This window comes from Ruegeria sp. CDSA246 (assembly GCF_059611225.1).
This window is the reverse complement of sequence record NZ_JBXWPD010000001.1, coordinates 113641-171311: the sequence shown is the minus strand read 5'-3', so window position 1 is coordinate 171311 and position 57671 is coordinate 113641. Positions and strand designations below refer to the sequence as shown.

General features: G+C 57.8%; 50 protein-coding genes and 3 tRNA genes (1 of these 53 running past the window's edge). 31 read left to right on the top strand and 22 right to left on the bottom strand.

What is annotated here, in order from left to right; genetic code table 11:
- The first annotated feature begins 49 nt into the window (after nt 1–49).
- The 3 genes from AC2FI9_RS00830 (at nt 50) to trpE (ending at nt 4674) form a co-directional block, all read left to right on the top strand.
- The gene (locus AC2FI9_RS00830) at nt 50–1225 is read left to right on the top strand and encodes an aminotransferase (RefSeq protein ID WP_496764698.1); all 1176 of its coding nucleotides are present in this window, start codon (nt 50–52) and stop codon (nt 1223–1225) included.
- 83 nt (nt 1226–1308) lie between these two features.
- Complete coding sequence (locus AC2FI9_RS00825) at nt 1309–3150, top strand: peptidylprolyl isomerase (RefSeq protein WP_496764696.1); 1842 nt, start codon at nt 1309–1311, stop codon at nt 3148–3150.
- Nucleotides 3151–3162: 12 nt separating this feature from the next.
- The gene (gene trpE, locus AC2FI9_RS00820) at nt 3163–4674 is read left to right on the top strand and encodes an anthranilate synthase component I (protein WP_496764694.1); all 1512 of its coding nucleotides are present in this window, start codon (nt 3163–3165) and stop codon (nt 4672–4674) included.
- 45 nt (nt 4675–4719) lie between these two features.
- Here the strand turns inward: trpE and AC2FI9_RS00815 are convergent, their stop codons facing one another.
- On the bottom strand, nt 4720–6267 hold the full coding sequence (locus tag AC2FI9_RS00815) for a divergent polysaccharide deacetylase family protein (RefSeq protein WP_496764692.1): 1548 nt from the start codon (nt 6265–6267) through the stop codon (nt 4720–4722).
- A 195-nt stretch (nt 6268–6462) separates the two neighbouring features.
- Between AC2FI9_RS00815 and AC2FI9_RS00810 the strand changes: the two genes are divergently transcribed.
- The 6 genes from AC2FI9_RS00810 (at nt 6463) to lexA (ending at nt 11288) form a co-directional block, all read left to right on the top strand.
- Nucleotides 6463–7044, top strand: a complete 582-nt coding sequence (locus tag AC2FI9_RS00810) for an anthranilate synthase component II (protein ID WP_496764690.1) — start codon at nt 6463–6465, stop codon at nt 7042–7044.
- Nucleotides 7041–8060: an anthranilate phosphoribosyltransferase gene (trpD, locus tag AC2FI9_RS00805; protein WP_496764688.1), complete on the top strand. Its 1020-nt coding sequence runs from the start codon at nt 7041–7043 to the stop codon at nt 8058–8060. The genes AC2FI9_RS00810 and trpD overlap by 4 nt, the downstream gene beginning before the upstream one ends.
- Entirely contained in the window at nt 8057–8869 is an 813-nt protein-coding gene (gene trpC / locus AC2FI9_RS00800; protein WP_496764686.1) for an indole-3-glycerol phosphate synthase TrpC, read from the top strand. The genes trpD and trpC overlap by 4 nt, the downstream gene beginning before the upstream one ends.
- Nucleotides 8869–9342: a cyclic pyranopterin monophosphate synthase MoaC gene (moaC, locus tag AC2FI9_RS00795; RefSeq protein ID WP_282151297.1), complete on the top strand. Its 474-nt coding sequence runs from the start codon at nt 8869–8871 to the stop codon at nt 9340–9342. The genes trpC and moaC overlap by 1 nt, the downstream gene beginning before the upstream one ends.
- Nucleotides 9339–10511, top strand: coding sequence for a molybdopterin molybdotransferase MoeA (locus AC2FI9_RS00790; protein WP_496764683.1), 1173 nt, complete (start codon nt 9339–9341; stop codon nt 10509–10511). The genes moaC and AC2FI9_RS00790 overlap by 4 nt, the downstream gene beginning before the upstream one ends.
- 78 nt (nt 10512–10589) lie before the next feature.
- Entirely contained in the window at nt 10590–11288 is a 699-nt protein-coding gene (gene lexA, locus AC2FI9_RS00785; protein ID WP_496738505.1) for a transcriptional repressor LexA, read from the top strand.
- Here the strand turns inward: lexA and AC2FI9_RS00780 are convergent.
- Nucleotides 11285–13327, bottom strand: coding sequence for a ComEC/Rec2 family competence protein (locus tag AC2FI9_RS00780; RefSeq protein ID WP_496764681.1), 2043 nt, complete (start codon nt 13325–13327; stop codon nt 11285–11287). The two genes, lexA and AC2FI9_RS00780, sit on opposite strands and share 4 nt — an antisense overlap.
- 78 nt (nt 13328–13405) lie before the next feature.
- Here AC2FI9_RS00780 and gltX point away from each other — a divergent pair, with 78 nt between their 5' ends.
- Both gltX and gltA read left to right on the top strand, forming a co-directional pair.
- Nucleotides 13406–14806 (top strand): glutamate--tRNA ligase, encoded by a 1401-nt coding sequence (gene gltX / locus AC2FI9_RS00775; protein ID WP_496765343.1) that lies wholly within the window; start codon nt 13406–13408, stop codon nt 14804–14806.
- Between the two features lie 121 nt (nt 14807–14927).
- On the top strand, nt 14928–16223 hold the full coding sequence (gene gltA / locus AC2FI9_RS00770) for a citrate synthase (RefSeq protein WP_282118350.1): 1296 nt from the start codon (nt 14928–14930) through the stop codon (nt 16221–16223).
- Nucleotides 16224–16277: 54 nt separating this feature from the next.
- Here the strand turns inward: gltA and AC2FI9_RS00765 are convergent, their stop codons facing one another.
- Nucleotides 16278–17342, bottom strand: coding sequence for a PA0069 family radical SAM protein (locus AC2FI9_RS00765; RefSeq protein WP_496764678.1), 1065 nt, complete (start codon nt 17340–17342; stop codon nt 16278–16280).
- Nucleotides 17343–17642: 300 nt separating this feature from the next.
- On the opposite strand from AC2FI9_RS00765, the gene AC2FI9_RS00760 reads away from it, so the two are divergent.
- The 3 genes from AC2FI9_RS00760 to AC2FI9_RS00750 all read left to right on the top strand — a co-directional run bounded on the left by AC2FI9_RS00760 (nt 17643) and on the right by AC2FI9_RS00750 (nt 20277).
- A complete protein-coding gene (locus AC2FI9_RS00760) occupies nt 17643–18341 on the top strand; it encodes a corrinoid protein (RefSeq protein WP_496738501.1) in 699 nt (232 codons plus the stop codon).
- 157 nt (nt 18342–18498) lie between these two features.
- Nucleotides 18499–19533, top strand: coding sequence for a Hint domain-containing protein (locus AC2FI9_RS00755; protein ID WP_496764676.1), 1035 nt, complete (start codon nt 18499–18501; stop codon nt 19531–19533).
- 75 nt (nt 19534–19608) lie between these two features.
- Nucleotides 19609–20277: a DUF1638 domain-containing protein gene (locus AC2FI9_RS00750; protein WP_496764674.1), complete on the top strand. Its 669-nt coding sequence runs from the start codon at nt 19609–19611 to the stop codon at nt 20275–20277.
- A 3-nt stretch (nt 20278–20280) separates the two neighbouring features.
- Here the strand turns inward: AC2FI9_RS00750 and AC2FI9_RS00745 are convergent, their stop codons facing one another.
- Nucleotides 20281–20691, bottom strand: coding sequence for a SufE family protein (locus AC2FI9_RS00745; RefSeq protein WP_496764672.1), 411 nt, complete (start codon nt 20689–20691; stop codon nt 20281–20283).
- Between the two features lie 139 nt (nt 20692–20830).
- Between AC2FI9_RS00745 and AC2FI9_RS00740 the strand changes: the two genes are divergently transcribed.
- Nucleotides 20831–21355 (top strand): hypothetical protein, encoded by a 525-nt coding sequence (locus tag AC2FI9_RS00740; protein WP_496738497.1) that lies wholly within the window; start codon nt 20831–20833, stop codon nt 21353–21355.
- A gap of 6 nt (nt 21356–21361) precedes the next feature.
- Here AC2FI9_RS00740 and rnd read toward each other — a convergent pair whose 3' ends face one another.
- The 3 genes from rnd to purM all read right to left on the bottom strand — a co-directional run bounded on the left by rnd (nt 21362) and on the right by purM (nt 24275).
- Complete coding sequence (gene rnd / locus AC2FI9_RS00735) at nt 21362–22519, bottom strand: ribonuclease D (protein ID WP_496764670.1); 1158 nt, start codon at nt 22517–22519, stop codon at nt 21362–21364.
- A 116-nt stretch (nt 22520–22635) separates the two neighbouring features.
- Nucleotides 22636–23232 carry a phosphoribosylglycinamide formyltransferase gene (purN, locus tag AC2FI9_RS00730; protein WP_496727177.1) on the bottom strand — a complete coding sequence of 199 codons (597 nt, stop codon included), beginning with the start codon at nt 23230–23232 and terminating at the stop codon, nt 22636–22638.
- Nucleotides 23229–24275, bottom strand: a complete 1047-nt coding sequence (purM, locus tag AC2FI9_RS00725) for a phosphoribosylformylglycinamidine cyclo-ligase (protein WP_496764668.1) — start codon at nt 24273–24275, stop codon at nt 23229–23231. The genes purN and purM overlap by 4 nt, the downstream gene beginning before the upstream one ends.
- 107 nt (nt 24276–24382) lie before the next feature.
- Here purM and AC2FI9_RS00720 point away from each other — a divergent pair.
- A tRNA-Ile gene (locus AC2FI9_RS00720) sits at nt 24383–24459 on the top strand.
- Between the two features lie 910 nt (nt 24460–25369).
- Here AC2FI9_RS00720 and AC2FI9_RS00715 read toward each other — a convergent pair.
- Nucleotides 25370–25630, bottom strand: coding sequence for a hypothetical protein (locus tag AC2FI9_RS00715; RefSeq protein ID WP_058271760.1), 261 nt, complete (start codon nt 25628–25630; stop codon nt 25370–25372).
- Nucleotides 25631–25743: 113 nt separating this feature from the next.
- A complete protein-coding gene (locus AC2FI9_RS00710; RefSeq protein ID WP_496764666.1) occupies nt 25744–27063 on the bottom strand; it encodes an ATP-binding protein in 1320 nt (439 codons plus the stop codon).
- A 44-nt stretch (nt 27064–27107) separates the two neighbouring features.
- On the opposite strand from AC2FI9_RS00710, the gene AC2FI9_RS00705 reads away from it, so the two are divergent.
- From AC2FI9_RS00705 to AC2FI9_RS00695, 3 genes are all read left to right on the top strand, one after another.
- On the top strand, nt 27108–28022 hold the full coding sequence (locus AC2FI9_RS00705; RefSeq protein WP_496764664.1) for an MBL fold metallo-hydrolase: 915 nt from the start codon (nt 27108–27110) through the stop codon (nt 28020–28022).
- Nucleotides 28023–28098: 76 nt separating this feature from the next.
- A tRNA-Asn gene (locus AC2FI9_RS00700) sits at nt 28099–28173 on the top strand.
- Between the two features lie 130 nt (nt 28174–28303).
- Nucleotides 28304–28378 (top strand) — tRNA-Asn (locus tag AC2FI9_RS00695).
- Nucleotides 28379–28398: 20 nt separating this feature from the next.
- On the opposite strand, the gene AC2FI9_RS00690 is transcribed toward AC2FI9_RS00695, so the two are convergent.
- The 4 genes from AC2FI9_RS00690 to zwf form a co-directional block, all read right to left on the bottom strand.
- A complete protein-coding gene (locus tag AC2FI9_RS00690) occupies nt 28399–30018 on the bottom strand; it encodes a long-chain-fatty-acid--CoA ligase (RefSeq protein WP_496764662.1) in 1620 nt (539 codons plus the stop codon).
- Nucleotides 30019–30203: 185 nt separating this feature from the next.
- Nucleotides 30204–31817: a glucose-6-phosphate isomerase gene (pgi, locus tag AC2FI9_RS00685; protein ID WP_496764660.1), complete on the bottom strand. Its 1614-nt coding sequence runs from the start codon at nt 31815–31817 to the stop codon at nt 30204–30206.
- Between the two features lie 5 nt (nt 31818–31822).
- The gene (gene pgl, locus AC2FI9_RS00680) at nt 31823–32494 is read right to left on the bottom strand and encodes a 6-phosphogluconolactonase (RefSeq protein ID WP_496764657.1); all 672 of its coding nucleotides are present in this window, start codon (nt 32492–32494) and stop codon (nt 31823–31825) included.
- Entirely contained in the window at nt 32491–33945 is a 1455-nt protein-coding gene (zwf, locus tag AC2FI9_RS00675) for a glucose-6-phosphate dehydrogenase (RefSeq protein WP_496764655.1), read from the bottom strand. The genes pgl and zwf overlap by 4 nt, the downstream gene beginning before the upstream one ends.
- A gap of 161 nt (nt 33946–34106) precedes the next feature.
- Between zwf and AC2FI9_RS00670 the strand changes: the two genes are divergently transcribed.
- Entirely contained in the window at nt 34107–35060 is a 954-nt protein-coding gene (locus AC2FI9_RS00670) for a radical SAM protein (protein WP_496764652.1), read from the top strand.
- Here AC2FI9_RS00670 and AC2FI9_RS00665 read toward each other — a convergent pair whose 3' ends face one another.
- A complete protein-coding gene (locus tag AC2FI9_RS00665) occupies nt 35061–35756 on the bottom strand; it encodes a lipid-binding SYLF domain-containing protein (protein WP_496764649.1) in 696 nt (231 codons plus the stop codon).
- Between the two features lie 91 nt (nt 35757–35847).
- Nucleotides 35848–36117: an usg protein gene (locus tag AC2FI9_RS00660; protein ID WP_058271768.1), complete on the bottom strand. Its 270-nt coding sequence runs from the start codon at nt 36115–36117 to the stop codon at nt 35848–35850.
- A 193-nt stretch (nt 36118–36310) separates the two neighbouring features.
- Between AC2FI9_RS00660 and gyrA the strand changes: the two genes are divergently transcribed.
- Nucleotides 36311–39040 carry a DNA gyrase subunit A gene (gene gyrA, locus AC2FI9_RS00655; RefSeq protein WP_496705394.1) on the top strand — a complete coding sequence of 910 codons (2730 nt, stop codon included), beginning with the start codon at nt 36311–36313 and terminating at the stop codon, nt 39038–39040.
- A 28-nt stretch (nt 39041–39068) separates the two neighbouring features.
- Here gyrA and AC2FI9_RS00650 read toward each other — a convergent pair whose 3' ends face one another.
- The 4 genes from AC2FI9_RS00650 to AC2FI9_RS00635 all read right to left on the bottom strand — a co-directional run bounded on the left by AC2FI9_RS00650 (nt 39069) and on the right by AC2FI9_RS00635 (nt 43869).
- Nucleotides 39069–40283 carry a DsbA family protein gene (locus AC2FI9_RS00650; RefSeq protein WP_496764647.1) on the bottom strand — a complete coding sequence of 405 codons (1215 nt, stop codon included), beginning with the start codon at nt 40281–40283 and terminating at the stop codon, nt 39069–39071.
- A 159-nt stretch (nt 40284–40442) separates the two neighbouring features.
- Nucleotides 40443–41912, bottom strand: coding sequence for a carboxypeptidase M32 (locus AC2FI9_RS00645; RefSeq protein ID WP_496764643.1), 1470 nt, complete (start codon nt 41910–41912; stop codon nt 40443–40445).
- A gap of 5 nt (nt 41913–41917) precedes the next feature.
- Complete coding sequence (ctaA, locus tag AC2FI9_RS00640) at nt 41918–43063, bottom strand: heme A synthase (RefSeq protein ID WP_496764641.1); 1146 nt, start codon at nt 43061–43063, stop codon at nt 41918–41920.
- Nucleotides 43064–43125: 62 nt separating this feature from the next.
- The gene (locus AC2FI9_RS00635) at nt 43126–43869 is read right to left on the bottom strand and encodes an RNA methyltransferase (RefSeq protein ID WP_496764639.1); all 744 of its coding nucleotides are present in this window, start codon (nt 43867–43869) and stop codon (nt 43126–43128) included.
- A 153-nt stretch (nt 43870–44022) separates the two neighbouring features.
- Here AC2FI9_RS00635 and AC2FI9_RS00630 point away from each other — a divergent pair, with 153 nt between their 5' ends.
- The 4 genes from AC2FI9_RS00630 to AC2FI9_RS00615 all read left to right on the top strand — a co-directional run bounded on the left by AC2FI9_RS00630 (nt 44023) and on the right by AC2FI9_RS00615 (nt 47247).
- Nucleotides 44023–44643 (top strand): thiamine phosphate synthase, encoded by a 621-nt coding sequence (locus AC2FI9_RS00630; protein WP_496764637.1) that lies wholly within the window; start codon nt 44023–44025, stop codon nt 44641–44643.
- Between the two features lie 54 nt (nt 44644–44697).
- Entirely contained in the window at nt 44698–45591 is an 894-nt protein-coding gene (locus AC2FI9_RS00625; RefSeq protein ID WP_113790158.1) for a PfkB family carbohydrate kinase, read from the top strand.
- On the top strand, nt 45588–46493 hold the full coding sequence (locus AC2FI9_RS00620; protein WP_496764635.1) for a pseudouridine-5'-phosphate glycosidase: 906 nt from the start codon (nt 45588–45590) through the stop codon (nt 46491–46493). Before AC2FI9_RS00625 ends, AC2FI9_RS00620 begins: the two co-directional genes overlap by 4 nt.
- 76 nt (nt 46494–46569) lie before the next feature.
- On the top strand, nt 46570–47247 hold the full coding sequence (locus AC2FI9_RS00615) for a DUF502 domain-containing protein (RefSeq protein ID WP_058278068.1): 678 nt from the start codon (nt 46570–46572) through the stop codon (nt 47245–47247).
- On the opposite strand, the gene AC2FI9_RS00610 is transcribed toward AC2FI9_RS00615, so the two are convergent.
- On the bottom strand, nt 47248–48276 hold the full coding sequence (locus AC2FI9_RS00610; protein WP_496765341.1) for a patatin-like phospholipase family protein: 1029 nt from the start codon (nt 48274–48276) through the stop codon (nt 47248–47250). It lies immediately after the preceding gene.
- A 61-nt stretch (nt 48277–48337) separates the two neighbouring features.
- Nucleotides 48338–49111 (bottom strand): 3-hydroxybutyrate dehydrogenase, encoded by a 774-nt coding sequence (locus AC2FI9_RS00605; RefSeq protein ID WP_282118313.1) that lies wholly within the window; start codon nt 49109–49111, stop codon nt 48338–48340.
- A 293-nt stretch (nt 49112–49404) separates the two neighbouring features.
- On the opposite strand from AC2FI9_RS00605, the gene AC2FI9_RS00600 reads away from it, so the two are divergent.
- Entirely contained in the window at nt 49405–51219 is a 1815-nt protein-coding gene (locus AC2FI9_RS00600; protein ID WP_496764633.1) for an extracellular solute-binding protein, read from the top strand.
- A gap of 468 nt (nt 51220–51687) precedes the next feature.
- Complete coding sequence (locus tag AC2FI9_RS00595) at nt 51688–51924, top strand: hypothetical protein (protein ID WP_496723024.1); 237 nt, start codon at nt 51688–51690, stop codon at nt 51922–51924.
- Here AC2FI9_RS00595 and AC2FI9_RS00590 read toward each other — a convergent pair.
- Nucleotides 51913–52536 (bottom strand): helix-turn-helix domain-containing protein, encoded by a 624-nt coding sequence (locus tag AC2FI9_RS00590; protein WP_058271780.1) that lies wholly within the window; start codon nt 52534–52536, stop codon nt 51913–51915. The genes AC2FI9_RS00595 and AC2FI9_RS00590 overlap by 12 nt on opposite strands.
- Before the next feature lie 65 nt (nt 52537–52601).
- Here AC2FI9_RS00590 and AC2FI9_RS00585 point away from each other — a divergent pair, with 65 nt between their 5' ends.
- The 4 genes from AC2FI9_RS00585 to AC2FI9_RS00570 form a co-directional block, all read left to right on the top strand.
- Nucleotides 52602–54119 carry a class I adenylate-forming enzyme family protein gene (locus AC2FI9_RS00585; protein ID WP_496764631.1) on the top strand — a complete coding sequence of 506 codons (1518 nt, stop codon included), beginning with the start codon at nt 52602–52604 and terminating at the stop codon, nt 54117–54119.
- Complete coding sequence (locus AC2FI9_RS00580) at nt 54116–54775, top strand: DsbA family oxidoreductase (RefSeq protein WP_496764628.1); 660 nt, start codon at nt 54116–54118, stop codon at nt 54773–54775. The genes AC2FI9_RS00585 and AC2FI9_RS00580 overlap by 4 nt, the downstream gene beginning before the upstream one ends.
- A gap of 75 nt (nt 54776–54850) precedes the next feature.
- Complete coding sequence (locus AC2FI9_RS00575; protein WP_496764626.1) at nt 54851–56059, top strand: multidrug effflux MFS transporter; 1209 nt, start codon at nt 54851–54853, stop codon at nt 56057–56059.
- A gap of 57 nt (nt 56060–56116) precedes the next feature.
- Nucleotides 56117–57671, top strand: the 5' portion of a protein-coding gene (locus AC2FI9_RS00570; protein WP_496764624.1) for a tetratricopeptide repeat protein. The gene runs 110 nt beyond the window's last position; the window shows 1555 of its 1665 coding nt (coding positions 1–1555); its start codon is at nt 56117–56119; the stop codon falls past the right edge of the window.

The following is a 57671-nucleotide window of genomic DNA, read 5'->3' as shown; positions in this document are numbered from 1 at the left end:
TCTCAACCCACAAAGAGTGAGGCAAAGCCTTACAAAGGACAGGCCCGTCATGACCCAGTCCCGCACCACCGCGACATTTGCTCCTCCGGTCATGGAGGCGCGGCGCTGGTTGGACGGGGTGGAGTTTCCGGATGACCGTCCCCTGATCAACGTCAGCCAAGCGGCCCCAGTCGATCCACCGCCGCTGGCGCTGCGCGAAGCGATTGCCAGCTTTGCCGTGACCGAAGACAGCGCCCATCTTTACGGGCCGGTTCTGGGCAATCCAGCCCTGCGAACTGAACTCGCCTTTCAGATCGGGTCACACTATGACGCGCAGGTGTCCAGCGATCAGGTGGCAATCACCTCGGGCTGCAATCAGGCATTTGCGGCTGCGATCACAGCGATCACCGATCAGGATGCCGAGGTGATTGTTCCGACGCCCTGGTACTTTAATCACAAGATGTGGCTGGACATGGCCGGGGTTCGGACGGTGGATCTGCCAACCGATGACGCCCTGCTGCCCGATCCGGACGCAGCCTGTGCTCTGATCACCGACAAAACCCGCGCCATCGTTCTGGTGACCCCGAACAATCCCGGCGGAGTGGAATACCCTGCCCCTTTGGTGCGCGCATTCTTTGATCTTGCGCAGGAGGTCGGCATCCGGCTGATCGTGGACGAAACATATCGGGATTTCGACAGCCGCAGCGGCCCACCGCATGACCTGTTCGCACAGCCTGACTGGGATCAAACCCTGATCCACCTCTATTCCTTTTCCAAAGCATACAGGCTGACCGGCCACCGTGTCGGTGCTATTGCGACAGGCACCAACCTGCTATCCGAGATTGAAAAGTTTCTGGACACGGTCGCCATCTGCCCAAGCCAGATCGGCCAACACGCAGCCCTTTGGGGAATGCAGAACCTGTCGCAATGGCTGGCAGGAGAACGGGATGAGATCCTCGACCGCCGCGCCGCAATTGCCGAGCTGTTGCCAAGCCTGACGGACAAAGGTTGGCGGCTATTGGGTCTGGGCGCTTATTTCGCCTATTTCGAACACCCGTTCGATATCCCATCCGACGAACTGGCCCGGCGATTGGTTCCTGAGGCGGGCATCCTGCTGCTGCCGGGAACAATGTTCATGCCCTATGATGATGCAGCCGGAAAACGTCAGGTTCGTATCGCATTTGCCAATCTGGACCGCGTCGGATTGGGGCAATTGTTCGAACGGCTGGGCGCTCTGTCCTTCTGAGCTTGCTCCCCGACGGTGCGCGTCGTATTCAGGGCCGCAACCGACGGGGCAGTTACCTGCCGAAAAAGCACGAAGAGGGCACTATGGCCGCAGGCATGAAAAACCTATCAAAGACCTTTGTCTGGATTCTCATGGGCCTTTTGATGCTCGGACTTGCAGGGTTTGGCGCAACCAGCCTCTCTGGCACCGTGCGTTCGGTGGCCCAGGTCGGGAACGAGGATATCTCGGTTGATGACTATGTCCGCGAGCTGCAGCGCGAGATCCGCGCGGTTGAACAACAGACAGGCCAGCCTTTGCAAATGTCGCAGGCCATTGAGTTTGGTCTGGATCGTCTTGCCTTGTCGCGCCTGACGGCTTTAGCAGCGCTGGACAATGAGGTCGGTTTGCTGGGCATCTCGATCGGTGATGAGAACCTGCAGGAAGAAATTGTTGCGATTCCGGCTTTTCAGGGCGTCAACGGCACATTTGACCGCGACGCGTATCAATTCCAACTGGAACAGGTCGGCATGTCCGATACCGAGTTCGAATCGGACCTGCGCAAGGAAACATCCCGCACAATCGTGCAGAGTGCCGTGGTTAGCGGTGTGAAGATGCCCGAAACCCTCACGCAGGTGTTGACCGACTACGTTGGTGCCCGCCGAAGCTTCACCGTCGCAACTTTGGCGCCTGACGCCCTGCCCGCACCTGTTGCCGCCCCGACCGACGAGCAGGTCCAAACGTTTTATGACGAGAACACCGAGCTGTTCACCCTGCCTCGCACCAAAAAGCTGACTTATGCGATCCTGTCACCCGAAATGCTGCTCGACGATGTGGAAGTCGACGAGGATTCGGTAAAGCGTTTGTACGAACAGCGCGCAGCTGAATTCCAACAGCCCGAGCGTCGCCTGGTCGAACGCCTGACCTTCCCGGATCAGGACGCAGCCCAAAACGCCATGGCCCAGCTAGAGGTTGGCGGTAAGACCTTCGAGCAACTGGTTCGGGATCGCCAGCTTGAGCTCAGCGATATCGACCTTGGCGACGTCACCCGCGAGGATCTGGGCGAAGCCGCCGATGGTGTCTTTGCTGCCGATTTGGACGCTGTTGTCGGCCCGCTGCCTTCTACCTTCGGACCGGCACTGTTCCGCATCAACGGATCGCTTGCCGAAAACAACACGTCGTTTGAAGATGCCGCCCCTGCCCTGCGCGAAGAATTGGCAGCCGATCGCGCCCGCCGCCAGATTGAAGCCCAGGCCGAGGACATCAATGACCTGCTGGCCGGCGGCGCGACTTTGGAAGAACTGACCTCCGAGACCGAAATGGAGCTGGGTCAAATCGACTGGACCGCGCAAACCGGTGAAGGCGTCGCCGCCTATGACGGGTTCCGCAGCGCAGCCGAAGCCGTGCAGGATGGCGACTTTCCCGAGGTCGCGTTTCTTGAAGATGGCTCGATCTTTGCCCTGCGTCTGAACGAAGTTCTCGAACCCCGGCCGGAGCCGATTGAGACCGCACGTGACCGCGTTGTTGCCGCCTGGATCCAGGCCGAAACCAACAAGGCGTTGGAAGAACAGGCAAATGCTGTTCTGGAGCAGGTGCAGACAGACGGTGACTTTGCCGCAACCGAATTGCCGTTCCGGGTAGAAAACGCCCTGACGCGCACGGCCTTTCTGGAAGATGTGCCCGCAGATTTCATGACGCAGGTCTTTGAAATGGAACAAGGAGATCTGCGCGTCATTCCCGGTGCCGGAACCGCGTTAATCGTGCGTCTGGACGAGCTGCTGCCGCCTGCCGAAACAGATGAGCTGCGTCAGGTCCAAGCGGCCCTTACCGCGCAGCTGGATCAGGCTTTGGCCCAGAACATCTTTGATGCGTTTGTCCGCGATGCACAGGTCCGTGCCCGTCCCGTCGTAGATCAGCAGGCCCTGAATGCTGTTCAGGCGAGCTATTAAAAGAGACTGAATATGGCGCTGACCCCCGACTTCGACAGCTTCGCCCGCGCCTATGAGGCAGGCGAGAATCAGGTTGTCTACACACGCTTAGCCGCTGATCTGGACACGCCGGTTTCCTTGATGCTCAAGCTGACAGGCGCGCAGAAAGACGCGTTCATGTTGGAATCGGTTACCGGTGGTGAGGTTCGTGGCCGCTATTCGATCATCGGGATGAAGCCGGACCTGATCTGGCGGTGCCAAGGCGAGACCTCCGAGCTGAACCGCTCGGCGCGGTTCGACCCCGATGCGTTCTCACCCCAAACCGGCAACCCGATGGATAACCTGCGAGCGCTGCTGGCGGAAAGTAAGATCGACCTGCCGGACGACCTGCCCCAGGCCGCTGCCGGGCTGTTCGGCTATCTTGGCTATGACATGGTGCGGCTGGTGGAATACCTGCCCGACGTGAACCCCGATCCGCTTGGCCTGCCTGATGCCATCATGCTCAGACCCTCGGTCATTGCAGTGCTGGACGGCGTTAAGGGCGAGGTTACGGTTGTGTCACCTGCATGGGTCAGCGAGGGCCAGTCGGCCAAGGCTGCTTATGCACAGGCCGCAGAACGTGTCATGGACGCGGTGCGCGATCTGGAACGCGCCATGCCCGCCGAGACGCGCGATCTTGGCGATGCGTCCGAGGTCGCGGCACCGGTGTCGAATTTCACCAAATCCGGCTATTTAGAAGCGGTCGAAAAGGCCAAGGAATACATCCGCGCGGGCGACATCTTTCAGGTTGTTCCGGCACAGCGCTGGACTCAGGACTTTCCGCAACCTCCCTTCGCGCTCTATCGTTCGCTTCGGCGCACGAACCCGTCGCCCTTCATGTTCTATTTCAACTTTGGCGGCTTTCAGGTCGTGGGCGCCAGCCCCGAGATTCTGGTCCGCGTTTTCGGAGATGAGGTCACGATCCGCCCCATCGCCGGCACTCGGCCACGCGGCGCGACCCCCGAAGAGGACAAGGCCAACGAGGTTGATCTGCTGGCCGACAAGAAAGAGTTGGCAGAACATCTGATGCTGCTGGATCTGGGCCGTAACGACACCGGGCGCGTGGCAAAGATCGGCACTGTGCGCCCTACCGAAGAGTTCATCATCGAACGCTACAGCCATGTGATGCACATCGTATCCAACGTGGTTGGTGAGTTGGCCGAGGACAAAGACGCGCTGGATGCCTTCTTTGCGGGAATGCCTGCGGGCACCGTTTCAGGCGCGCCAAAGGTTCGCGCTATGGAGATCATTGACGAGCTCGAGCCCGAAAAGCGCGGCGTTTATGGCGGTGGTGTGGGGTATTTCAGTGCTGGCGGCGACATGGATATGTGTATCGCCCTGCGTACGGCCATCGTGAAAGACCAGAAGCTCTATATTCAGGCAGGCGGAGGCGTGGTCTATGACAGCGACCCCGAGGCCGAATTCATGGAAACCGTTCACAAATCGAACGCCATTCGGCGTGCGGCTGCAGACGCGGCCCGGTTTACTGGCTCTGGCAACTCTTAAAGAATAGCGGCTGACCTCATGGTCAGCCGTTTTTCATTATCAGCCTTACTGAGCTTCTTGCGTCATGACCGCTGAAATCGGGGCCATGGCCACGCGGCCACCGCGATCTTCCAGTCCCCATAGCAACAGGGCCGAGATCGTGTCCGGGCGCAGCCGTCCCAACATGACGACAGTTCCCTGCTGACCAGCCCGGAACGCCGCCTGATCCAAGAAACGTCGCATGATCGTTGGGTCCTGACGGGCACCGTCGATGTCGCGAAAGATGACCCCGGAAGGGATGCCATTGCGAGCGGCCAGTTTCTGGACGGTGTTCAGGCCATTGTCCTGGGTGATAAGCCCGCGCCCGGTATCACCGGCAATTGCAGCCACCTGATCGGCCAGTTTGCGATTACCCTGAATTCCAGTTCCCACGCCTTCCAGAATACCAACGGTTTCCGGCAGAGTGTCCAGCCACACAGCCATCGAAACCTCAGCATCTTGTGCGCTGGCCGCCTTGGGCAAATCGGCAAGGGCCAGAACCTCGAAACCCGCTGCGCGATGGCGGGCCATTTTTTCGGCCGCATCAGGGTCAGACGGGCTGACAGCAAAGCTGAGCGGATACGGGAAATCCTTCAACGCCTCGGCTCCAAAGGCCCCTTCATCATCAATCAGAATGATCGACATTAGCGGTTTGGCTTCGGGGTTTTCGAACTTGGCGGCATAGGCATCAATTGGCTTACCGGGCAGAAGTATCGCGGGTTGCTCATCTTCGGAGACCGGCGCGTCATCGCGTTCAGTCAGCGGGACGACTCGTTTGCCAACGGTCAAACCGTCGGTATCCGTTTCTTCACCGCCGATCTGCGGGACCGCCGCGATCCGGGGCAGCTTCTTAAGCTGCAGGTCTTCTTCCCCTTCTACGGCAATCGGGTTGTTCTCAAGTGGATCGACCTCAGGCGTCTGCGGTTCGATTGCCGTGGGTTCGGGCTTCGGCTCGGGTTCATTTTCTGTTTCGATGATTGCCGGCAATGCCTCTGCGACTTCAGGCTGGGTCTCAGCAACTTCGGGCTGCACCTGTTCTACTTCCGGCTCGGGCAGTATTTCCAGAACCTCCGGCGCAGGCTGCGGCTCAACCTCAACGATGGTTTCTTCTTCCTTGAGTGCAACCGGCGGCTCGGGCGCGGTTTCCGAGATGATCGGCTCACCTTCGGTACTGGGCAATGGCTGCAATTGCGCAGGCGACTGCGGCACAACCGGTGCCTCGTTTGATATGGTTACCTCAGCCGTGTCAGGTATTTCGACCCCTTCGACCTGCGTGACAGCCTCACTGATCGTCGGCTCAGAGTCTGGCACAGTCTCCACGTCCGCCAGTCCGGCAAGATTGTCCGTTTGATCCCTGGAAGCATCGGATGCCACCGGCGGCGCGGTCACCAGATCGGCATCTGCCACCGTCTCGGCCGCTTCGGTGCTGACCTCGGGGGCCGCCGCCGGTGCAGGCTCGGGCGCCTCGGCGTTCACAACCGGTTTTCGGGTCAACGGGGTATTCAGGGATAGTACCGCACCAAGCAGACCAACAACGACCGCCCCTGCGATCATCCCGCCTAGAAATCCGCCCATCTTAACTGCCTCTCGCCTTCATCCTGCTTCGATCGCCTCAACGCCGTTTACCGCGCCTTTGGCCTGCGATTGCGCCCTGAACAGGATGTCCTCTTGACGCTGCCCCGCAAGCCTGAGCATGTATGTCCCGACATTATACCGTGGCCAGGGGCTGTATCGCCAGTCCGAAATGCCCAAGCCGAGACAAGTGCCCAAATGCTGCTGCTGATCGACAACTACGACTCGTTTACCTACAACCTGGTACATTATTTAGGCGAACTTGGCGCCGAAATGGTCATTCGGCGGAATGACGCCTTGGATGTGCAAGAAGCCATGGCGATGAACCCGGCGGGGATCCTTCTCAGCCCCGGTCCATGTGACCCGGATCAGGCAGGGATTTGCCTGGCGTTGACTGAAGCGGCAGCTGAAACAAAGACGCCGCTGTTGGGCGTCTGTCTTGGCCATCAGACGATTGGACAGGTGTTTGGCGGCAACGTTGTCCGCTGCCACGAAATCGTTCATGGCAAGATGGGAATGATGCATCACACTGGGAAAGGTGTTTTCGCGGGCCTGCCCACCCCGTTTGAGGCGACCCGTTATCACTCGCTGATTGTGAATCGTGACACCCTGCCCGACACGCTTGAGATCACAGCAGAACTGGAAGACGGCACCATCATGGGCCTGCAACACAAAGAATTGCCCATTCACGGCGTCCAGTTCCACCCGGAATCAATCGCCTCCGAGCATGGCCACGCTCTGCTCAAGAATTTCCTGTCCGAGATGAAAGTTCCTGCATGAGCGACGCTCTGAAACCACTGATCGGAGCCGCAGCCGATCGGCCCCTGACGCGTGCCGAGGCTGAACAGGCCTTTGGTATTCTGTTTGACGGCGAAGCCACGCCCAGCCAGATTGGCGGCCTGCTGATGGCGATGCGCACACGTGGTGAAACGGTAGACGAATATGCAGCCGCTGCCGCCGTGATGCGCGCGAAATGCAATGCGGTCAAGGCCCCGGCGGGCGCGATGGATATCGTCGGCACCGGTGGCGACGGCAAAGGCACACTGAACATTTCGACCGCCACGGCGTTTGTCGTTGCCGGCGCGGGCGTAACTGTCGCCAAACACGGCAACCGAAACCTGAGCTCCAAATCAGGCGCTGCAGATGCGCTGGGACAATTGGGAATCAACGTTATGGTTGGCCCGCAAACCGTTGAAAAGGCTCTGCAAGAAGTCGGCATTGGCTTTATGATGGCCCCCATGCACCATCCTGCGATTGCGCATGTCATGCCCAGCCGGCAAGAGCTTGGGACGCGTACGATTTTCAACATTCTTGGCCCGTTGACCAACCCCGCTGGTGTTCGGCGTCAACTGACCGGTGCGTTCAGTCGCGACTTGATCCGCCCAATGGCGGAAACGTTGGGACTGCTCGGCGCTGAACACGCCTGGTTGGTGCACGGATCGGATGGCACAGATGAGTTGACGATCACCGGTGTAAGCTGGGTCGCTGCGCTGGAAGACAGCGTTGTGAAAGAGGTTGAACTGCATCCCGAAGACGCAGGTCTGCCAGTTCATCCCTTTGAAGACATCATTGGCGGAACGCCCGAAGAAAACGCCGTTGCGTTCCGCGCCTTGCTGGACGGCGCGCCCTCGGCCTACCGGGACGCGGTGCTATTAAACTCTGCCGCAGCCCTTGTGGTTGCGGGCGCTGCCGATGACCTGAAAGACGGCGCCGCAAAGGCGCGGGAAAGCATCGACAGCGGAAAAGCCAAAGACAAAATCGCGGCGCTGGCCCGAATTACGCAGGAGGCCGCATGACCGAGACGGTTCTGGATAAGATCAAAGCCTATAAACTTGAGGAAATTGCGGCAGACAAAGCGCAGAAGTCGCTGGAAACGCTGGAAAACGAGGCCCGCAATGCGCCCGAGGTCCGCGGCTTTGCCGATGCGCTTCGAACAGCGGCGCGTCGGGGGTATGGCCTGATAGCCGAAGTCAAGAAAGCCAGCCCATCCAAAGGTTTGATCCGCCCGGATTTCGACCCGCCCGCGCTGGCCAAAGCCTACGAAGAAGGTGGAGCCGCATGTCTCTCGGTGCTGACAGACACACCCAGTTTTCAGGGGGCAAAGGAATACCTGACCGAAGCCCGGGCTGCCACGGAGCTTCCGGCGCTGCGCAAGGATTTCATGTACGACCCCTATCAAGTGGTCGAGGCGCGTGCTTTGGGTGCGGATTGCATCTTGATCATCATGGCATCGGTCGACGACGCGCAAGCCGCTGAACTGGAACAGACTGCATTCGACTGGGGTATGGATGTCCTAATCGAAGTTCACGACCAGAACGAGTTGGAACGTGCAGCAGAGCTGAAAAGCTCACTGATTGGGATAAACAATCGTAATCTCAAGACCTTCGAGACATCTCTTGATACCACACGGCATCTGTCCAAGCTTGTGCCAGCGGGCCGGACGATCGTCTGCGAAAGCGGTCTGAGCACGCCTGAAGATTTGGCCGACATCGCACGTTACGGCGCGCGCAGCTTCCTGATCGGTGAAAGCCTGATGCGTCAGGACGACGTGGCAGCAGCCACCCGCCACCTTCTCGCAAGCCCTCTGATCCCCGGAGTCATGTGATGCCCTTGACCCATTTTGATGCTCAGGGACAGGCCCATATGGTCGATGTCTCGGACAAGGAAGTCACCGACCGCGTCGCCGTGGCGGCTGGTCACATCAAAATGGCGCAGGACACCTTTGATCTGATTTCCGAAGGCCGCGCCAAGAAAGGTGATGTTCTGGGCGTGGCACGTCTTGCGGGCATCATGGGCGCAAAGAAAACGCCTGATCTGATCCCTTTGTGTCACCCGCTGCCAGTCACCAAGGTCGCTGTCGAGCTGACGCTGGATCCGGACTTGCCCGGTGTGCAGGTCCAGGCCACAGTCAAAACCTCCGGCCAGACTGGGGTCGAGATGGAGGCGCTGACCGCCGTTTCTACCGCTGCCTTGACGGTCTATGACATGACCAAGGCCGTGGATAAGGCGATGGAAATTGGCGGTATCCGCGTATTGCTAAAAGATGGCGGTAAGTCAGGACGTTACGAAGCAAAATGATCACCGTCGAAGAGGCCCGCGCGCTGTTGTTTGATCTGGTCTCGCCACTGACAAGCGAGACCGTTGCTTTGTCGGACGCGGCGGGTCGTATTCTCGCACAAGATGTCGAGGCCACCCGTGACCAGCCACCATTTGAAGCGTCCTCGATGGACGGCTACGCACTGAAATCGACCGAGGTCGAGCTGCACGCCATGTTCAAGGTCATCGGCGAGTCGGCAGCTGGCAACCGCTACACCGGTCGCGTCGGGCCCGGACAGGCGGTGCGCATATTCACTGGTGCCCCGGTTCCCGAAGGTGCTGATTTCATTGTCATACAGGAAGATACCGAACGTCGCGGCGACCTGATCACAATCTCGGACCTGCCCGGCCCAAAATCGAATATCAGACCTGCAGGCGTCGATTTCAAAGCAGGCACAAAGATCTCGGCCCCACGTCAGTTGCGCGCCGAGGACATCGCGCTGATGGCGGCGATGAATATTGCGACCGTACCAGTGACTCGAAAGCCTGTTATTGCGCTGATCTCCACCGGTGATGAATTGGTGATGCCGGGCGAAACCCCGGGCCCCGATCAGATCATCGCATCCAATACGTTTGGCTTGAAAGCACTGCTGGAGGGCGCTGGCGCGCACGTCCGCATCCTTCCGGTCGCGCGCGATACGGTCTCATCGCTTGAGACTGCCTTCGGACTGGCCGAAGGAGCGGATCTGGTTGTGACCATCGGCGGCGCATCGGTTGGAGACTACGATCTGGTGTCAGATGTCTCAACCGGACTGGGAATGGAGCAATCTTTCTACAAGATCCGAATGCGCCCCGGCAAACCTCTGATGGCGGGTCGATTGGGACAAACGGCAATGGTCGGTTTGCCCGGAAATCCTGTCAGTGCAATGGTTTGCGGTTATCTCTTCCTGTTGCCGATGGTACGCCGGATGTTGGGTGTCGAACAGGTTCTGCCCCCATTGCGAACCGCAAGGCTTGCTGAACCATTGGGCGAAAACGGTCCGCGTGAGCATTACATGCGGGCTATGCTTGATGAAACCGGCATTCGCGCATGTTCCGATCAGGACAGTTCACTGCTCAGCGTTTTGGCGCAGGCAAACGCTCTGTTGGTGAGGATTCCGCATGACCCCGCCCGACCTGCCGGGGATGAGGTTCAATACCTGCCGATCTAAATCCCGCTCAAATCCGTTGACACAAAACGTGAACATGCGTAGAACAAAAGAAAACGCATGACCGATGAGGTGTGAGCAATGTTGACCAAGAAGCAGTTGGATTTGTTGGAATTCATTCACAAACGCGTTCAGGCGGACGGTGTTCCGCCCAGTTTCGATGAAATGAAGGCCGCGCTGGACCTTCGGTCCAAATCTGGCATCCACAGATTGATTACGGCGTTAGAAGAACGTGGGTTCATTCGGCGTCTGGCGCACCGCGCGCGGGCCATCGAAATCGTCAAACTGCCGGAAAGCCTGGGTGGAGAACCCACAGTGGCCTTCAAGCCGCGTGTGATCGAAGGCGACAAGCCGTCCGGCCCCCGCCCCGCGAATTTTGAGCCGGTGACCGTGGATGCGATGGAATTGCCAGTGATGGGCCGCATCGCTGCCGGCGTTCCGATCGAAGCGATCAGCCATGTCTCGCACCGCGTCGCCGTGCCCGGTTCAATGGTATCCGGCAAGGGTGAGCATTACGCACTGGAAGTGCGCGGCGACTCGATGATTGACGCAGGGATCAACGATGGAGATGTAGTGGTAATCCGGGAAACCTCGGTTGCCGATAACGGCGATATCGTTGTTGCTCTTGTCGAAGATCAGGAAGCCACCTTGAAGCGGTTCTTCCGCCGAGGTCAGGCGATTGCGCTTGAGGCCGCGAACTCTGCCTATGAAACCCGCGTTCTGCCAGAAGATAAGGTCAAGGTGCAGGGTCGTCTGGTTGGACTGATCCGCAGCTACTAAAACTGCTTGGTATCCCGGTTCCCGGATGTGTTCGGGGACCAGAGCCTGTCGCCCATCACCTCTTTAGACGTTGTGATCTTGCCGCCCGACAGGGACAGGCTTCCCGTTGCCAGCAGCCGTTTCGGATCAAAGACTTCACAGCCGCCGGACAGTTGCAGCGCCACGGCAGAAATCACGATCTGATCGGCATTGCAGGCACTGATCCCGCGCGCCGCGCGTTTGCCTGTAACGTGCAACACCTCTTTGCCCTGCCAGTCATACCGTTGAATGGTGCCGGAATTATGCGGCCAACGGCTGGCCGCCTGCAACTGATCTGCCCCGTCCCCATCATTTTCCAGCCAGACGGTTGCGACAAACCCGCTTCCCTTTTTCTTACTCAAGGCGCGTCCTTGTTCGGTCATCACGCCAACAAGACCGCCACTATCCGCAACCAGTATTTCAGGGCGATTTCCCTGCCCCCATAACATCAACGCCACGGCCATTGGTGCCACCCCAACCCATCGGGCCCGTCCTTGCCACAGCGCAAGCCACAGGCCGCCAAGCGCAGTTAGCGGCAGGACAGGGGTCGGCGGGCTGACAACATATCCTTGCGCGCCGTCAAATCCCGATACCCATTGAGAAACCGCAAGAATCCACTCTAAACCCAGCCCCATCACTGCTAGCGGCACCATCTCAAGGCCGAATGGCGACAGCAGTGCTGCCACCACGGCCGAGGGGACGACAACCATGCCCATGACCGGCACTGAAAGCATGTTTGCCAGAAGACCATAGTGAGACAATGTGTTGAAATGCGCCGCACCAATTGGCGCGGTTGCAAATCCCGCGATAGCTGAGGACATCAGTAGGCCCGCAACAGGTTTCAGCCACTTTGGCCCCGGCATCGGTCCAATGTCACGCAACGCTCCGAACACCGCCACAAGCGCTGTCGTTGCGGCAAAAGACATTTGAAACCCCGGGCTAAGCAAGGATTCGGGGCGCAGACTGAGTACGATAAGTGCGGCGACCGCAACGGCCCGTAGGGAAATCGCGCGTCTGTCAATCAGGATGGCCATCAGCATGACACTTGCCATGACAAAAGCGCGTTCCGTGGCGACATTTCCCCCAGACAGCAACAAGTAGATCGTGGCCGAGACCATCGCACAGACAGCCGCCAGTTTGCGCACAGGCAATCTGAGAGCCAGCGCAGGAATGGTTGAGAAAAAAAGCCTGCACATCAAGTAGACGAACCCGGTCAGCAAGCCCATGTGGAGGCCCGAAATCGCCAACAGATGCGCCAGGTTGGAAGCGCGCAGTGACTTTAGCGTTTCTTGCCCCATACCGCTGCGATCACCCGTTGTGACGGCGGCCGCAAACCCGCCAATCTCACCCGGCAGGATCGTGCGGACATGGTTGGAAATCGCCATTCGCCATGCTGTAATGCGGATGCCTTTGGGCTGCGGGGGCGCAGCGATCAGCACCGGGACACGGGTGTATCCCACGGCCCCCAGCCGTTGAAACCACGCGTGTCGCTGAAAGTCGAACCCACCCGGTTCCACCGGACCTTGAGGGGGCGACAAATGGGCAGTGGTCATGATCCTTTGGCCGGGCACTAGTGAGCGTGCGTCGCCGTGCAAGGAAAGCCGAACGCGCTGCGGCCGCCGGTCACCGGGCACATCCCCTATACGCACCCGATCCAGCGTAATCCGCAGCGCATCCGACGCAGAGCGATCCATGGCAACGACCCGCCCCTCGACCGGGCCATAGTAACGCCATGACAGGACCGGCTCTGCCACCGTATGGGCGCGCACGCCCGCCAGGATGAACCCGGCAGCGATTAGCGCCCCCCCTGTTGTCAACGCCGCCCAGCCTGACGGCAGCCTGCGCGCCATCCCCAGGCAAATGGCAATCGCGGCAACAAGGCCAACATAAGCCTTCCAGTCCGGTTCGAACCGAAGACTGAAATACAGACCTATACCGACTGCCACACACACCGGAGACCACTGAAACAAATACCCTGTCTGGTTCAGCAATGCGGCCTCGACCCGTGCCAGAACACGCATGGTTGCCCCCGTCCTTCCGGCTCGTTAGACAGGCGCCAATCTATGCCCGACACGGTTACCAAAAGGTTAATCCACACAATGTCCGATCAGGTCGTCACTCGTTTCGCTCCGTCCCCAACCGGCTTTTTGCATATCGGCGGGGCACGCACCGCACTGTTCAATTGGCTCTATGCCCGCGGCCGTGGCGGCAAGTTCCTGTTGCGGATCGAAGACACCGACCGCGAGCGTTCTACCCCAGAAGCAACGGCTGCGATCCTGCAAGGCATGGAATGGCTGGGGCTGGATCACGACGGCGATGTGATCAGCCAGTTCGACGGTGCCGCACGTCACGCCGAGGTAGCACATCAGTTGCTGGCTGAGGGCAAGGCGTACAAGTGCTTTTCAACTCAGGACGAGATAACGGCCTTCCGCGAACAAGCCCGGGCCGAAGGGAAGTCGACTCTGTTCCGAAGCCCTTGGCGGGATGCTGACGAGTCCTCTCATCCAGACGCCCCATTCGCGATCCGCATCAAAGCGCCTCAGGATGGTACAACCGTGATCCGCGATCAGGTTCAGGGCGACGTCACCATTCGCAATGATCAACTGGATGACATGATCCTGCTGCGTTCCGACGGAACTCCGGTCTATATGCTGGCGGTCGTGGTCGACGATCACGACATGGGCGTGACCCACGTGATCCGAGGCGACGACCACCTGAACAACGCTGCACGACAGATGATGATCTACGAGGCGATGGGTTGGAACGTCCCGGTCTGGGCACATATCCCTCTGATCCACGGGCCGGATGGTAAAAAGCTGTCCAAACGCCATGGCGCTTTGGGTGCGCAGGAATATCAGGCCATGGGTTACCCCGCGGCTGGAATGCGCAATTATTTGGCGCGTTTGGGCTGGAGCCATGGCGATGATGAATTCTTTACTGACGAACAGGCAAAGGAGTGGTTCGATCTGGATGGAATCGGCAAAAGCCCTGCCCGTTTCGACCTGAAAAAGCTGGAAAATCTGTGTGGACAGCATATCGCCATCGCGGCTGATGCTGCATTGCGGCAAGAGATCGAAGCCTATTTAGCGGCGGCGAAATTGCCTGACCTCACGGAAACACAATCCGGTGATCTGGAACGTGCGATGTATTGCCTCAAGGATCGTGCGCGCATTTTCCCGGAACTTCTTGAAAAAGCTCACTTTGTCTTGACATCTCGCCCAATTGAGCCGGATGAAAAGGCCGCAAAAGCACTGGCCTCAGTATCCGATGGTATACTGAACGAATTGACGCCGCACGTGCAAAATGCTAGCTGGACGCGAAACGAACTGGAGCAAACCCTAAATTCGTTTGCAGAAGCGAAAGAGGTTAAGTTCGGCAAACTGGCGGGCCCGTTGCGGGCCGTGTTGGCAGGTCGGGCAGTGACGCCTTCAGTTTTTGACATGATGCTTGTGCTGGGGAAGGAAGAAACCCTGGCCCGGCTTTCTGACGCAGCGACGTAAACCCAATCTTCATATTTGGGTAACGCTGCTCCGCTAACACCCGGACTGCGCGCCCACGCGCAGCCGTTGCCCGCAAGGTCGGACAGCGATTCGACATGCGTAAGAATGAGGAAGGGACACTATGACCGACAGCAATAAAACAGCCACTCTGACAGTCCATGGTGAAACGTACGAGTTGCCGGTTCATTCTCCGACCGCTGGACCTGACGTCATCGACATCCGTAAGCTGTACAGCGATGCCGGAGTGTTCACCTACGACCCCGGTTTTACGTCGACCGCAAGCTGTGACAGCACCATTACTTATATCGACGGCGAAAAAGGTGAGCTGCTGCACCGTGGTTACCCAATCGATCAACTGGCCGGCAAATCGCATTTCCTAGAAGTGTGCTACCTGCTGCTGTACGGAGAACTGCCGGTCGCCAAGGATCTTGAGAAGTTCGAAACCACCATCACGCGCCACACCATGCTGCACGAGCAGATGCAGTATTTCTATCGCGGCTTCCGTCGGGATGCGCATCCGATGGCGATCATGGTGGGTGTCGTTGGCGCAATGTCGGCGTTCTATCACGACTCAACCGACGTATCTGATCCGCATCAGCGCGAGGTCGCTTCGCACCGTCTGATCGCCAAGATGCCGACGATCGCCGCATGGGCCTATAAGTATCACATCGGCCAGCCCTTCGTTTATCCGCGCAACGATCTGGACTACGCGTCCAACTTCCTACGCATGTGCTTTGCCGTTCCCGCCGAAGAATATGAGGTGAACCCGATCCTCAGCCGTGCGATGGACCGGATCCTGACTTTGCACGCGGATCACGAACAAAACGCGTCAACCTCGACCGTGCGTCTGGCGTCTTCGTCAGGCGCCAACCCGTTTGCGTGTATCGCGGCGGGTGTGGCTTGCCTTTGGGGTCCTGCCCATGGTGGCGCAAACCAGGCCTGTTTGGAGATGTTGGAAGAGATCGGTTCCGTCGATCGTATTCCGGAATACATCGACCGTGCCAAGGACAAGAACGACCCGTTCCGCCTGATGGGCTTTGGCCACCGCGTCTACAAGAACTTCGACCCGCGCGCGACTGTAATGAAGCAATCAGCCGACGAAGTGCTGGAACTGCTTGGCGTCGAGAACAATCCGAAGCTGCAGGTTGCCAAAGCACTGGAAAAGCAGGCGCTGGAAGATCCGTATTTCGCCGAGAAAAAACTGTTCCCGAACGTGGACTTCTACTCGGGCATCATCCTCGAGGCGATGGGTTTCCCCACCTCAATGTTCACGCCGATCTTCGCGCTGTCGCGCACCGTTGGCTGGGTCAGCCAATGGAAAGAGATGATCGCAGATCCACAGAACAAAATCGGTCGTCCGCGTCAGCTATATCTGGGCGAAACGACCCGCGATTATGTGGACATCGAAAACCGCTGATTGCCGGTTACAATTTCGAAACGCCTCGGACCCGTGTCCGGGGCGTTTTTCGTTTTAGAAAAGGGTCAATTGGTCCCCTGCCTGCGCGGGCCTGGAAAACAGATCGCATCGGAGCGGCGGCGTTCTTGTGGCCAACCCCAAACGTTTGACCGCGAGGTTGAAGCGCTTGGCCACCAGCCCGGCATACTCACCTTCCCCCCGCATGCGGTGCCCCCAACGCGGGTCGTAGTCACGACCGCCGTGCATTTCGCGCAGTTTGGACATGACCTTTTCAGCTCGCGCCGGCTCATGCTGATGCAGCCAGGATTGCCACAGCTCAGAGACTTCGCGCGGAAGGCGCAGCATGATCCAGGTTGCGGAATCAGCGCCCGCGTCTCGCCCGGCTTCCAGCATGGATTCCAATTCGTGATCCGTCAGACCCGGTATCAAAGGCGATGTCATGACGCGCACCGGCACACCTGCATCGGTCAACCGTCGGATCGTCGCCAGCCGTCTTACAGGGGATGGCGCGCGTGGTTCCATACGTCGAGACAAGCCTGGGTCCAAAGTTGTCAACGAAATGCCGACCCGAACCAATCCAAGTTGCGCCATAGGGGTAAGGATATCCAAGTCCCGTTCGATCATCGCGCCTTTGGTCACGATCGCGACAGGATGCTGGAACTCTCGCAAGACCTGAAGGCAAGCCCGCGTTATCTTGTGCTGTTTCTCGATCGGTTGATACGGGTCGGTATTCGTTCCCATCGCAATGGTCGCTACTTTGTACCGGGCCGAGGACAGTTCTTTCCTCAGAACCTCGGCCGCGTTTGGCCGGGCGATCAACCGGGTTTCAAAATCCAATCCCGGCGACAACCCTAGATAGGCATGGGTCGGACGGGCAAAACAGTACACGCACCCATGCTCGCACCCGCGATACGGGTTAATCGAGCGGTCGAACGGCAGATCGGGCGATCGGTTGTAGGTGACCACACTGCGCGCTACCTCTTCTCGGACTTCAGTTCTGAGCGTCGGAAGCTCCTCTTCCATCTCCCAGCCGTCATCGCAGGCTTCGGTCGCAAAGCGTTCGAATCTGCCTGATTCATTGCTGGCCACGCCGCGGGCCTTTATGTTGAGTGCAGGCATATTTGTTCCCGTTACGTTCTCATTCGGGAATCAATAAACCCTGTATCGCCATGCGACAAGGAAAACTGCGCGAACCGCCCTTTTAGCCCCCGATCTCGGGCGCCTGGTTTTTCCCCGTTTGTGAACAGAATGCAGGATGTTGTTGCAGATAATTCCATCGTGATCGCAAACAATTTGACGTATAGGTCGGTCCCGGAACCGCCAAGGTCGCAATCGTAACAGTCTAACTGCGACGAAATGGCCAAAACGGAAAAAATGCCACCACGGGCCGATGGCCCGCCCAGCACAGGGAAATGCCCCATGTCCGATGAAGAAGACATCGTCCTGTCCGAACTCAACGACGACGAACTTGTCGAACAGATGTTCGACGATCTTTATGACGGCCTGAAAGAAGAGATCGAAGAAGGTGTGAACATCCTGCTTGAACGCGGATGGACACCATATGACATCCTGACCAAAGCTCTGGTCGGTGGCATGACCATCGTGGGCCACGATTTCCGGGACGGCATCCTGTTCGTTCCCGAAGTTTTGCTGGCCGCTAACGCGATGAAAGGTGGCATGACGATCCTTAAACCACTGCTGGCCGAAACCGGCGCGCCGCGCGTTGGCAAGATGGTGATCGGGACCGTTAAAGGCGACATCCACGACATCGGCAAGAACCTGGTGTCGATGATGATGGAAGGCGCTGGTTTCGAAGTTGTCGATATCGGCATCAACAACCCGGTCGAAAACTACCTGGAAGCCCTGGATTCCGAACAGCCTGACATTCTGGGCATGTCTGCCTTGCTGACCACTACGATGCCCTACATGAAAGTGGTCATCGACACGCTGATCGAACAGGGACGGCGTGAAGATTACATCGTACTCGTTGGCGGCGCCCCTCTGAACGAGGAATTCGGCAAGGCCATCGGCGCAGACGCTTATTGCCGTGACGCGGCGGTTGCGGTGGAAACTGCCAAAGACTTTGTGTCCCGCAAGCATAACCAACTGGCTAGCTAATTCAGGTGACACGAAAATGATCAAGGCCGCCCTTTCCGGGGCGGCTTTTTTGTCTTCAACTGCTTGATAAGCAGTACAGGTTTTATTACCTGTCAATTGTGATAGTGCGAATCTGTTGTGACGCACGTGTTGTTAACGAGTACATATAGGGTGGGTTATGCCTACGACGTTTAATGCTATTTTTCTTGGTAATCTTGCAATCATCGACCCGACTGAGGGTAACAACACTGCTGAAAACGCGGGCGCTTTGGTTGGACAAACTTTTGGTGGTCCGGGTGATCCATTACTTGACGACGCTGTCGTTTGGACACCGGTAGGAAACCCTGGTGGAACCTACGAAAACAACGCCAACTCTGACGTGGATTTTTTTGCAATTGATGGCGCTGCGACCATTTTCGATGCAGCTGTCGCCTACAATGCGACAATTACGTATGTCGACGGCACAACGGCAGACATAACGGCAGTCATCGCGCAAGACACGCTCGGGAACACTTTTCTGGTTCCAGAATTCTCAGCCAACAGCGATCAGGCCGCATTGGAATTTGCGGGCATCAGGTCACTAACGCTCAACAGTATAAACACCGCCACAACTACGGGTTTGAACGCTGACCGTGAATCCTGGGACATCGCCAGATGTTTCGCAACCGGCACTCTGATCGAAACGGAACGTGGCCTGGTCGAGGTCGAGAATTTGCGCGTGGGTGACAAAATTACGACGCTGGATCATGGGTTGCAAACGCTGCGTTGGATTGGCTCTCAGACCGCGCGTGCCGCAGGCGTGTTCACGCCTGTGCTGATCAAGGCGGGTGCGCTTGGCAATGATCGCGATCTCTTGCTCTCGCAGCAGCACAGGATGCTGATCAGCGACTGGCGTGTTGAACTGCATACGGGCCACGCTGAGGCGCTGGCGCCTGCCAAGCATTTGGTGAATGGCCGCGATATCGTGATGAAGCCCGGCGGTCTTGTGACCTATTATCACCTGATGTTCGATCAGCACGAACTGATCTGGGCCGAAGGGTGCCTAAGCGAGAGCTTTCACCCTGGAATCCAGGCGTGGAACAGTTTTGAGGATGACACACAGCAAGAGATCCTGTCGCTGTTTCCGGAACTGGCCAGCCACGGGATCACCGCCTATGGTCCCCCTGCCCGCCCATCGCTTCAATCTTTTGAAACGCGTGCGTCGGTGGCCTGACACGGGATGTCGGAAGCGGACTTGCCTTGATCCGGCATTCATTCTTTGATGCTGCAATCCTTCAGGGAATTGACGATGCAGCAGAACACCACACCGGATGACGCAAGCCTGACGACAAAAGGCTATACCGAAGACACTCGGCAAGGCGGCATACTGCTATTGGCATGCGGTGCGCTGGCGCGCGAAATCCTGCATCTGAAAAAGCGCAACGGCTGGGATCATATGACCCTGACCTGCCTGCCCGCCATACTGCACGTTCACCCCGAACGGATTACACAGGCTGTCGAAGAAGCTGTTGCCAAGCACCGCGGTAACTTTGACCAGATCTTCGTCGTCTATGCCGACTGTGGCACCGGCGGCCTATTGCAGAAAGCCTGCAAGGAGATGGGCATTGAGATGATCAAAGGCCCGCACTGCTATTCCTTTTTCGAAGGAAATCAAGCCTTTGAAGACCATGGCGATGATGAAACAACAGCCTTCTACCTGACGGATTTTCTGGCCCGCCAGTTCGATGCCTTTGTGTGGAAACCGCTTGGCCTGGACCGTCACCCCCAACTGCGGGACATGTATTTCGGGAACTATACCAAGCTTGTCTATCAAGCGCAGACAGACGATCCGGACCTCACGGCCCGCGCTCAGGAATGCGCCGAACGCATGGGTTTGACGTTTGAACGCCGGTTCACCGGCTATGGCGATCTGGAAACCACCCTGACCGAGTGGGCCGCCCGCAAGCCGACCGCCTGATCGTCAGGCGTTCTCGTGCGCGACTTCGCGGATACGCTCGATCATCGACCGCAAGCCATTTGACCGCTGTGCGGACAGATGATCATTCAACCCAAGGCGTGCCAACTCGCCGCCCGCGTCGACCTTTGGGACTTCGCCAACAGGCAAGCCATTATACAAAGACCGCAACACCGCGATCAGCCCGCGCACAATCAACGCGTCGCTATCGCCGTCGAACCGGAAAACGCCACCCTCGATCGTGGGCTGCAGCCACACCTGACTGGCACAACCGTGCACCTTTGTGGCGGGCACTTTGAACGCATCGTCCAGAGGCTCCATCGCTTTGCCCTGATCTATGACATGGCGATACCGGTCTTCCCAGTCATCCAGAAACTCAAAATCCTCGACGATTTCCTCAAAGGCGGGCGTTGCCATTTCGCAGCGGTCCTTTTTGTTGCGATCACATTTGTGACCTATGCCTCTGTTGGGCACCTGTCCAGCCCCGGTGTGGGTTTTCAATCTTTGGAATTTACGATAACCCATTGCTGAAAATACTTCTCTGGGCTTTGGGACCATGAAAAAATCAACACCTCTTTTATTGGTCGGCACGCTTACACTGGCCGCCTGCAGCGGCTGGAGCGAGTCGCGCGTGAACCCGACCAATTGGTTCGGGTCCAGTACACCCGCCCCTACTGAAGTATCCGTAAACGAAGCTGATGCTCTGGTGCCCGAAGGGCGCGACGGCCCGGGCCTGTTTTCGCGACCCGAAAAGGAAGTGATCGGCTTTGCCATAACCAAGGTAGATGAGCTGCGCATCGATCCCACGTCTACCGGGGCAATCGTCTATGTCAAAGGTACGGCCGCAAGACAGGGCGCCTATAATGCGCGCCTTGTCCCCGTGGAAAGCGAAGAAAACGAAAAGAACGGCATTCTGGAATACACGTTCGAAGTCAGCTACCCAAGCTACGCGACCAATCAAGGCTCTGAAAAATCGCGTGAGGTCAATGGTGCTACGACGCTAGGCCGGGCCGAGCTGCGAAACACCCGTCTGGTTCGCGTTCGTGGCGAACAGAATGCACTAGAGTCCCGGCGGCGTTAACCGCCGCTAAAGCGACACGACTTGTACGGATTGCCCCTTGGCGGCCAGAGCGATCTTGCCGTCACACAGTTTCAGGGCATCCTCGCCAAACACCTCAAATCGCCAGCCTGACATCGAAGGCAGCTTACGCTCGCCCGCAGCCAACTGGTCCAGTTCGGAACTGGTGGCGATCAGCTTGGCCGCCACGCCCGAGCTTTCGGTTTTGGATTTGAGCAAAACGCGCAGCAAATCGGCGAGCGCCGGGTTGATCTTTAGCTTATCACGGCTGTTATCAACGCGCGGCATTTGATCGGCAGGGCAATTCACCCCCTGTTTCACCGCCGCCAGAATACCGTCGGCAATCGCGCCTTTGCGCGCCTCGCGCAGCAGCAGGCGAGAACCACCAAGGTCCGACGGAGATTTGGGCTTGGTCGAGGCAAGCTCGATCAGGGCGTCATCCTTGAACACCCGGCTGCGCGGAACGTTGTTCTCTTGCGCATAAGCTTCGCGAAACTGCGCCAACTCGCGCACGACAGCCAGGAACTTGGCCGAATTTGTGCGGGTCTTCACCCGCTTCCATGCATCTTCCGGACGGATATCGTAGGTTCCGGGCTGGGTCAGGGTGCGCAACTCTTCGGACACCCAATGGCTGCGCTGCGACTTGTTCAACTGGGCCGCCAGATATTCGTAGATCTGCCGCAAATGCGTGACATCCGCCAAGGCATAGGTCTTTTGCGAATCTGTCAGTGGCCGACGTGACCAATCGGTAAAACGCGAGGTTTTGTCGACCCCTTCCTTGCAGATTTTGCGCACCAAAGTCTCGTATCCCACCTGCTCTCCAAAGCCACAGACCATCGCGGCGACCTGAGTGTCGAACAGAGGTTGCGGGAATACGGACGCCTCGACCCAGAAAATCTCAAGATCCTGTCGCGCGGCGTGAAACACTTTGACCACGCTTTCGTCGCGAAACAGGTCGTAAAGCGGGTCCAGCGACAAGCCGTCGGCTAATGGGTCGACGAGAACGGCGCTGTCCTCATTGTCGGATGGAACTGCAAGCTGCACCAAACAGAGTTTCGAATAGTAAGTCCGTTCGCGCAGAAACTCGGTATCTACGGTGACATAGTCATATTCCGCCGCGGCCTTGCAGAATTCGGCCAGCTCTTGCGTCGTCGTCAGGGTTTTCATGCGCGGTGCTGTTCTTGCTCTTGTTCTGTGCGGCTGATTGTCTGTTTCATTCCGTACCCAGCCGTATTGCGGACCATAGGATGAATTTGACGCGCGTGTAAATCATCCCGAGACGTTCAGGGCAGCAACACCGGAGTCCGATCCCCACTGGCGTAACGGCGCAACACTGCGGGGTAGAGTTTGTGTTCCCACACCAGCACCCGGGCGGCCAATGCCTCGGACGTATCACCCGGTTCAATATCTACTCGCGCTTGCCCAAGGATCGGACCGTCATCCAAGGCTGCGGTGACTTCGTGAACCGAACATCCATGTTCAGCATCCCCGGCTTCAATAGCGCGCGCATGGGTGTTGAGACCCTTGTATTTCGGCAGAAGCGAAGGGTGGATATTCAGCATCCGTCCCTGAAAGCGTGACACGAAATCGCCTGTCAGAACACGCATGAAGCCAGCCAGACAAACGATATCGGGTTGCGCTTCTTCCAGCGGTTTCAGCAACTCGGCCTCAAACGCGGCACGGTCGCCCTTGAACGGGCGGTGATCCACCGAAGCCGTCGGAATGCTCCGCTCTGCCGCCTTTGTCAGGCCACCCGCATTCGCATCATTGGACAGAACCAGACAAGGCCGCGCAGGGTGATCGTCGGTCATGCTGTCGACCAGCGACACCATGTTCGAGCCACCCCCCGAGATCAGAATTGCGACGCGCTTATGGCTCACAACAGGGTGCCCGAATAGGCCATGCCCGCTGTCCCGGTCACAGTGCCAATCCGCGCAACCGTTTCGCCCGCATCGGCCAGCAACGCCGCCAAATCATCCGCGCGATCCGCTTCACACGCGACGATCATGCCAATGCCGCAGTTGAAGGTCTTCAACATCTCAGCCTCAACAATCCCACCGGTTTCCGCCATCCAGCGGAATACAGGCGGCAAATCCCATGCATTCAGGTCAATCTCGGCACCCAACCCCTCGGGCAGCACACGGGGCAGGTTTTCTGTAAGGCCGCCGCCGGTGATATGGGCCAGCGCATGCACGCCCCCTGCTCGGATCGCCTGCAGAGCTGGCTTCACATACAGACGTGTGGGTGTCAGCAGAGCTTCGCCCAGCGATCCTTCACTGAACGGTGAGGCGGCATCCCAGCCCAGACCCGAAATCTCTACCAGTTTGCGCACAAGGGAGTACCCGTTGGAATGCACACCGTTCGAGGCCAACCCCAACAGCACGTCGCCCGCCTGAACGCCGGCCGGCAGATGAGCCCCACGTTCCATCGCGCCAACCGAGAACCCGGCCAGATCGAAATCGCCATCCGGGTACATGCCGGGCATTTCCGCGGTTTCACCGCCGATCAAGGCGCATCCGGATTGGACACAGCCTTCGGCAATGCCTTCGATGATCCGCGCCGCCGTATCCGTATCCAGCTTGCCGGTCGCAAAATAATCCAGGAAAAACAGCGGCTCAGCGCCCTGGCAGATCAGGTCATTGACGCACATGGCCACAAGATCGATGCCCACGCCGTCGACAACGCCGGTATCAATGGCGATGCGCAGCTTGGTGCCCACCCCATCGGTGGCCCCAACCAGAATCGGGTCCTGATATCCGGCATCCTTTAGATCGAACAGAGCGCCAAATCCGCCCAGCCCGCTCATCACACCAGAGCGGTTGGTGCGTTTTGCGGCCGGCTTGATCCGGTCGACTAGGGCATTCCCCGCATCAATATCAACGCCTGCATCGGCATAGGTGATTCCGTTCTTGCCCGTGGTCATGGCCAGCCCCTTATGAATGGTTCCCGCGCGGGTTATTCGATTGTGCGACTTGTTGCAACGGTCAGGCTTGACGCGGCTGTTCACCGTGGTACTCAAAGCGCTCAGGCGGGCCTGTAGCTCAATTGGTTAGAGCAGAGCGCTCATAACGCTTTGGTTGCGGGTTCAAGTCCTGCCGGGCCTACCACCGTCTACTTGTTCATTGTTATCAGTTACAGATGCTTGCCAGACCAGCAATGCACGGTGTTTCTGCTGTCCAGTTCAAACATAAGATTCATTCTTCTAAATCTGCAGGGTTGCCCAGTAACTCTGAGCCTTATTCAAGCCCCTAGAGTTCGGAGTCCCGCTCAAGCGGAAGTGCCATTTGGTACATTCAAGACAATATGACACATACGCATACTATACTTTTGGATACATCACCTATTCGAATGGGTTTTTGGCTATCCCATTTCCATTTAGCGAAACTTGTAAATTCATGTTTTCATGATCTTGCACGTCCCATACATGTGCATCCCAGCCTCCGACTAGCACCCAGTAGGAGGAAATTGACCGGCTTCGCGACCCCTCCGCTCACTCGGACCGCGAAGCTGGTTTTTTTGTGCCCTTTTTAGTTTGAAAAAAAGCTTCCAAATACAAAGCGCACCGGCAAACCTCCAATTGAAGTTCAGGCCTACCTTGGAGGTTCACCGAAGTATCCACCAAAGTATCCAACCATCGCACCCAATACGCCAACTACGATGACAATCGAGATTAATGCACCACTGCTTTTTGAGTAATATCCAAGCGTCAAAAGCCCGACGACAAATATACCAACCAAGAAATACAATACAGTGTTGTCCATACCTAAACCTATGCCGCAAAAGACGTTCTGCAACGTTACGATAGAAATGCGCCTCAAGTCTAATGGGGGAGATACACCCCGTTAAACACCAGGGTAGCCACTCGTTCCCGCTCCAAAAAAACCCGCGTTGTTCGGAGGGAAACCGTTACAAACAACGCGGGAGGCAGTTGGGGTAGTGAAGGCGATACGGAGCGGGTCAAGAATTGGACCAAAAAACCCCGGGTAAAGCCGTTCGGTCTAATACGAGGCAGCAACTTTACGCTTCAGGATCTGTCGCTTCAGCCTTTTGGAAAACTGCCAAGGTGACAAACAACCCGCCGATCAGCAGCAAATGGCCCAATGCGGTTACACCGAAAACAAAATAGCTGCCAACCATCAGCGAGAAGATTGCGCTCCACATCCATGCCAACATCTGCATCAGCATGTGTGCTGTGGATAGAGAGTATTTTTTTAGTGGGTTTTTTGTTTCATCCATTACCGATACCCACGATGATTTCACGTCGAAACTATTGGTCATGACTTCCTCCCATTCTAAAGGTTGTACGGGGTGATCGGTGCTTTAGACCAAAGAAAAATTTTGCGCGCCGCTTATGGCAGCGACACAAAACGTAAATTCCGATCCCACCAAAATCACCTCCCAACAATGATATCTGCGCAAAGGCCACCCAGCCTTTCACTTTTGCCAAGCCGCAGGACACCGCCATGTGCGCGGGCAATATCCGCAACAATCGCCAACCCAAGACCAACGCCACTACCCTGATTCTGGTTGCGTGCGGGATCAAGACGCGAGAACGGTTTTACAGCCTCAGTGCGCTGCTCTACCGGAATGCCCGGTCCGTCATCTTCGACCCGGATGCGCGTGGTTTTGGGCGTCAGGGACAGGCTGACTTCGGCCCGGTTGCCATATCGCACCGCATTGCCAATCAGGTTCTCGACCGCGCGGCGCATGGCCATCGGGCGCAGCATCGCCGTGCCGTCACCTTCGACTGAGACCAATTCGGCCTGATGACCTGCCCGTCGCGCGTCTTCGACAATCTGGCGCAACAACGCCGCGGGCTCGATTGCCTCGGCAGGGCCCTCAGCGGCGCCGCGAGAGAAATCGAGGAACGCATCCAACAGCAATTGCATCTCGTCTACGTCCTGCTGCATCGGTGCTGCCTCATCCTCAGGCAACATGGACAGGCCCAGTTTCAGGCGCGTCAGCGGTGTTCTCAGGTCGTGACTGACCCCCGACAGCATCATCGTGCGCTGTTCCATCTGGCGCTCGATTCTTGCCCGCATTTCCAGAAACGCACTACCGGCTGCACGCACTTCTATTGCACCGCCCGGCGAATAGGGTACCACCCTGCCCCGGCCAAAGGCCTGCGCGGCGTCAGCAAGCCGGGTGATGGGCCGCAGTTGATTGCGCATATAGAGGAATGAGATCGTGGTCATGACCACGGCAAAAAACACCATAGTCACAATCAACTGATGCGGCGCCGTGGGTGACAAGCGGCGGCGATCTATCGTCAACTGCAGAAGCCCCAGATCGGTTTCCAGATACAACCGTGCCTCGTCACCCGAAGGCAAGGCCACAGAAACCAGATCGGGCAGTCGCATCTGCAAATTTGCCTCGACCTGAGGTGCGATGAAGTCGTACCACCGCCGCTTGTCGGTCAAAGGATCCTGATCGGGGTCGACAAAGCGGGCCTTCATCTCAAGCGCAACCAAATCCGGGCGAATGGCTGCCAATGCCTGCTGCCGGGTCTCGGCCCCCTGCATTGTTTCAAGCACCAGAGTCACTTCGCGCGCCGCGGATCGAGTCATCTGTGCGGTGACGTCCTCAAGATGTTTTTGCAAAAAGGCAATCCCAACCACCAACAGCAGAACGATAACCGGAAGAACCAGAATCAGTGCTGCTCGGGCATAAAGGCTGCGCGGCATATAGTGTTTGAGCCATCGACTGGACATGCGCTAAACCTAACGGGCTGATCCGCCAAGAGAAAGAGCTCAGAATGCAGGTGCCCGACGATTTCAACCCGCCACCAGGTCAGGCAGCAGAATTACAAACTGGCCTTCGGCGGATTCTGGCACCAAACCCGTCTCCGATGACTTATCGCGGTACGAATACGTATCTATTGGGAAAGCGCGATCTGGCGGTCATCGACCCCGGCCCCCTGAGCGACGCGCATCTTGAGGCGATTCTGAACGCCATGCAGCCGGGTCAACGGATAAGCCACATCATCGTCACCCACAGCCATCTCGACCACTCGCCGCTTGCGGCACCTTTGGCAGAACGGACCGGTGCGCCGGTTTTGGCCTTTGGCGGGCCACAGGCCGGACGCAGTGCAGTGATGACAAAACTAGCCCAACAGGGTCTGGTCGGCGGCGGTGAAGGGATAGACACCGCGTTCCGGCCGGACATCAAAGTGGCGGATGGTGAGATGATCGAGGGTGAAGACTGGCGGCTTGAGATCATCCATACACCCGGTCATCTGGGAAACCATATCGCCCTGGGATGGGGCAATGTCTGCTTTACAGCCGATCACGTCATGGGCTGGGCCAGTTCGCTGGTCTCCCCTCCGGACGGGGATCTGACGGATTTCATGCAAGCCTGCCAAAGGTTGCGCGCCCGGGACTGGACCGTGTTTCACGCCGGACACGGTGCACCAATCACCGATCCTGGCGAACGTTTGGACTGGCTGATAAATCACCGCCTCACGCGCGAAGCTCAGATACTGGCGGCGCTTGCGGATCAGCCCGGAACCGCCCGCCAACTTGCCAAGCGCATTTACACCGATACGCCTATCGCGCTGCTGCCAGCTGCCGAGCGTAACGTGTTTGCGCATCTAATTGATCTATATGGTAAATCAAAAGTCTCCACACCTGATGCGCTATCGGGAAATGCCAATTTTTTCAGAACCGCGTGACTTGTCCAAATTTTTTTCCGATTGATGCAGTTCTCCTCTGGACGGGCAAAAAACGGGTTGTTATACGCCCCTCAGTTCCGGCGTAGCTCAGCGGTAGAGCAGTTGACTGTTAATCAATTGGTCGTAGGTTCGATCCCTACCGCCGGAGCCAAAATCCCCTGATATCAAGACCCTCATACGACGCCAAATTTGGCACTGTTTGGATTGATGTCATTTTAGCGAAAAAAATTCTGCCCCCCACTGGACGCCGTAGAAACAGGTTGCTATACGGCGCGAACCGTTCCGGCGTAGCTCAGCGGTAGAGCAGTTGACTGTTAATCAATTGGTCGTAGGTTCGATCCCTACCGCCGGAGCCATTTCCAAAAATATCAGGCGCTTAGCCCATCAAGGCATCCTCGAAGTCCGCGCGCAGGTTGCGCTTTAGGACCTTGCCGGTCGCGTTCAATGGAAGCGCGTCCACAAAGACAACCTTGTCGGGAACCTGCCATTTGGCAATCTTGCCGTCAAAGAAGGCCAGCAACTCTTCTTCGCTGGGGTCGGAACCTTCGGCTTTGACGGCCACCAACAAGGGGCGTTCGTCCCATTTGGGATGAGGCACGCCAACAACGGCTGCCGTGGCAAGCTGCGGATGGGCAACAGCGATGTTTTCAAGCTCAACCGAGCTGATCCATTCACCCCCGGATTTGATGATGTCCTTGGACCGGTCCCGGATTGTCATGTATCCGTCCGGGTCCAACGTTGCGACATCTCCGGTCGCGAACCATCCGTCCTGCAGCAGGTCTTCATCCTGCATCTGGAAATAGCTGTCCAACACCCAATGCCCGCGCACCAGCAGATCGCCCTGCGTGACGCCATCTTGAGGCAGATCCTTGCCGTCATCATCGACGATCTTCAACTCGACGCCATAAGGCGGTCTGCCCTGGCTTTCGCGCAGCTTGTGTTGTTCTTCAAGCGGCAGGTCAAAATGCTTGGCCAACGGATTGTTCGTTGTACCCAACGGGCTCATCTCACTCATACCCCACGCGTGAACCGTATCAACGCCATAAGTTTCGCGGAAGGTCTCAATCATCGAGGGCGGACACGCAGCACCACCAATCACGGTGCGGTTCAAGCTGGCCAGTTTGCTTCCTGATTTTTCGGCATGTGCCAGCAAGCCCTGCCAGATCGTCGGAACGCCCATTGCAAGCGTCACGCCATATTTATCGACCAAATTCACCAAGGCTTCGCCATGCAGGCCCGGCCCTGGCAGCACCATGCGCGAACCGGACATGGCGCAGGCATAGGGCGACCCCCATGCGTTGACGTGGAACATCGGAACCACTGGCATCACGACATCCATAGCTGAAAAGCCGATGACATCTCGCGTGTTCGATCCGAAACTGTGCAGAACTGTGGAACGATGGGAATACAGAACGCCTTTGGGATTGCCCGTCGTACCCGAGGTGTAGCAAAGGCTGGACGCCGTGTTTTCATCAAAACTGGGCCATTGGAAACCGTCATCGCCTGTTTCGATCAGCTCATCATAGAGCACCACGCCCGGGATTTGAGCAATGGCATCCTCATTTCGTGGCCCCATCAAAACGAAATGGCTGACCTCGGACAGGTGTTCGTGCAGCGCGGCAACCAAAGGAATGAAGGTCGCGTCAAAGAACAGAACCCGGTCTTTTGCGTGGTTGATGATGTAAGTCAGTTGCTCAGGGAATAGCCGGGGGTTCACCGTGTGGCACACAAAACCCGCGCCGGAGGTGGCATAGTAGATCTCCAGATGTCGCCGGTTGTTCCAGGCCAACGTGCCAATTCGATCCTGCGGCTCCAACCCCAGCTTGGTCAGCGCTGATCCCAGTTTTCGCGCGTTTTGCGCCACTTGCTCCCATGTGGTTTCGGTGACCGATCCATCGGTTTCGACCGAGTAGATCTCGGTCTGGCCATGATAGCGTTCGGCGTGATCAATCAGCGACGAAATCAGCAAAGGCTGCGTCATCATCTGTCCCAGCATGGACATCCTCCCATTATCAGCGTCGCCTCTATTGGGCAGTGCTGTCTGCTTGCCTGATGCCACTCGCCAGCGTGCGCAAAGCAAAGTGTTCAGGGCGTTCCCTAAGAACAGACCCTGCCAATCATTTAATTGTCTGACAATAAAAGAATGCAGCCTGCCTTCACGGCAGACTGCAAAAAACCGCGTTAATAATCGCGGTGGCGCGTTGCATAGGCAACCAGGGCAGCGGTCGAGCCGTCCTTGCCAGTCGCGCTTTCTTCTCCGTCGACGATCGGGCCGAGAGATGTCGCAAGTTCCTTGCCCAGCTCAACGCCCCACTGGTCGAACGAGTTGATGCCCAATAGGACGCCCTCGACAAACACACGATGTTCGTAAAGCGCGATGATCTGGCCCAGAACAAACGGCGTGAGCATTGGATACATCAACGTTGTCGAAGGACGGTTGCCCGGAAAAACGCGGTGACGGGCTTGCCGTTCCAGCTCGTCCCCTTCCAGCCCCTTCTCCGCCATCCGTTGCCGTGCTTCGCCCAAGGATCGACCGCGCATCAGTGCCTCGGACTGCGCCAGGCAATTGGCCAGCAACAGTCGGTGATGGTGGATCAATTCCGGTTCGTGCCCCTCGGCCGCGACCATGAACTCACAGGGAATCACGTCGGTGCCTTGGTGGATCAACTGATAAAATGCATGCTGCCCATTAGTGCCCGGCTCCCCCCAGACGACGGGGCCGGAGGGAATGGTCAGAGAGTTGCCGTCCATGGCAACAGATTTGCCGTTCGATTCCATCTCAAGCTGTTGAAAATATGCGGGTAGACGCAGCAGTCTTTGATCGTACGGCAGCACGGCCCGGCTGGCATGGCCCAGAACCTGACGATGCCAAATGCCGACCAAAGCCAGCATAACGGGCATATTTTCGACCCAGTCGGCGGCGCGGAAATGTACATCCATCGCTTGACCGCCGCGCAGGAACGCATCGAAAGCGTTCGATCCGACGGCGATCATCACCGGCAGGCCCACCGGGCCCCAGACCGAGTAGCGCCCGCCGACCCAATCGGCAAAACCGAAAACGCGCTCTTGGGGAATACCAAAGGCTTGGGTTTTGTCCAACGCACTGGACACGGCGGCAAACTGCTTGCCCGGATCGCCGCCGCCATCTTCCATCCAAGCTCGCGCGGTTCGGGCATTGGTCATCGTCTCGATGGTCGTGAAAGTTTTGGAGGCAACAATCACCAGTGTCCGCGTTGGATCAAGCTGGCGCAGCGTATCGGCGATATGTGCGCCGTCCACATTCGAGACATAGTGCAGTCTTGGTCCATCATGATACGGGGACAGTGCATGCGTCGCCATCACTGGGCCCAAATCCGAACCACCGATCCCGATATTGACCACATCGGTAAAGGCGCCCCCTGCCCCGGTGACCGCGCCGCCACGCACCTCTTCTGCAAAGACGCGCATCCGTTGCAACGTGTCCAGAACATCAGGCATGACGTCCAACCCATCAACATCGACAGGACCACCGTCCAGATTGCGCAGCGCAGTGTGCAAAACCGCGCGACCTTCGGTTTCGTTGATCTTTTCCCCGTCAAACATCGCGGCGCGGCGCGAGGCCAGACCCGCCCCATCGCACAACGCGATTAAGGCTTTTCGGACCTCATCTGTGATCTGAGTTTTGGAATAATCAAACAGCAGATCGCCGGTCGATGCAGAAAAACTCTGCGCGCGGCTCGGATCGGTTTCAAACAGGCTCAGGATGGCTTCGTCCTGAGCGTCGGATGCAAGGGTTTTGAGCGGGTCCAACTGCATCTGTGTCACTCCGCCCAATGAACCGTCATGCCGGTCAGCGTAGCGGCGATCGGGGCCTCTTCTGGTGGCAGCGACATGGCCTTGTCCAACGCGTCGCGTTTGGCGGCGCCATAGATAATCAGGTGTTTGGACAGCGCGCCGTCCAGCACCGGGCCGGTCAGCGTGATCCGCGCCTCGGGTTGGGTTTCGGTGCGCGCAACCGCAAGGATGGGCGCGTGGCTGTCCAGCGCAGCCTCAAGCCCCTGCATCCCCGGAAACAGAGATGCGGTGTGCATATCCTCACCCATCCCCAATACCAGAACCGACAATGGCAAAACCGGCGCGATCAGGTTCTCGATTTCCGGCAGGACACCGTCGGGTTCCTTACCCTCAAGATACAGTGGTACATACTGCGCAACCGAGGCTCGGTTCGTCAGCAGGCGCTGCCGGATCAGCCGTTCGTTCGAACGGTCACTGTCACCCGGAACGCAACGTTCGTCGGTAGGCAGTACCCGCACCCGATCCCATGCCAAATCAGCCGCGCAAAGACCATCGAACACCGGCCCCGGGGTCGTACCGCCCGGCACGGCCATTGAGACCGTGTCGTGATGCAGCAAGGCGGCCTCCAACTCTCCGGCCAAGGCGTTTGCGACATCAATTGCCAGCATGTCGCGATCAGCATATTCCTGAATCTTCATGGGTTTATTCCTTGCCAGCGGCGACCATCTCGTTTCATCAACAGCTCGGCGTCGCCCGGGCCTGTGCTGCCGCTTTCATATGGTTTTGGTACGTCACCGCGCGCGTGCCAGCCCGCGATGATCGGGTCGGTCCAAGCCCATGCGGCCTCAACCTCATCCCCGCGCATGAACAGGGTCTGGTTGCCCCGGATCACGTCCATCACCAGCCGTTCATATGCATCCGGGGGGTCTTGATTTCCTGACCCTAGCGCCTCGGCAAAACTCATGTCCAAGGGCACATCGACCAGACGCATACCACCCGGGCCCGGTTCCTTGATCGTCACCTTCAGCGTTATGCCTTCGTTCGGCTGCAGGCGTATCGAAAGGACATTCGCGTGGCGTCCGGCCTCTTCGCCAAAAATCGAATGCGGCGCGTCCTTGAACATCACGTTGATCACCGAAGACCGCGCCACCAGACGCTTGCCCGTGCGCAAGTAGAACGGCGTGCCCGCCCACCGCCAATTGCTGATATGCGCCCGCAGTGCCACATAACTTTCGGTGGTCGAGCGCGGATTGCCCACGGTTTCGCGGTATCCTTTCCTGCTTTCACCTCCATCGAACTGCCCTCGCACGATATGGTGTGGCTGGACCTGATCCAACGCGCGAATAACCTTGAGTTTTTCATCCCGCACAGCGTCCGGATCAAATTTTGCCGGAGGCTCCATCGCGATCAGACACAAAAGCTGCATCAGGTGATTCTGCATCATGTCGCGCATGGCACCTGCGCGCTCATAGTACTCTTCCCGCCCGTCGATACCTACGGATTCGGCCACCGTGATCTGGATGTGATCGACATATTGGCTATTCCACAGCGGTTCGAACAGCATATTGCCAAAACGAACGGCCATCAGGTTCTGGACGGTTTCCTTACCCAGATAGTGGTCGATCCGGTAAATCTGGCTTTCCCGAAAATGCTCAGCCAAGGTCGCGTTTAACGCCCGTGCGCTTTCCAGATCGTGGCCAAAGGGTTTTTCAACGACAATCCGCGTGCTTGGCGTCGCAAGATCATGCGCCTTGATCCGCTCGGCCAAAGGCCCAAACAGGCGCGGACCGACCGAGAAGTAGAACGCGCGCACCCGATCTTGGTTCAGCTTGTCAGAAAGCTGATCCCATCCTTCATTCGAGTATCCGTCCAGAGTTACATAGTCGACGCGGTCCAGAAACGCGCGGAATGCGCCCTCGTCCTGGCATTGCGCAGCCGCATGGGTTCGCAGCGATTCGGCGACCAATGCCTGAAACCCCGCGCGGTCGTGGACCGTGCGCGCCGCGCCAATGATTTGGACGCCTTCGGCCCACTGCCCTGAACAAAAGCGCCGAAACAGGGCCGGTAGAATCTTACGTTGCGCCAAGTCGCCGGTCCCGCCAAAAATGACGAGATCGAACGGATCAACTGGTATGACGCGAGAAACCATGGTTTTTCCTTATCTTGCCCCGCCGGGCATGTCCAATGTTAGCGCAATCGGTCAGCGTAAATCCCCCATCATCAAAACTCTGTCAGGTCGCACTTGCCTGACTTAACTAATCCGAGTCGAGCAGCTACATCAGAAGTAACTTCAAAGAACCGGATACCGGAATGAAAGACAACGCGCCTCAGACCGCCAATATCGGCAAGTTTAAGAACAAATTGGTGACAGCAGATGGGCAAACTCGCGCTTCCGTAGCGTTGAAAAACCCCGAGACGTTGTGGTTCAATACCGGCACTCTTTGCAACATCGAATGCGTCAACTGCTACATCGCCAGTAGTCCAACCAACGACGCGCTGGTCTATATCACCACCGACGAGGTGCGCGACTACTTGGACCAGATCGAAGAACGCGACTGGCCGGTGCGTGAGATTGGGTTCACCGGGGGCGAGCCCTTTATGAACCCCGGAATGATCGACATGACTCGTGTCGCGTTGGAACGCGGCTATGAAGTTTTGATCCTGACAAATGCAATGCTGCCGATGATGCGCCGCAAGATGCGCGAGGGTTTGCTGGATCTGAAGCGCAATTATGGAAACAAGCTGACACTTCGAGTTTCCGTGGACCACTATCGCCCCGAACTGCATGACGAGGAACGCGGAAAAGGCAGCTTTGACAAGACGATCACTGGAATGGAGTGGTTGCGCGACAACGGGTTCAATATCGCTATCGCAGGCCGCACGGTCTGGGGTGACAGCGACGCCGACAGCCGCGCCGGGTATGAGGCGTTTTTCAAGCGGCACAGCTTTGACATCGACGCACAGAATCCCGGCCAAACCGTTTTGTTCCCAGAGATGGACGAAACCGTCGAAGTCCCCGAAATCACAACCGCTTGCTGGGGCATTCTGGATAAAGCACCCGAGGCTGTAATGTGTTCGAATGCCCGCATGGTGGTTAAACGCAAAGGCGCAGAACAACCTGCCGTTCTGGCCTGTACCCTACTGCCGTACGAGCCTGAGTTTGAAATGGGCACCACACTGGCCGAGGCCGAGGCCGACGTGCACCTCAACCACCCACACTGCGCAAAATTTTGCGTTCTGGGCGGCGCCAGCTGCTCGGGCTGATCAGTTTAGCTCGGGCGATTTCCAGTATTTTGTGCCTGACGCCCCAGCCGAAACGCGCCAGCCCTTTTTGCTGAGCACAAAAAACGACCGCCCATCTGTGAACCTGAGCGTCTCATCGGTGCGCTCATCTCCATACATTGCGCCGGATTCCGCAGTCGCGTCGTAACCTTGCGTGATAAAACTGTCCAAATCTGCTTGGGTTTCAAACAGGATCACGAATTTGGTCTCGAACCCGCCGATACCGATCGCCGCGCCCACGCCGCCGGTTCCCATATTCATATAGGTGTGCTGACCAGTCTCTTTGTTCACGGCAACACCGCGCCCGTACCCTGCGGACACCGGGAACACCGTCACTTTGCGGGAATCGAACGCAGCATATCCCGCACTGACATCATATAGCGCTTGTGCTTCGGGGTTTTCGGCAAGCAACTGCGCCAACACATCGACGGCCATGACATCCAGCTTCGCGCGGGTCTCTTCGGGCGTCGCCTCGTTTGACAGCAAATCAGAGGTGGACGTGATAGTTTCATCAACCGCGTTCGCCCCTTTTTCGAGTGTCTGCCCGACGGTTTCTGCCCCGCGTCCGACAGCATTAGCCGTATTTTCAGCGCCCTTCTTGATTTTATCAAGGACACCTTCGGCCAACACAGGCCCGGCTAGGCAGATGGCAACTGCAATCAAAAAAACTCTGGGCATTCCGTGTTTCCGCTTGTGGCCAATGACTTCGCCGCCACGATACCGGATGCACCGGAAATGTATATGGGTTTGGGCCTGATGCGCCCGGGCGTCAATTCACTCGGAATTCGCCTACCACGTTGCGCCATTCCCCGGGCGCGATCATTTTTCGATGTGTAAACCGCACGGAATGCAGCGGTCCTTCGATCTCTCGCTGCCAGAATTCAATAAAATCGAATAGTTTGGGATGATCCGGCGCAAGGTCGTATTCCTGCCAGATAAATGTATTTAGCACGTGAATATAGTCGGGCATGTGATAAAAAAATTCTGCCGTCGTCAGCCCATACCCCTTGAGCATCAGTTCTGTTTCGCTTTGCTCCATGCAGACCTCCAAAATTGTTGCAAGGTCTCTTCAGCATAACACAGAAACCACCTAACCCTTGGTTAACAATATGTTACCCCAGTGTTACGGGTGTTTTTTGCACAGAATGCGCTGCTTGCTTGCACCTTATGTGCCGGGTCTGATAAGGTACATCCACAAGATATAGACCCAGCACAATAAACGGGCAGGTTACGTGAGCGATACGCCAGAAACCCCAGAAAACATGGATGAAACACCGCCCCAGCGTCCCGTATATGACGGCCCGACGGTATCCATCGAATCCGAGATGCGCACGTCCTATCTGGACTATGCGATGTCGGTCATCGTGTCCCGCGCGATCCCCGATCTGCGCGATGGCCTGAAACCGGTGCACCGGCGCATCCTCTATGCCATGCACGAGACGGGCAATACCCACGACAAGTCATACCGCAAATCGGCCCGTCCGGTTGGCGATGTCATGGGTAAGTACCACCCACATGGTGACAGCGCGATCTATGACGCGCTGGTGCGGATGGCGCAGGATTTCTCGATGTCGCTGCCGCTGCTGGATGGTCAGGGCAACTTTGGCTCGATGGACGGTGATAACCCGGCGGCCATGCGTTACACCGAAGTACGCATGGACAAGCCTGCCGCGTCCCTGCTGGCCGATATCGAAAAAGAGACGGTCGATTTTCAGGACAACTATGACGGCAAGGACCGCGAACCGACGGTTCTGCCCGCCCGTTTCCCGAACATGCTGGTCAACGGTGCCGGTGGTATCGCCGTCGGTATGGCAACCAACATCCCGCCGCATAACCTTGGCGAAGTCATCGACGCAACGCTGGCGCTGATCGATGAACCGGATCTGACATCCGAACAGCTGATCGAATATATCCCCGGCCCTGATTTCCCAACCGGTGGTGTGATGTTGGGCCGATCCGGCGCGCGCAAAGCCTATCTGGAAGGGCGCGGCAGCGTCATTATCCGCTCCAAGACCCGCGTCGAGGAAATCCGCAAGGACCGCTATGCCATCGTCGTGGACGAGATCCCCTATCAGGTAAACAAGGCCTCGATGATCGAAAAGATCGCCGAAGCCGTTCGCGAAAAACGCATCGAAGGCGTCAGCCACGTTCAGGACGAATCCGACCGCAATGGGGTGCGTGTCGTGGTCGAACTCAAACGTGATGCGACGCCGGAAGTTGTTTTGAACCAGCTTTTCCGTTTCTCGCCGATGCAGACCTCGTTTGGTTGCAACATGCTGGCGCTGAATGGTGGCCGGCCCGAGCAGTTGACCCTGCGCCGGTTCCTGACCTCTTTCATCGACTTCCGTGAAGATGTCGTCGCCCGCCGCACTGCGTACGACCTGCGCAAGGCCCGCGAACGCAGCCACATCCTGTGTGGTCTGGCGGTGGCTGTGTCGAACGTGGATGAGGTGGTCGCCACAATCCGGTCATCCGCTGACGCCGCGCAAGCGCGTGAAAAGCTGATGACCCGTCGCTGGCCCGCGGCTGAGATCGAAAGTTATCTGCGCCTGATCGACGATCCTCTGTCCAAGATGAATGACGACGGCACCTATAACCTGACCGAAGTTCAGGCCCGCGCCATCCTTGACCTACGTCTGCAGCGACTGACTCAGATCGGTGTCAAAGAGGTCACGGACGAGCTGGAAGAACTGGCAGGTAAGATCCAGGAATACCTCGATATTCTGTCCTCGCGAGAGCGCATCATGTCGATCATCGGAGATGAGCTGCGCAGCGTTCGTGAACAGTTTGCCGTGCCCCGTCGCACCGAGATCGTTGATTGGTCCGGCGACATGGAAGACGAGGATCTGATCGAACGTGAGGATATGGTCGTGACCGTCACGTCGGGCGGATACATCAAGCGTACTCCGCTGGCCGATTTCCGCGCGCAAAAGCGGGGCGGCAAGGGCCTGTCGGGGATGCAGACCAAGGAAGAGGATGTTGTCACTAACCTCTTCGTTGCCAATACCCACACGCAGCTGCTGTTCTTCACGACGGATGGCATGGTCTACAAACTCAAGACCTGGCGTCTGCCGCAATCGGGGCGCACTGGTAAGGGCAAGGCAATCGTCAACATCTTACCGATCCCGACCGGTGTTTCCATCGCCGCGATCATGCCGGTGGATGTACCCGATGAAGAATGGGAGAACCTTCAAATCATCTTCGCCACCAGCGCGGGCGACGTGCGTCGTAACCGCTTGTCAGACTTCACCAATGTCCGACGCAACGGCAAGATCGCAATGAAACTGCCCGAAGATGTTGAGCTGGTGAACGCCCGTATCTGCTCGGAAGATGAAGATGTGATGCTGGTCACCAATTCGGGTCGTGCAATCCGCTTCCGCACCACCGATGTACGAGTGTTCAACTCGCGCGAATCCACCGGTGTGCGCGGTATCAGGCTGTCCAATGGAGACCGCGTGGTTTCGATGTCGGTGATCCGCCATTTCGAAGCGACCCCCGAAGATCGTGTGGCTTACCTCAAAATGCGCCGTGCGGTTGCAGGGCTTACCGAAGATGACGCTGGTGACGAAGAGGAAGCCGCGGCAAGCAGTGATTTCAACCAGGAAAAGTATGCCGAGATGTCGGCAGCCGAAAACCTGATCCTGACAATCACAGCAGGCGGCGCGGGCAAGCTGAGCTCTAGCCACGACTACCCAGTCCGCGGACGCGGCGGGATGGGTGTGGCCGCCATGGACAAGGCGATGCGTGGTGGCGAACTCGTCGCCTCGTTCCCGGTCGATATGGAAGATCAAATCATGCTGGCGACGTCCAAAGGCCAATCGATCCGGGTGCCGGTTGATGGGATTTCGTTCCGCTCCCGCTCGGCCGGTGGCGTGAAGGTCTTCAACACCGGCAAAGGCGAAGTGGTCGTCAGTGTTGCCTGGATCGCCGATCAAGGCGACGAGGACGAAGCGGAAGAGTAACCGACAGGTCCATAACATTATTCAGGCGCTACACTTTCGGGTGTGGCGCCTTTTTATTTATCAAAAGGTCTTCGACCGCCCAAAGGCGATCCTGTCCCCAGACACTTTCCCCGGCGACACGGAAACTTGGGACACCCCATAGCCCGATCTCTTGCAGGCGGTCCTGATTGACCGCTACCCGATCTCTCCAATGATCCGAGCTAACGTGCGGTTTCGCACTCTGCCAATCCAACCCCGCGTTTTCGACGATAATCCGAAGCCCACGATCGGTTGCAGCATTTAGACCCTTTGACCAGACGCCGCGCAGGAAGGCGGAACAGAACTCAGGCAGTTTTTCCTGCGCTTCGGCATAATCCAGTAAGGCATAGCCACGCTCGACTCCTTTGCCCAAAGGATCACAGATACGCCCAAACGGGATCCCCAACCGCCGCGCTTCGCGCACGCAATCATAAAGGATGTAGGAGGACTTGGGTGGAGGGACGGGTAAGCCTCGCATCAACATTGGCAAAACCGGCCTCAGAACCAGCCGTGCGTTGTAATGGCGTGCCAAGTCGACGGCCCGGTCAAATGCCAGATACGAATAAGGGCTGCGGAAAGAAAAGAAGAACTCAATCTCCTGATCTTTAGACTTCTCTTGGTCCAGTTGCACTGAAGGCAAAGGCACTATCGGTGACGATCCGCTTCCCAGACCCACGTGCAGCAACCGATTTTCGAGGTAATGAAGACGATCAACGCCCCAATACCATTCACCATCGTTGTGAAACGTTCCGCCGAGATAGTGACCCAAAGCTGAAAGTTGCTGGTCACCATCCTCGATCAGCGCAGCCGGTAAGGGGTGATCAGACGACGAAAAGCCCTTTCCCGACCAAAGATCTTCGCTGATACCTCGGACATTTTTAACAAAGCTCTCATTCGTCAGTTCGGCTGCCATCTGTTTTTCCGCAATTGCAATGAAAGCCTCGTCAGGAACTGCGCCTTCAGGAGGGCTGAGACCAAGCTTTCGGGCCAGCCTTGCCGCATCTTTGATAGCATTTTGCCGATGTGCTGCCGGGTCCGGCAAAGCCTCGGCCGGAGGGCCCGAAATCAGATGTGGGCGTAGCTCGATATCATAGGTGTCTCGAAACTGCTGTAAGACCTGTGCGGTGAGGTGACAGTATGGGTCGGAAACATCATGGAAATATTGGACAACGCGCGGCCGGTTCAGCACCTGATGCTTTGCCTCCAACACGCGCCTACGCGCCACCAGGCGCGTGTTGCTGGTCAGAATTGACGCTAAGTGTGGTTTGACATGTGTTGCAAAGAACAAGGTGGTTCCTTTGGTAAAACCGTTCGAACCACCCTACCCTCATTCAGGTCAAAACCAATGCACCTACACGGCAACTTGACGAAACGTTTTCTGACCTCAGAGCCCGTATAACCCGCCAAATTTCTGTTCCAGATACCCGAGTAACGGGTCAGGTCCGGGTTCCATACCGCTTGCACGCTGAATGGTCTCGCGTGGAGCGTAAAGCCCGCCATGTTGCTGCACATTCTCGTGCAGCCAATCGGTTGCGCCTGACGTGTCACCTGCTGCCAGTTGCGCATCCAGTTCCGGCACAGCGTTCCGCAACGCTTGGTAAAGGCATCCTGCATAGACATTGCCCAGCGAATAGGTTGGGAAATAACCAAACAGACCCACTGACCAGTGCACATCCTGCAGACATCCGTTCGAAGGTTTGTCGACCGCATATCCGAAATCCGCCTTGAAACGGTCGTTCCACGCGGCCTCAAGATCATCCACTTGGAGGTCACCGGCCATCAGCGCGCGTTCCAGATCAAAGCGCAGCATGATGTGGAGGTTGTATTGCACCTCATCCGCCTCGGTGCGGATATAACCGTTGTGAACACCGTTGACCGTTGCATAGAACGTATCCGCGTCGGTGATGCCAAAATCGCCAAACGCGTCTTTCATTTGGCCAAACAGCCAACCGGTAAAGGCTCGGGATCGGCCCAGTTGGTTCTCGTAAATCCGGCTTTGGCTTTCATGCACACCCATCGACACACCCCGCCCCAAAGGCGTCAGGGCGTAGGCTGGATCAATCCCTTGTTCATAGGCGGCATGGCCGACCTCGTGAATCGTCGAATAGAAACAATTGAACGGATCGGTTTCACTTGTCCGGGTGGTGATCCGAACATCCGAGCCACTGCCCGAGCTGAACGGGTGAACAGCCTTGTCGATGCGGCCTGTATTCAGGTCATACCCGAAAGTGGTTGCCAGTTTTTCCGACAATTGCATCTGTTTCAGCTCATCGAAACTCCCCGTCAAAGCCTGAGGCGCAGATTTTTCCAGAACAGCGGCGCGCAGTGCTACCAGACGCGGGCGCATCTGGTCAAAGATTTCGGCGATTTGCGATCCGGTTGTGTAAGGCTCATAATCCTCGACCATCGCGTCGTAGATATTGCCACCCTGCGCCAGTGCAGCGCCTTCTTCACGCTTTAGCGCCACGACCTCATCCAGCACGGGCAAGAAAGCGGCGACATCTTCGTCTGCGCGGGCCTGCGCCCAGGTTCCCTGTGCTGCTGACGTCACGCGCGCAATGGCCGTTGCCAAATCGGCAGGCACCTTGACCGTCCGTTCATAGGACCGGCGGATTTCGCGCAATTGCGCCTGACCGACCTGGTCCTGAGGGTCGGCTTGTTCCAGCCATTCAGCCACACGGGAATCGGATCGGCGCGCGTGCAAAACCGCTTCAATCGCTGCCATTTCCTCGGCCCGCTGCGACGCGGCCCCCCGGGGCATCACCGTTTCCTGATCCCAGCCCAAACGCCCGGCAATTTCGCCAAGAGCTGAGGTTTCGCGCTGAAATGCCGTCAAATCGTCATATGCACTCATGGAATTCAGGCTCCGCGCAAAGAGGTTGCTATTGGGTAAGCGGTCAGGAACCGCGCCCGCAGGATAAGGGTCCAGACGACGACGGCCATGAACTGGTGGAAGATGGCGATCTGCCACGGGGCTGCGTAGATCACGGTCGCGATCCCAATCACCACCTGCAGCGAAAGCGCTGCGAAGGCCGCGTTGAAGGCAAAGCGAGTTTGCGGATGTGCACTAGTGCTGCCGCGCCGCCAGACGACGATGCCGAAGATGAACAGCAGATAGCCCGCGCAACGGTGGATGAACTGGACCAAACCCGGGCTTTCAAAGAAATTGCGCCACATCGGTTCGAGCATCGTCATGTCAGGCGGCAGAAGCTGACCACCGATCAGCGGCCAATCGGTATAAGACCGCCCGGCGTCGATCCCGGCGACAAGCGCACCAATGAGTATTTGCAAAAAGGCGAAATGCATCAACCCGGTGGATAGCGAGAACAATTTCGCCTCTTTGGCGCGTCGGGCCTGCATCAGGTCACGTTCGTCGCGGCCCAGCTCAAAGATGTACCATGCAAGGAAGCCGAGAATTACAAAAGCCAGCCCCAGATGAATCGCCAGACGATAGCTGGCCACAGCAATCATCCCCTCGCCCTGTGTCACGCCCGAGGCGACCATCCACCAACCGACTGCACCCTGAACACCGCCCAAAAGGCCCGGAATCAACAACTTACCGGTCCAGCCGGTTGGTATTTTCCGCGCGATAAGGAAGCCAAAGAAGCCAAGAGCCCAGACCAGCCCAATCACGCGCCCTAGCTGACGATGGCCCCATTCCCACCAGTAGATGGATTTGAAGTCACCCAGCTCCATCCATTGGTTCTGAATGCGCCACTGGTCGATTTGCTTGTATTTGTCGAACTCGGCTTGCCAGTCCGCCTCATTCATCGGCGGGATGGCCCCGGTAATCGGCCGCCACTCGGTGATCGACAACCCGCTGTCAGTCAGGCGGGTCAGCCCGCCCACAGCGATCATTACGACCACCAGCGCAAACAGGATCATCAGCCAGGCGCGAATGGCCTTGCGCGCACCCCCGCGGCCACGATCGATCATACCCGGTTGAACGGCTCGTTGTTTTTCAGTGTCTGAGACGTCTTCGAAGATGCTGCGCTTACCGCTCATGCTGTCCTCTTGTGCCTTGGATTTTGTCGCAAGCTAGGGTGAAGCGGAACATAGGTCCAGCCTCAGCCCTTGTCTTTCCAGCGGACCATCTGCCGCATGACCCCATGCAACATCTGCACATCCGCCCGCGTCATGCGCATCCGCGACCAAAGGTTGCGCAGGTTGGTCTTCATACCGTCGGCCTTTTCGGGCGGATAAAAGAACCCCGCCTCTTCCAGCCGGTCCTCGTAATGTTCGACCAGTTTCTCGACCTCGATGCCTGTTGCCCAGTCGCCTTTGCCCAGATCAGTGGCCTCATGAACCACATCGCCGGTTCGGCGCATCCACTCATAGGCGGTCAGAAGCACGCATTGGCCAAGATTCAGCGAGGCGTATTCCGGGTTTACCGGAACCGAGATGATCGCGTTTGCCTTGGCGATGTCTTCGTTTTCAAGCCCTGCGCGTTCCGGGCCAAACAGAACACAGACCTTTTCACCAGCAGCAACCTTTTCGGCAGCCAACTGCATTGCGCGTTCCGGGCTGTAGACCGGCTTGGTCAATCCACGCTGTCGCGCTGTGGTCGCAAAAACAAAAGTGCTGTCGGATAGCGCACCGGCCAGATCGTCATATAGCTGCGCCTCATCCAACAGACGCCCGGCACCGCTGGACATCGCCACAGCCTTGGGGTTCGGCCATCCGTCCCGAGGTGCCACGATCCGCATCCGATCCAGCCCGAAATTCCACATCGCCCGCGCGGCGGCACCGATGTTTTCACCCATCTGCGGGCGCACAAGCACGAATGAGGGCTGAGATTTATCGCTGGGCATGGCTGTCTCCGAAGGTTCCGCCTGCTCTAATCTGCGCGCACAGGCAGGGCAAGCCATCCGCGCCTTCATTTGGGCCGGAAACCAGCATAAAAGTTTGCTTCCCGGCCGCAATCCGCTAAACCGCGCAAAAGACTGAAAGCGAAGGACGCGCCAATGGACTCCCCCGAGCAGCCGCAGATTTACCTGATTACGCCACCCACCATCGAACTGAGCACCTTTACGAACCGTTTGGCCAGCGTGTTGGACGGGGCAGAGATCGCTTGTATCCGATTGGCGCTGGCTGGTGGCGATGAAGACACCATCGCCCGCGCGGCGGACGCCTGCCGTGAGGTTGCCCATGCGCGCGATGTGGCGCTGGTTATCTCAAACCATGTTCTGCTGGCGCAGCGATTGGGGTTGGACGGGGTGCATCTGGATGACGCCGCGCGCTCGGTTCGGTTTGCACGAAAGGAATTGGGTGCGGACGCCATCGTTGGCAGCTTTTGCGGTGCGTCCAGCCATGATGGGATGACCGCGGGTGAGGCCGGCGCGGACTATGTCGCCTTTGGACCGGTGGGCGCGTCAACGCTGGGTGATGGCACCATGGCCGAAATGGATCTGTTCCAGTGGTGGTCTGAGACGATCGAAGTTCCAGTCGTTGCCGAGGGTGGCCTGAATCCCGACTTGGTTCGCGATCTGGCCCCCTGCACCGATTTCTTCGGAATTGGGGACGAGATTTGGTCACAGGATGACCCTCTGGCCGCGCTGAAGGATCTGACTGACGCGATGCGCTGATCGGTGCGAGCGTTAACGCTTGCACCTTCGCCGGGGCTGCGGCATGACGACGACATGACTCAGAACAGCGACATCCTTTGTATCGGCTCGGTTCTTTGGGACGTGATTGGCCGGTCCGCCAGCGCCATGCGGCAGGGCTCGGACGTGCCGGGGCGGATCACCCGCCTGCCCGGCGGCGTGGCCATGAACATCGCCATGACGCTTGTGCGCTTTGGCATGACCCCCACCTTGCTGACCGCCATCGGGCGCGATCCCGAGGGAGATGAATTGGCAAACGCCTGTTCCCGACTAGGCATGGTGACGGATCACATTTACCGTTCGCAGGATTTGCCGACCGATCGTTACATGGCGGTCGAAGGGGCCAACGGCTTGATAGCAGCCATCGCTGATGCGCATTCGCTTGAAGCCGCGGGTGCCAAAATCCTGCGTCCACTGATGCACGGGCCGCTAGGGTACGAAAACGAGCCGTTCGAAGGCCCAATCGCGCTGGACGGGAACCTGACCCTGAACTTGCTTGAGGAAATCGCCCAAAGCCCCGCCTTTGCGCGCGCCGATCTGCGTGTGGCACCGGCCTCGCCCGGTAAAGCCGAACGTTTGCTGCCGTTCCTGAAACATGCGCGGGCCACGCTGTATGTGAACCTCGAAGAAGCCGGCATCCTGTGCCAGCGCGAATTCAAGGATTCCGAAAGCGCCGCCAAAGGCCTGCTGGATCGCGGCGCGCTGCGGGTGTTGGTCACCGACGGCGGAAGCTCGGCCACGGTTGGTAATGCGGATGAAATCCTGACCCAAACACCACCGTCCGTTTTGGTTACCCGCGTAACCGGCGCAGGCGACACATTCATGGCGGCCCACATCGCCTCAGAATCCGACGGAGCATCGAGCGAAGAGGCCCTGGCCCGCGCTTTGCACGCCGCCGCAACATACGTATCCGGAGAAACCCCACTGTGATCGACATTCAATATTCCGCCGAAGTCCGTGCTGCCAAGGACGCAGGCCAGCCTATCGTGGCACTGGAAAGCACCATCATCACCCACGGGATGCCTTACCCTCAGAACATCGAGGTTGCGGCACAGGTCGAACAGGACATCCGCGACGCGGGCGCAATTCCGGCAACCATGGCCGTGATCAAAGGCAAACTGCATGTGGGCCTTGAGGCTGATGAGCTGAAAGCGTTGGGTCAGGCGCAGGGCGTCGCCAAGCTGTCGCGCGCAGATATGGCCGCCTGCATGGCGACCGGCGGCACTGGCGCAACCACAGTCGCTGCGACGATGATTGCCGCCCATTATGCCGGGATTGAAGTGTTTGCCACCGGTGGCATTGGCGGCGTTCATCAGGGTGCCGAGACGACCTTTGATATCTCAGCCGATCTGCATGAGCTGGCCCAGTCTCCGGTTACAGTTGTGGCTGCGGGCGCAAAAGCCATCCTCGATCTGGCAAAAACGCTCGAGGTTTTGGAAACGCTGGGCGTTCCGGTCATCGCCTACGGGCAGGACGAATTCCCGGCCTTCTGGTCGGCCAAATCCCCTTATGCCGCGCCCCTGCGAATGGACAGTGCCGAGGAAATCGCCACGGCGCACGCCACACGCCGCGCGCTTGGCTTGCCCGGCGGCCAGCTTGTTGCCAACCCAATTCCGACCGCCGATCAGATCCCGGCCGAAGAACTGGCTCCCATCATTGCATCGGCACAGGCCGACGCAGATACACACCGGATCAGCGGCAAAGGCGTCACGCCGTACCTGCTGCAACGGATTTACGAACAGACCGAAGGGCGTTCGCTGACGGCCAACATCGCCTTGGTCCGCAACAACGCCCGACTGGCGGCCGGAATTGCTCGGGCGCTGTCCGACTGAACCGATTGACATAAGCCTATTGTACCAAGGCACCCAACTGCTTAACTAATTCGGCAGAAAACCGCTCAGGACCGCAATGAACACGCCATTTGACGAAGAACCACATCGCCGCCCGGGCCTGTTTTCGCGACTGCGCGCGTCTTTCCTGACGGGCATCGTCGTGATTGCGCCGGTGTGGCTGACCATTTGGCTGATCTGGTCCGTGGTTGGCTGGATCGACAGTGCGGTACTGCCCATAATTCCACAACGGTTCCAGCCGCAGGAATATGTGGGCATCAACCTGCGCGGTGTCGGCGTTGTCATCTTCCTGATCTTCACTGTTCTGGTCGGATGGATCGCCAAAGGTATTCTGGGCCGGTCCCTGATCCAAATTGCCGAAAGCCTTGTCAGCCGGATGCCCGTTGTTCGATCCGTCTATTCCGGGATCAAACAGATCTCGGAAACGGTGTTTGCCCAGACTGAACGGTCATTCGAAAAAGCATGCCTGATCCAATACCCCCGCCGCGGCATCTGGGCAATCGGTTTCGTCTCTACCGCGGCAAAAGGCGAAGTCAGCGAGCGGGCTGAAACCGGGGGTGAACTGCTAGGTGTCTTCGTCCCGACCACGCCCAACCCGACCTCTGGCTTCCTATTGTTCTTCCCGGCCGAGGACGTGATCCTGTTGGATATGACAATCGAGGACGCCGCGAAGTTGGTGATTTCCGCAGGCCTTGTTTACCCCAACGAAAAAGACCCGACGCAGCCGCCCGAGTGATCAGCCAAACATCTCGGGCAGGTCGACGGTGCTGCGTGCGCCAAGATCGGCTTTGTGATCGCCGATGAACCGATGCGCCGCGGCGCGCCCGGCGTCCTTCAGCTTGTGCAGGATCACAGGGTTGGGAACCGTCTTGGTCGCCACAGACAGATCATTCATCAATTCGTCATCCGCAATCATGTGGACAAATACGCGGCTCATCTCTCCGGCCGTCAGCTTGCCGTCCGCCAACAGACGCTGAACAAAATTGATCGCCCGCAACTCGCGAAACAGGGATGAGTTAAAGCTGATCTCGTTGATCCGGTTCTGGATCTGCTGCGGAGTTTTTGGCACCTCATCGCGCTCAAGCGGGTTGATGTTCACGACCACGACGTCTTCAGGCAAATCACTGTTAAACAAAGGATAAAGCGCCGGGTTTCCAGTGTAACCACCATCCCAATATGCCTCGGTCCGGCCCGAGCTGGGGTCAAATATCTCGACGGCCTGAAACAGGCTAGGCAGGCAGGCCGAGGCCAAAATGGCATCCGTTGAAATCTCTTCCCCGGTGAACACCCGGATCTTGCCGCTGCGCACACAGGTCGCGCAGACAAACAACAGGGGTCCCTGATCCGTGCAAATCTCATCAAAGTTGAACCGATCGACAACCGGTTCCAGAGGATTGCGGTAAAACGGACCATAAGCATATGGCGACACTAGCCGCGACCAGGCATCACCAACCGAGAATGGCAGCGAATACTCCATCGACTGGGCAATCTGCGCAGGCTCCAGCGCCTGCATCCAGTTGGCAAGGCGCATATCACCCACCGCGCCCATCCGTGCCCATAGCCCGTCCAGACTGGCCCGTGCGCCATCACGTCCGTTGTGCACCATCCCGGATTTGAAAGCAGCGCCATTCAGCGCCCCGGCCGAGGTCCCAGTGATGGCCGCGACCTCGATATCCTCTTCGTCCAGCAGCCTGTCCAGAACGCCCCAGGTAAAGGCACCGTGCGCACCCCCACCCTGCAAAGCCAGATTGATCCGTTTCACTATTCCACCCCTTCATCTTTTTCAAAATACTCCGGGGGTGCGGGGGCAACGCCCCCGTGAAACCTCACAACGCTGTCCAACCGCCATCGACCGAGATCGTGGTCCCGGTGATCTGTGCTGCCGCATCCGAGCACAGGAAGATCGCGGTGCCACCCAATTGCTCGACCGTGGCGAATTCTTTCGAAGGTTGCCGTTCAAGCATCACGTTCTTGATCACGTCCTCACGGCTCATGCCGTATTCCTTCATGGTTCCTGGGATCTGTGCCTCGACCAATGGTGTCAGGACGTATCCCGGGCAGATCGCATTGCATGTGATCGGCTCCTGCGCAGTCTCCAGCGCCACGGTTTTGGTCATGCCAACCACGCCGTGTTTTGCCGCGACATAGGCCGCCTTGAACGGAGACGCTGTTAACCCGTGTGCCGAGGCGATATTCACAATACGTCCCCACCCAGCTTTGCGCATCATTGGCAGCGCCGCGGCCATCGTATGAAAAGTCGAGTTCATATTGATCGCGATGATCGCATCCCACTTTTCGACCGGAAATTGATCAACCGGCGCAACATGCTGAATGCCCGCGTTGTTCACCAGAATATCACATGCCCCCGCCTTTTCGATCAGCGCGCGGCATTCTTCACCCTTAGACATGTCCGCCTTGATATAGCGTGCGCTGGTCCCGGTCTCTTTCGAAATCTCAGCGGCCAGCGCATGATCTTCGTCGCGGTCGGTAAATGAATTCAGCACCACGTTAGCCCCGGCCTTCGCCAGCTCGCGCGCGACGCCTAATCCGATCCCTGAATTCGATCCGGTGATAATGGCTGTTTTTCCCGAAAGGCTCATGGCCGAACTCCCACAAAGTCAACTTTGGCGACACAGTGCCATGCTGCAGCTGCAAAGAAAACGGGGAAACATTCGGGCGACGCATCCTACGTCAGATCCGGACAAAAAAAACGCCCGCACGAAGCGGGCGTTAAGTTATTGAGGCAGGTTTCATACAGGCAAGAAACCTATCGAGCAGTGCATCCTTTATAAGCAATTTCTTGTGTTCGTCCAAGCTAAAAGTTTGAAAACAAGAAAAATCATAGCTACGATGAATCCCAACAAAATAAGGCCAGAGCAGGATTGTTTCCAAAATGAGCCCCGATTTTCTACGCCCCGTTCGCCCATTGATCGCGGGAATCACTGCACTTTTGAGCACGTCAATTGCTTATGCAGAATCGACCCATGGCATAGCTATGTATGGTGACCCCGCCTTACCACCGGATTTTGTGTCCCTGCCCTACGCAAATCCGGACGCGCCAAAAGGCGGGAAAGTCGTGTTCGGAAATACGGGCGGCTATAACAGTTTGAACCCGTTCGTGCAAAAAGGCAGCTCGCCCTGGCAATTGCGATTTTGGACCCACGAGGGCCTGATGGGCCGATCCTGGGACGAACCTTTCACTCTTTACGGGCTGTTAGCCGAATCAGTTGAGACAGCGCCGGACCGGTCCTGGGTCGAATTCACCCTGCGTGAGAACGCAGAATTCTCGGATGGTACACCAGTCACAGTGGATGATGTCATCTGGTCGTATGAGACTTTGGGAACCGAAGGCCACCTGCGTTATCGCGGGCTGTGGAGTAAGATTGACAGTATCGAACAGACCGGTCCCCGCTCGGTGCGCATCACCTTTAACGAACCCGACCGCGAGCTTGCCCTGATCGCCGGCCTGCGCCCGATCCTGCAGAAAGCCCAGTGGGAAGGTAAAGATTTTGCCAATGCCGGGTTGCATGACATTCCGGTCGGGACCGGGCCCTACGTCGTCGACAGCTATGAGGCCGGTAGATACGTGAACCTTAAGCGGAACCCGGATTATTGGGGCACTGACATCCCCTTCCGTAAAGGCACCATGAATTTGGACGAAATGCGGATCGAGTTCTACGGCGACGGCACTGTTCTGTTCGAGGCCTTCAAAGCCGGAGAACTGACCGCGGTACGTGAATTCAATGCCGACAAATGGGCCAACCAATACAATTTCCCGGCCGTCCAGCGTGGTGATGTGGTCAAGACCGAGATCCCGCACGGCAAGCCCTCGGGCATGACCGGGTTTGTCATGAACACCCGCAAAGCACCGTTTGACGACTGGCGTGTCCGCGAGGCGCTGACGCTGGCGTTCAATTTCGAATTCATCAACGACACGATTACCGGCAACGCGCAGCCGCGTATCTCATCCTATTTCTCGGGCTCGGACCTTGCGATGCAGCCCCGTCCGGCAAGTGGTCGCGTCGAAGAGCTGCTGATGGAATTCAAGGACGACCTGCCTCCGGGAACGCTTGAAGGCTATACATTGCCGGAAAGTGACGGATCGGCCCGCAATCGTTCGAACATCCGCGCCGCCACCAAACTGTTGGCCGAGGCTGGCTGGACCATCCAGGACGGCGTGCTGCGTAACGAAAACGGCGATGCCTTTACCGTGACCGTGTTGCTGCAACAGGGCGACACCGAAAGCGAAACGGCAATCGAGATCTACACGCGCGCACTGGAACGTCTTGGCATCGCGGTGAGCACCGAGCAGGTCGACAGCGCCCAGTTCACCAGCCGTACATCCGAGTTGGATTTCGACATGACCTATTTCCGTCGTGCGTTGTCCCTGTCACCCGGCAACGAGCAGCGCCTCTACTGGGGCAGCGAAAACGCGAATACTCCGGGCACGCGCAATTTGATGGGGGTGGCTTCACCCGCTGTGGACGGAATGATTGACGCCATGCTGGCCTCGGAAAGTCATGAGGATTTCGTTGCTGCAACGCGCGCGCTTGATCGTGTATTGACCGCCGGGCGCTATGTCATTCCGATCTGGAACTTTGATGTAGGCAGGATCGCCCACGCCAAGGAACTCAAGCAGCCGGAAAACTTGCCGATCTATGGCGATGGGCCAGAATACATGCCGCAGGTTTGGTGGTACGAACAGTAACGGGTCACGCGCAGCACCAAAGGGACGTGGGCGGAAATCGGCGCACAGCCTATTGGCACCGCATATTGCGGGTCGAGTTTTTGGTGCGCCAACATGTTGCAATTGCCCCAACGTCAAGTGCTCCCCTAAAAAACTCACACAAAAAGCTTTACTGAACTGGGTTTAGCGATATAGCTTGTGCATAAGCTGCAGTACGCTGCACGAATTGATTATTGCTTTGAATTTCAAAACGTAACTCTTCGTCCGGTGCGCAGCACATCGAATTTACGGACCGGCCTCCACTCACTCAAAATCAGGTCCGTCTGCCCGTTGCGGATAGGCTGCAACGGGCACTTTCGACCCCGACAAAAATCAAACCGCCTCCCGACCTCGGGTGCGACATTTTGTCATGCCCGAACGCCCTCACCACCTTCGTACGCTGGTTCTTGGGACGAGCGGTTTGAAACCATGAAAACGGAAAGCTGTCTAATGTTGAAATGGACCGATCTGACGCAAGACCTGGACGCAATGTATACGCGCGCCAAACGGAGATTTCCGAACCTGCGGGATCAGGACATGGTGCGGTTAAGCCAAGACCGCAAATGTTTCGAAGCGTATCTGGCCGAACGCCATCAACTGACTATGAACGAAGCCCACGAAGAGCTTGAGGACTTTTTGTTCACGGAAGGTTTGAACCGCGAATTCAGCCGGTCGTTAAGTAAGTGATGTTACCCACAGGATCATTGCATCTTCGTCGCTGACCGAGATTACATTGTGCCCCATGCTCCCGTCGTAATAGGCGCTGTCGCCGCGGCGCATTTCGACTGGTTCATAAAACTCGGTGTAAAGGCGCACAACACCCGTCAAGACATACAAGAACTCTTCGCCGTCGTGGCGGACCCAGCCGTCGAACTCATCCATTGACCGCGCGCGGACACGGGCCCGATAAGGCAACATCTGCTTTTTGGTCAGCGTTTCGGCAAGCAGTTCATGTTCATAGGTGGTTGTGGGATGGGCAGACCCTTCGCCCATGCGCGTCACGGCCATCCGACCGATCACCTGGTCCCGCTGTGGCGCCGTAAACAGCTGCGGCACGGAGATCTCAAGACCGGTCGCAAGCTTTTTCAGCGCGTCATAGGTGGGCGACATCTGACCATTTTCGATCTTGCTGAGCGTAGAACGTGCCAGACCAGCCTGCGTGGCCGCCTGTTCAAGCGTCCATTTCCGCGCTTTCCGCAGCTCGCGCACACGCGCGCCGAGGTCCAGTGGTTCAACTTCCGTATGTTCGCCCGAGTCCCGGGCAATGCGGATCAGAGATGTCTGGTCTTGGGTGCTCATGCGTCATTCTATAGGCGCAGCCCGCCGTGCTTGCAACGCAGCAGTGGTCGCGCTAGCCAGTTGCCATGCTTTCTATTTTTGATCAGGGGCCGCCGCCGGCCTGCCCGTCTCCGTTCAATCTGGCAGCGCATGTACTGCGCTGTGCGGACAGGCTTTCGGACAAGACCGCCCTGTCTGTTCTAGGGTCCTCGGATACCGAGCATTGGACGTATAGCGAGTTGCAGCAGGCCATTCTGGGAACTGGCACAGGGTTGTTGAATGCCGGTTTGAAGCCCGGCGATATCGCGTTGATGCGGCTTGGAAACACGGTCGATTTCCCGATTGCCTATCTCGGAGCGATTGCTGTCGGCATCGTCCCGGTCCCAACGTCATCGCAGCTGACCGATCCGGAAACAGAGCGCATGATCAACGATCTCAGACCTGCCGCCATTCTGCGTGACCCACAGGTTGCGTGCGCCGCGCATCCGGTTCAGATTGACCTGTCCGATTTGGCCGGAATGCGTGATCTGCCTGCTGCAGAATATCAAATGGGCGACCCGGAACGGATGGCCTATGTCGTCTATACTTCGGGCACATCGGGAAAACCGAGGGCTGTGGCCCACGCCCATCGTGCCATCTGGGCGCGTCAGATGATGGTGGATGGCTGGTACGGGCTGCGTGAAACCGATCGCCTGTGTCACGCAGGCGCGTTCAACTGGACCTATACCTTGGGCACCGGTCTGATGGATCCGTGGACCATTGGCGCAACGGCTCTTATCCCTGCGCCGGGCACCGATCTGGACGCTCTACCTGCCCTGCTACGCCATCATCAAGCTACCATCTTTGCGGCAGCACCGGGCGTATTCCGTAAGGTGGTGAGCTCAACAGACGACGTCGACCTGCCGGAATTGCGGCATGGGTTATGCGCCGGAGAAAAACTGTCACGGCATCTGCATGAACAGTGGACGCAAGCGACCGGCACTGAACTCTACGAGGCCTATGGCATGTCAGAGTGTTCGACTTTCATTTCGTCCAGCCCGGCGCATCCAGCGCGGTCCGATGCATTGGGCCAACCGCAGCCTGGCCGCCGTGTGGCTATCCTGGGACCTGACGGTCCCGTACCTCAGGGTCAGGAAGGCACCATTGCCATACACAGGTCCGACCCCGGTCTGATGCTGACCTATCTCAACGCCCCGGACGAGGCCGAAGCCCGGATGCAGGACGACTGGTTCCTGACCGGCGATCAAGGGGCCATGGCCGTGGATGGCCAGATCACCTATCTGGGTCGCGATGACGATATGATGAATGCGGGCGGCTATAGGGTGTCACCGGTTGAGGTCGAGGCGGCGCTGTCCCGGTATCCCGGCATCGCGCAGGTCGGAGCTGCGGCAGTCGAGGTCAAACAGGACACATTTGTGATAGCAGCCTTCTATACAGGACCGGAAAAGCTGGACGACAACGCCCTGCGTAATTATGTCGAGGCAAATCTGGCGCGCTATAAGCAACCGCGCGCCTTTATCCATCTGCCTGACCTGCCCACCGGCGGGAACGGGAAACTTCTGCGCCGGGCGCTGCCGGCCTATTTCAAGGCGACCAACCCATGACCGAGACCGTCAAGCTTGATATCATGTCCGACCCGATTTGCCCGTGGTGCTATATCGGCAAAACCCATCTGGACAAGGCGCTCGCGGCGATCCCGGACCATCCGTTTGTGATCGAATGGCATCCGTTCCAGTTGAACCCCGACATGCCGGATGCCGGGATGGATCGCCGCGAGTATCTCGAACGCAAGTTCGGGGGCAAGGAAGGCGCGGTGCGTGCCTATGCTCCGGTCGTTGATCATGCCGAGAACGCAGGCCTTAAGATCGACTTCGAAGGCATGGAGCGCACGCCCAACACACTGGACGCGCACCGCCTGATCCATTGGGCCGGGATTGAAGGCAAACAGAACGCCGTAGTCGATGCGTTGTTCGATGCCTATTTCGTGCAGGCCCGCGATATCGGCGATCATGAGGTTCTGGCCGATATTGCCGACAATGCGGGAATGGACGCAGCGGTCGTGCTGAAACTGCTGAAATCCGACGCGGACCGCGAGGATATCAGCAACCGTGACAGCCATTCCAGGAAGATGGGCGTCAGCTCTGTCCCGACGTTCATCGTTGCCAATCAACATGCCGTCCCCGGGGCGCAACCCCCTGAAATGTGGGAAAAAGCGATTGCTGAAATCATGTCTCAACTTGAGGCTTCCGCCGCAAATTAGCACAGACCTCTGTGCAATTTGACACCTAGCGTCAACTGATTTGCCGTGATAGCGCGAACAGATCAGGAGGGCGTTATGGCCAATCGCATGTCACGGGGTGAGTTCATAGCACTTGTCGCAATGATGTTTGCGACGATCGCGTTTTCGATCGATTCCATGTTGCCGGCGCTGCCAAATATCGGCGCGCAACTCAGCCCCGACGACGTCAACAAAGCCCAGTTGATCCTGACCTCGTTTGTGTTGGGCATGGGGATTGGCACATTTTTCACCGGTCCGCTGTCCGACGCCTTTGGCCGCAAGCCAGTGATCTATGTCGGATCGGCACTGTATATCATCGCAGCGGCGGCTGCCTGGGCCAGTTCATCACTCGAAATGCTATTGGTCGCCCGTATCTTCCAGGGGATCGGATGTGCGGCCCCGCGCGTGGTGGCCATGGCAATTATTCGCGACCTGTATTCGGGTCGCGAGATGGCGCGGATTGTATCGATTGCGATGATGATCTTCACCTTGGTCCCGGCGATTGCGCCAATGCTTGGTGCCGGCGTGATCGCACTGACCGGGTGGCGGGGTATCTTTGCTTCATTCATCCTGTTCTCACTGATCACCATCGTCTGGATGGGCCTGCGCCTTCCGGAACCCTTGTCGGTCGAGAACCGTCGCCCGCTGCGCCTGCCCCTTATACTGGACGCCGCACGCCAGATGTTCACACATCCAACTGTCCGACTGTCGATCTTGGTTCAGACACTGTGTCTGGGCATGTTGTTCACCATGTTGACGATGGTTCAACCGGTCTACGATGTCATCCACGACAGTGCCGACAGTTTTCCGTTCTGGTTCGGGTTCGTGGCGTTGATGGCGGGCTCAGCCAGCCTGTTAAACGCGGCACTCGTTATTAAATTGGGCATGCGCCGGATCGTGACATGGGCGTTAGGCGCGCAGGTCCTCTTTACCACAGCCATCATCGCCCTGAATGCCGCAGACCTTTCGCCCACGCTGTCCTTCGCCGTTTTTGTAAGCTGGCAAACGGCGGTTTTCTTTATGGCAGGCATGACTATGGGCAACCTGAACGCCATCGCGATGGAGCCAATGGGTCATATCGCGGGCATGGCGGCCTCGGTGATCGGAGCGATCTCGACCGTGTTTGCTGCCGCGATTGCGGCGCCTATCGGGCAGATGTTCGACGGGTCTATTACCCCGCTGGCTGTCGGCATCCTGGCCATGAGCGCCGCGGGCTTCGGCCTGATGCTGCATATGGGGCGGATCGAAAACAGGCTTCCAGCCTGATCTGTGCAGGAACGGTGAATCAGGCTAACATCTGCTCAATATGAGTGGAGTTTTTCAGTGAGCGACTATTACGATCTTGGCGCATATTCCTGTCCGATAACGACGGCCTCAACAAACGCACAGCTTTGGTTCGACCGGGGGCTGAATTGGACCTACGGCTACAACCACGACGAAGCTGTTGTGTGTTTTCAGCGCGCGCTTGAATTTGATCCTGACTGCGCGATGGCCCACTGGGGCGTGGCTTATGCCGCGGGCCCGAATTACAACCTGCCTTGGAACCTGCTGGATGACCGTGGACGGCGAAAGGCGCTGGCGCTGGCCTATGATGCCACGCAGAAAGCCGTGGCTTTGGCCGAAGGGTGCAGCCCGACGGAACAGGCTCTGATCCGCGCCCTACCCGCACGGTATCCACAGCGCGATCCTGTCGACGACATGCATAGCTGGGATCACGATTTTGCCGCCGCGATGCGCGTGGCCTTTGCAGAGCAGTCGGATCACCTCGATCTGCGCACCATCTATGTCGAGGCGTTGCTCAACCTGACCCCTTGGCAGATGTGGAACCTGAGAACCGGTGAGCCCGCTGAAGGCGCAGACACGTTGGAGGCGCAAAAAGCCCTGGAAGACGCAATGGCTGACGATCCGGCAGCCATGTCGCACCCGGGCTTGCTGCACCTCTATGTTCATCTGATGGAGATGTCGCCGACACCAGAAAAGGCGCTGAAGGCTGGGGATGTCCTGCGCACACTGGTTCCAGATGCAGGGCACCTGGTGCACATGCCCACCCATATCGATGTCCTGTGCGGGCATTATCAGAACGTCGTCCATTGGAACGAAAAGGCGACCGAGGCCGATCTGAAGTATTATGAGCGCGAAGGTGCGTTCAACATCTACACAGGCTATCGCCAGCACGACTATCACTTTGCTATCTACGGCGCGCTGTTTCTGGGTCAGATGGAACCCGCCCTGCGTGCCAATCAGGGCATCTGGGACACCACCCCCGAAGAGATGCTGCGCACCGAAAGCCCGCCCATGGCGGATTTTTTCGAAAGCTACATGTCGATGGGGCCGCATATCCTGATCCGGTTTGGCCGATGGGAAGAAGCAAAGGCCCTGCCCTTGCCCAAGGATCAGGACCTCTACCGTACTGTCACCGCAACCACCCATTACGCACGTGCAATCGCCTATGCGGCCACAGGTCAGGTGGCCGAAGCAGAGGCCGAAGAGCAACTGTTCCTTGCCGCTAAGGATCGGGTTCCGGAAACCCGGCTGCTGCACAACAACCGCGTGATCGACTTGCTGGACATCGCCCGCGAAATGCTGCGCGGAGAGATTGAGTATCGCAAAAGCAACTATGACGCCGCATTCGCGCATCTTAGGCGCTCGGTCAAATTGGACGACACGCTGCCCTACGACGAGCCTTGGGGTTGGATGCAACCCGCGCGCCACGCGCTTGGTGCGTTGTTGTACGAACAGGGCCACGTGCCCGAGGCCGAAGCAGTGTATCGCGAAGATCTAGGGCTTGGCGGCACTCTGAGCCGCGCCTCAATCCACCCCGACAATGTCTGGAGTTTGAAGGGCCTGCATGATTGTCTGAAAGCACGCGGTGAGACAG

Excerpts from the sequence above, each read along its gene's own strand:
- gltX (WP_496765343.1), top strand. The coding sequence starts at position 13,406 with ATGTCCGATCAGGTCGTCACTCGTTTCGCTCCGTCCCCAACCGGCTTT.
- gltA (WP_282118350.1), top strand. The coding sequence starts at position 14,928 with ATGACCGACAGCAATAAAACAGCCACTCTGACAGTCCATGGTGAAACG.
- AC2FI9_RS00825 (WP_496764696.1), top strand. The coding sequence starts at position 1,309 with ATGGCCGCAGGCATGAAAAACCTATCAAAGACCTTTGTCTGGATTCTC.
- AC2FI9_RS00745 (WP_496764672.1), bottom strand. The coding sequence starts at position 20,691 with ATGGCAACGCCCGCCTTTGAGGAAATCGTCGAGGATTTTGAGTTTCTG.
- AC2FI9_RS00780 (WP_496764681.1), bottom strand. The coding sequence starts at position 13,327 with ATGCGTGTTCTGGCACGGGTCGAGGCCGCATTGCTGAACCAGACAGGG.
- AC2FI9_RS00690 (WP_496764662.1), bottom strand. The coding sequence starts at position 30,018 with ATGCTGGGACAGATGATGACGCAGCCTTTGCTGATTTCGTCGCTGATT.
- trpD (WP_496764688.1), top strand. The coding sequence starts at position 7,041 with ATGAGCGACGCTCTGAAACCACTGATCGGAGCCGCAGCCGATCGGCCC.
- AC2FI9_RS00830 (WP_496764698.1), top strand. The coding sequence starts at position 50 with ATGACCCAGTCCCGCACCACCGCGACATTTGCTCCTCCGGTCATGGAG.
- AC2FI9_RS00595 (WP_496723024.1), top strand. The coding sequence starts at position 51,688 with ATGTTGAAATGGACCGATCTGACGCAAGACCTGGACGCAATGTATACG.
- zwf (WP_496764655.1), bottom strand. The coding sequence starts at position 33,945 with ATGGTTTCTCGCGTCATACCAGTTGATCCGTTCGATCTCGTCATTTTT.
- AC2FI9_RS00755 (WP_496764676.1), top strand. The coding sequence starts at position 18,499 with ATGCCTACGACGTTTAATGCTATTTTTCTTGGTAATCTTGCAATCATC.
- ctaA (WP_496764641.1), bottom strand. The coding sequence starts at position 43,063 with ATGAGCGGTAAGCGCAGCATCTTCGAAGACGTCTCAGACACTGAAAAA.
- AC2FI9_RS00645 (WP_496764643.1), bottom strand. The coding sequence starts at position 41,912 with ATGAGTGCATATGACGATTTGACGGCATTTCAGCGCGAAACCTCAGCT.
- purM (WP_496764668.1), bottom strand. The coding sequence starts at position 24,275 with ATGACCACGGGCAAGAACGGAATCACCTATGCCGATGCAGGCGTTGAT.
- AC2FI9_RS00615 (WP_058278068.1), top strand. The coding sequence starts at position 46,570 with ATGAACACGCCATTTGACGAAGAACCACATCGCCGCCCGGGCCTGTTT.
- lexA (WP_496738505.1), top strand. The coding sequence starts at position 10,590 with ATGTTGACCAAGAAGCAGTTGGATTTGTTGGAATTCATTCACAAACGC.
- AC2FI9_RS00580 (WP_496764628.1), top strand. The coding sequence starts at position 54,116 with ATGACCGAGACCGTCAAGCTTGATATCATGTCCGACCCGATTTGCCCG.
- AC2FI9_RS00605 (WP_282118313.1), bottom strand. The coding sequence starts at position 49,111 with ATGAGCCTTTCGGGAAAAACAGCCATTATCACCGGATCGAATTCAGGG.
- rnd (WP_496764670.1), bottom strand. The coding sequence starts at position 22,519 with ATGAAAACCCTGACGACGACGCAAGAGCTGGCCGAATTCTGCAAGGCC.
- AC2FI9_RS00750 (WP_496764674.1), top strand. The coding sequence starts at position 19,609 with ATGCAGCAGAACACCACACCGGATGACGCAAGCCTGACGACAAAAGGC.
- AC2FI9_RS00665 (WP_496764649.1), bottom strand. The coding sequence starts at position 35,756 with ATGCCCAGAGTTTTTTTGATTGCAGTTGCCATCTGCCTAGCCGGGCCT.
- AC2FI9_RS00625 (WP_113790158.1), top strand. The coding sequence starts at position 44,698 with ATGACTCAGAACAGCGACATCCTTTGTATCGGCTCGGTTCTTTGGGAC.
- AC2FI9_RS00600 (WP_496764633.1), top strand. The coding sequence starts at position 49,405 with ATGAGCCCCGATTTTCTACGCCCCGTTCGCCCATTGATCGCGGGAATC.
- pgi (WP_496764660.1), bottom strand. The coding sequence starts at position 31,817 with ATGCAGTTGGACCCGCTCAAAACCCTTGCATCCGACGCTCAGGACGAA.
- AC2FI9_RS00635 (WP_496764639.1), bottom strand. The coding sequence starts at position 43,869 with ATGCCCAGCGATAAATCTCAGCCCTCATTCGTGCTTGTGCGCCCGCAG.
- pgl (WP_496764657.1), bottom strand. The coding sequence starts at position 32,494 with ATGAAGATTCAGGAATATGCTGATCGCGACATGCTGGCAATTGATGTC.
- trpE (WP_496764694.1), top strand. The coding sequence starts at position 3,163 with ATGGCGCTGACCCCCGACTTCGACAGCTTCGCCCGCGCCTATGAGGCA.
- AC2FI9_RS00810 (WP_496764690.1), top strand. The coding sequence starts at position 6,463 with ATGCTGCTGCTGATCGACAACTACGACTCGTTTACCTACAACCTGGTA.
- AC2FI9_RS00670 (WP_496764652.1), top strand. The coding sequence starts at position 34,107 with ATGAAAGACAACGCGCCTCAGACCGCCAATATCGGCAAGTTTAAGAAC.
- AC2FI9_RS00715 (WP_058271760.1), bottom strand. The coding sequence starts at position 25,630 with ATGACCAATAGTTTCGACGTGAAATCATCGTGGGTATCGGTAATGGAT.
- moaC (WP_282151297.1), top strand. The coding sequence starts at position 8,869 with ATGCCCTTGACCCATTTTGATGCTCAGGGACAGGCCCATATGGTCGAT.
- trpC (WP_496764686.1), top strand. The coding sequence starts at position 8,057 with ATGACCGAGACGGTTCTGGATAAGATCAAAGCCTATAAACTTGAGGAA.
- AC2FI9_RS00660 (WP_058271768.1), bottom strand. The coding sequence starts at position 36,117 with ATGGAGCAAAGCGAAACAGAACTGATGCTCAAGGGGTATGGGCTGACG.
- AC2FI9_RS00575 (WP_496764626.1), top strand. The coding sequence starts at position 54,851 with ATGGCCAATCGCATGTCACGGGGTGAGTTCATAGCACTTGTCGCAATG.
- AC2FI9_RS00585 (WP_496764631.1), top strand. The coding sequence starts at position 52,602 with ATGCTTTCTATTTTTGATCAGGGGCCGCCGCCGGCCTGCCCGTCTCCG.
- AC2FI9_RS00760 (WP_496738501.1), top strand. The coding sequence starts at position 17,643 with ATGTCCGATGAAGAAGACATCGTCCTGTCCGAACTCAACGACGACGAA.
- AC2FI9_RS00815 (WP_496764692.1), bottom strand. The coding sequence starts at position 6,267 with ATGGGCGGATTTCTAGGCGGGATGATCGCAGGGGCGGTCGTTGTTGGT.
- AC2FI9_RS00740 (WP_496738497.1), top strand. The coding sequence starts at position 20,831 with ATGAAAAAATCAACACCTCTTTTATTGGTCGGCACGCTTACACTGGCC.
- AC2FI9_RS00765 (WP_496764678.1), bottom strand. The coding sequence starts at position 17,342 with ATGCCTGCACTCAACATAAAGGCCCGCGGCGTGGCCAGCAATGAATCA.
- AC2FI9_RS00710 (WP_496764666.1), bottom strand. The coding sequence starts at position 27,063 with ATGTCCAGTCGATGGCTCAAACACTATATGCCGCGCAGCCTTTATGCC.
- AC2FI9_RS00790 (WP_496764683.1), top strand. The coding sequence starts at position 9,339 with ATGATCACCGTCGAAGAGGCCCGCGCGCTGTTGTTTGATCTGGTCTCG.
- AC2FI9_RS00705 (WP_496764664.1), top strand. The coding sequence starts at position 27,108 with ATGCAGGTGCCCGACGATTTCAACCCGCCACCAGGTCAGGCAGCAGAA.
- AC2FI9_RS00630 (WP_496764637.1), top strand. The coding sequence starts at position 44,023 with ATGGACTCCCCCGAGCAGCCGCAGATTTACCTGATTACGCCACCCACC.
- AC2FI9_RS00590 (WP_058271780.1), bottom strand. The coding sequence starts at position 52,536 with ATGAGCACCCAAGACCAGACATCTCTGATCCGCATTGCCCGGGACTCG.